This is a genomic window from Actinoalloteichus sp. AHMU CJ021 (genome assembly GCF_002895405.1).
Lineage (GTDB): Bacteria > Actinomycetota > Actinomycetes > Mycobacteriales > Pseudonocardiaceae > Actinoalloteichus_B > Actinoalloteichus_B caeruleus.
Genome location: NZ_CP025990.1, coordinates 2,247,789 through 2,305,459 on the forward strand (window position 1 = coordinate 2,247,789; position 57,671 = coordinate 2,305,459).

The following is a 57,671-nucleotide window of genomic DNA, read 5'->3' on the forward strand; positions in this document are numbered from 1 at the left end:
GTTCGAGCTGTCCGACGCCGGCGGACGGCCAGCCAAGGGCTACTCGGGTGGGATGCGCCGGCGGCTCGACCTCGCGGCGAGCCTGGTCGGCCGCCCCCAGGTGCTCTTCCTGGACGAGCCGACCACCGGCCTCGACCCCCACAGCCGCAACCAGGTCTGGTCGATGGTCCGTTCGCTGGCGGACGAGGGGGTGACCGTGCTGCTGACCACGCAGTACCTGGAGGAGGCTGACCGGCTCGCCGACCGGATCACCGTCATCGACCAGGGCCGGGTGGTCGCGGAGGGGCGGGCGGACGAGCTCAAGCGGAGGACGGGGGGCCAGTCCCTCCAGGTGCGCACGAGCCTGCCAGCCGACATGGACACCGTCGCTGGCATCCTGACCGACCTCGTCGGTCGGGCGCCGCACCGTGACGAGGAGAGCAACCTCCTCACGGTGCCGGTGGAGGACCCCGTCGTGCTGTCGACGCTGGTCCGCAGGCTCGACGCCGCCGGGGTGGTCGCCGACGAGCTGGCCCTGCGCCTGCCGAGCCTCGACGACGTGTTCCTGGCGCTGACCGGGAGGACGACCGGGCCCGAGGAGATCACCGAGGCACCGGTCAAGGAAGGAAACCTGGCATGAGCACCGCCGTCGTGTCCCCACCCGCCCGTTCCGGTTCCCGGCCCGGGAGCATGGTCAGGCACGGCCTGATCCTCGCCGGCCGCAGCGTCGCCAAGATCCGGAAGTCCCCGGAGACCCTGCTCGACGTCACCCTCCAGCCGATCCTGATGCTGCTGATGTTCGTCTACCTCTTCGGTGGGGCGATCGCGGGGAGCACGGACGCCTATCTCCAGCTGGTCCTGCCCGGGCTGATGGTGATGATCGCCCTGACCGCCAGCCTCGGCACCGGGTTCGCGTTGAGCCAGGACATCTCCAAGGGGGTGTTCGACCGGTTCCGCAGCCTGCCGATCGCCCGGTCCGCTCCCCTGGTGGGCGCGGTTCTCGGAGACATCGTCCGGTACGCGGTCTCCCTGGCGGTGCTGCTGGGATTCGGGATGCTGCTCGGTTTCCGGGCGACGACCGACCCGGTGTCGGTGCTGGTCGCGGTACTGCTGGTGATCGCGTTCGGCCTGTCGATCTGTTGGCTGTCGGTGCTGCTCGCGATGCTGGTCCGCAGCCCGCAGGCCGTGATGGGCATGTCGATGGTCGTGATCTGGCCGCTGATGTTCGGCAGCAACATCTTCGCGCCCACCGAGACCATGCCAGGGTGGCTCCAGGCCTGGGTGAACATCAGCCCCATCACCCAGCTCTCGGACACCGCCCGTGGGCTGATGATCGGCGGGGAGGTCGCCGGACCGATGGTGGCGTCGTTGCTGTGGATGGCCGGCCTGCTGCTGGTGCTGTTCCCCGCGGCGTCCTGGGCCTACCGGCGGCGGCTCAGCCGCGGCTGAACACCCGCCGTACCTCAGCCGAGGCCGGGAGCGTCGGGCAACGACCCCGGCCTCCCGGCCCGCAGCACCTCCTCGGCCTTCGCCTGGCCGAGGCTGGCCGTCGACCAGAAGTGGTGGTGCCACTCGTCGTCCCCCAACGCGGCCCGCACCCCCTCCCGCACCCGGCGCAGGTCGGGGTTCCCCTCGTCCAGGGTCCCCCGCAGCGCGTGCGACACGCCCAACAGCCGGGCGGCTCCCGCCGGATCGCCCGTTCGCAGCGCCACCTCGGCGTGGATCTCGGCGGCCACCGAGATCATCGGACGTTCGTAGGGGCGGGTGAAGCGGGCCAGCACCTCGTCGGCGGACGCCCTGGCGGCACCCGGGCTGCCTTCCCCCAGCGCCAGCAACGCCTCCTCGAGCATCACGAGGCCGACGAACTGCTGGGAGAGCTCGTGCCGCTGGACCCGCAACCGTGACCTGGCCCTCGCCAGCTCCTCCCTCGCCTGGACGTGGTGCCCCCGATGGCGGTGCACCTGCGCGAGCAGGCACCGCGCCCCCGCCTCCAGGCTGGAACGCCCGGCGCGGAGCGAGGCGGCCAACTGCTCGCGGATCTCCCGTTCCCCCTCGTCGAGCCGGCCGGCGCGGATCTTCTCCTGGGCCATGCACACCCGCACGTGGACGATGTCGGGCTCGGCACCGAGTTCCGTGACCAGCGCCAGGATGCGCTCGCCGGTGCGCAGCACCGCTTCGTGGTCCCCTTCGAGGGACTGCTGGACGAGCTGGGTGAACAACGCCCGGCTGGTCCCCCAGCGATCGCCGACGGCGGTGAGGGCCCGGACCACCTCGTCCCCCGCCGCCCGGATGTCCTCGAACCGCCCCTCGATCTCCAGCAGCAACAGCCGGTTCAACTGGGTGATGGCCCGCGCCCAGGCGTCCGGTGAGGCGGACGCCCTCGCCAGGCTGGCATGGGCGGCCTCCGGCCGCCCGGCGTAGAGGGCGAGCACCGGCTCGATCATGATCAGCACCGGGTATCGCAACATCGCCTCCGTTTCCCGGCAGGCCCGGTGCAGCTCGCCCCAGTCAGGTCCCACCGCTTCGGCGAAGGTCGCCCGGAGGACCGCGTGCATCGCGCGGAGCGCCGCGCGGGCCGCGGGGTCGGTCGCTGTCCCCTCGACATCCGCTTCGTCGGCGACCCGGAGGATCTCCGCGATCCGGGCGGCGGCCTCCGGCTCGTTGGCGAAGAGCCACCAGTACCAGCCCAGGGCGATGCCGAACTCGAGCGCGAGGTCCGCCTCACACGTCTCCACCGCCCAGCGGAGCGCGGCGTGCAGGTTGTCGTGCTCGGCGTGGACCGCCGCGATCGCCGTGAGCTGGTCCTGGCCCCGCAGCAGGCGGTCGGCCCACTGGGCGAGCCGGAGGTGGTACCGGGCGTGCGTGGCCCGGAGCCGGCCGTCCTCCCCCGCGTCCCGCAACCGCTCCGCCGCGTAGGCGCGGACCGTCTCCAACATCCGGTACCGGCCGCGGCCGGCGTGGTCGTCGACGATGTCGACCAGCGACTTGTCCACCAGCGAGGTGAGCAGGTAGAAGATGTCGTCGGCGGGCAGGTCCTCGCCGGCGCAGATCTCGGTGGCCGACTCCACGGTGGCGGAGTTGGCGAACACCGCGAGCCGCCGGGCCAACACCCGCTCCTGCGGCAGCAGCAGATCCCAGCTCCACTCCACCACGGCGCGCAGGGTGCGGTGCCGGGGCAACGCGGAGCGGGCGCCGGCGGCGAGCAGGCGGAACCGGTCGTCCAACCGGTCGACGAGTTGGCGGAGGGTCATCGACCGCAGTCGGGCGGCGGCGAGTTCGATCGGCAGCGGGAGCCCGTCGAGTCGGCGGCACACGTCAGCGACCGCCTCGACGTTCTCGTCGGTCAACCGGAACCCGTGCGACACGGCGGCTGCCCGGTCGGCGAAGAGCCGGACCGCCGGCGACTGGCGGATCTCGGCGTCGTCCGCCCTGTCGTCGGGAACACCCAGGGACCCGATCTGGCACAGGGCCTCCCCTGGCACGACCAGGGCTTCCCTGCTGGTGGCGAGCACCCGGAGCCGGGGACACCTGGCGAGCAGGTCCGCGACGAGGGGGGCGACCGCGTCGACCAGGTGCTCGCAGTTGTCCAGCACGAGCAACGACGGCCGGCTGGCGAGCACGTCGACCAGTTCGACGATGGGCTGCCGCCACCCCGCCTGCGCGGGCATCAACGCGGTCTTGCGGACATCGAGGGCGTTGACCAAGGCGTCCACCAACTCGGCCGGGTCGCCGACGGGAGCGAGTTCCACGAAGACGGCCTCGCCCGGGTCTCCCTGGTCGTCCGGCCCCGAGGAGGGGGCCGGGGTGCCGATCGCTCCGACGAGCTCCGTCGCCATCCGGGTCTTCCCCGCACCGCCCGGCCCCACCAGGGTGACGAGCCTGGACCGGTCGAGGAGTTCCAGGGCGACCTCGAACTCGGCCTCCCGCCCGACGAAACTCGTGACCGGCACCCGAGGTCCACCACGCGACCGCCGCGCGGGTGGGAGCTCGCGGCGCGTCCCGGCAGCGCTCGACACCTCGCGTTCGGTCTCCGAGCTGGGCCGGTCCGACCGCAGCAGGCGGAGGTGCAGGCCCCGCAGGGCAGGTGAGGGATCGACACCGAGCTCCTCGGCGAGGGCGCGGCGGAGACGGTCGTAGGTGGCGAGGGCGTCCGCCAGCCGTCCGACCGTCGCGAGGGCCTCGATCAGCGCGCCCGCCAGTCGCTCGCGCAGTGGCCACTCACGCACCAACGGCTCCAGCCCGCGGACCACCTCGGCGAAGTCCCCCAGAGCGGACCGGGCCTCGGCCCAGTCCTCGGTGAGGGTGAGGCGGCTCTCGACCAGCTGGTGGCGGGCCTCCTCGACGAAGGGCAACGGCGGGAGGTCCGCCAGCGGCCGTCCGCGCCAGCACGACAGCGCCTCGGTGAGGCTCCGCGCCGCGCCGGCCGTCTCCCCGGCCCTGGCCGCCGCCCGGCCGCGAGCGGCGAGCCGTTCGGCGCGCGGGATGTCCACGTCGCTCGGGTCCAGGTCGAGCCAGTAGCCGCCGCCTCCCGACCGGATCGCCTCCGCCGCCCCGTGCGGTCGCAGCGAGCGGCGTAGTCGTGCGACCAGGGTCTGGACGGCGTTCGCGCCTCCCGCCGGAGGATCACCAGCCCACAGGTCGGTCAGCAGGGTATCCACGGGTACCGAGCGCCCGACGTCGAGCGCCAGCCGGACGAGCAGCACCCTGAGCAAGCGACCGCCGATCTCCGCGACGCCGCCGTCGCCGGTGCGCACCTCCAGCGTTCCGAGCATCGCCACGCGCATGGGGCCAGCCTGTCATGCGCCGCCCACCACCCGACCCCCGCCGCTCGGGGGCGGCGACGTTCGCGAGGCAACGAGGAGGCCCGACCCACCGCATGCGGGAGGCCCCGCCGACGGGTGTCGGCGGGGCCTCCTCCGGCCTCGTGCCGGGATCAGTCGTTCTCGGTGTCGTTCTGGTTCTCGGTGCTGGACCCACCCGAGCCGGACAGCTCCACCGGCGGCGAGTCCGGGACCTCGACCGGCTTGGTCTCGCCGCGGAAGACGAAGCGGGCCTCGTCGTCGCGCTTGTCCTCGCCGTCCCAGCCCTCGACGTCGGCGATGATGATCTGACCCGGCTGCAGCTCGCCGAACAGGATCTTCTCCGACAGCTGGTCCTCGATCTCCCGCTGGATCGTCCGCCGCAGCGGCCTGGCACCCAACACCGGGTCGAAGCCCCGCTTGGCCAGGAGCTTCTTGGCCTTCTCGGTCAGCTCCAGCGCCATGTCCTTGTTCTTGAGCTGCGTCTCGACGCGGGTCACCATCAGGTCCACCATCCGAACGATCTCGGACTCGGTCAGCTGGTGGAAGACGATGATGTCGTCGATCCGGTTCAGGAACTCCGGGCGGAAGTGCTTCTTCAGCTCGTCGTTGACCTTCTGCTTCATCCGCTCGTAGTTCGAGCCCTGCTCCCCGCTGCCGGAGAACCCGAGGCCCACCGCCTTGGAGATGTCCTGCGTGCCCAGGTTGGAGGTGAAGATGATGACGGTGTTCTTGAAGTCCACCGTCCGGCCCTGACCGTCGGTCAGGCGGCCGTCCTCCAGCACCTGGAGCAGCGTGTTGTACACCTCCTGGTGCGCCTTCTCGATCTCGTCGAACAGCACGACGGAGAACGGCTTGCGGCGCACCTTCTCGGTGAGCTGCCCGCCCTCCTCGTAGCCGACGTAGCCGGGAGGAGCACCGAACAGCCGCGAGGCGGTGTAGCGGTCGTGGAACTCGCCCATGTCGATCTGGACGAGCGCGTCGTCCTCACCGAACAGGAAGTTCGCCAGCGCCTTGGACAGCTCGGTCTTCCCCACACCGGACGGCCCGGCGAAGATGAACGAGCCGGAGGGGCGCTTGGGGTCCTTCAGCCCGGCCCGCGTGCGGCGGATCGCCTGGGAGACCGCCTTCACGGCGTCCTCCTGGCCGATGATCCGCTTGTGCAGCTCGTCCTCCATCCGGAGCAGGCGGGTGGTCTCCTCCTCCGTCAGTTTGAAGACCGGGATGCCGGTCCAGTTGCCGAGGACCTCGGCGATCTGCTCGTCGTCGACCTCCGCCACGACGTCCAGGTCACCGGACTTCCACTGCTTCTCGCGCTCGCCCTTCTGCGCGAGAAGCTGCTTCTCCTCGTCGCGCAGCCTGGCGGCCCGCTCGAAGTCCTGCGCGTCGATCGCGGACTCCTTGTCCCTGCGGACGTCGGCGATCTTCTCGTCGAACTCGCGCAGGTCCGGCGGCGCCGTCATCCGGCGGATCCGCATCCGGGCGCCCGCCTCGTCGATCAGGTCGATCGCCTTGTCCGGCAGGTAGCGGTCGTTGATGTACCTGTCGGCCAGGGTGGCCGCCGCGACCAGCGCGGAGTCGGTGATGGACACGCGGTGGTGGGCCTCGTAGCGGTCCCGCAGGCCCTTGAGGATCTCGATGGTGTGGTCCAGCGAGGGCTCGCCCACCTGGATGGGCTGGAAGCGGCGCTCCAGCGCCGGGTCCTTCTCGACGTGCTTGCGGTACTCGTCGAGGGTGGTGGCGCCGATCGTCTGCAACTCACCCCTGGCCAGCATGGGCTTGAGGATGCTGGCGGCGTCGATCGCGCCCTCGGCGGCGCCCGCTCCGACGAGCGTGTGCAGCTCGTCGATGAACAGGATGATGTCGCCCCGGGTGCGGATCTCCTTGAGCACCTTCTTCAGGCGCTCCTCGAAGTCACCCCGGTAACGGGAACCGGCGACCAACGAGCCCAGGTCGAGGGTGTAGAGCTGCTTGTCCTTCAGCGTCTCGGGAACCTCGCCCCGCACGATCTGCTGGGCCAGCCCCTCGACGACGGCGGTCTTGCCGACGCCCGGCTCACCGATGAGGACGGGGTTGTTCTTCGTCCGGCGGGACAGCACCTGCATGACCCGCTCGATCTCCTTGTCCCGGCCGATCACCGGGTCCAGCTTGCCCTCGCGGGCGCTGGAGGTCAGGTTGCGACCGAACTGGTCGAGCACCAGCGACGAGGACGGGGTGCCCTCACCACGACCGGCGGTCTCGGCCGGCTCCTTGCCCTGGTAGCCGGACAGCAGCTGCAGCACCTGCTGGCGGACGCGGTTGAGGTCCGCGCCGAGCTTCACCAGCACCTGCGCCGCCACGCCCTCACCCTCGCGGATGAGGCCGAGCAGGATGTGTTCGGTACCGATGTAGTTGTGGCCGAGCTGCAACGCCTCCCGCAGCGACAGCTCCAGCACCTTCTTGGCGCGCGGCGTGAACGGGATGTGCCCGCTGGGAGCCTGCTGACCCTGGCCGATGATCTCCTCGACCTGCTGGCGCACGCCCTCCAGGGCGATCCCCAGCGACTCCAGCGCCTTGGCGGCGACACCCTCACCCTCGTGGATCAGGCCCAGGAGGATGTGTTCAGTGCCGATGTAGTTGTGGTTCAGCATCCTGGCCTCTTCTTGGGCCAGGACGACAACCCGCCTCGCGCGGTCGGTGAATCTTTCGAACATTCGCACTCCCTGACAGCGGCGACAGCGGCTTCCAACTCGCCCCAGGCAGTGACACGCAGCCCCACTGGCGCTCTGCGACGAGGTCGGCACCCTACGACCACTGTAGTAGGCATTCTCGCTGCGGCGTGCTTCCGTTAGCTCCGGAAAGCGGCCGTCACACGTCCGACAGCGGGTTCAACGGGCCGGGGCCGCCCTGAATTCCTGGTCACGCTGGGTTGTGCCGGCTGTCCGCCCAGAGCGAACACGCGGTCGCCACCGGCGCGCGCGTCCGACCTCGGGTGGCCCGAGCCGCCGCTCGGTGCCCTGGCGGACCCGCCGTCCCGGCCCGACTCCCGGCGGGGAGCCCCGTGCCGCTGGACCCCGGCGAACGCGCTGGCGGTACCGGGTCGCGCACCACGCCACCCCTCGGGGATAAGGTTAGGCAACCCTGCCCCGGCCGCCGGGCGGAACCGAGGAGGAACAGCCGGCCGCCGGGTACCCGGGAGGACAGGGCCAGAGGAGACGAGGAACCCATCGGGTGAACCAACACCAGGTGGCGGAACGAGCCGGAGGTGACGTCGTGAGCATGCTCACCCGCGTCCGGGCGGGTCACCGGAGCGCTCCGCCCGCCCCCGAGCCCGGCACGACGATCGCCCACTCCATCGAGGCGACGCGGGCTCCCAGCTGGATGGCCCTGCGCTTCGGCGCCCCACCGGAGGAGGGGGAGACGTGGGTCGGCTGCGCGCGGGCGCTCGCCGACCCCGGGTTCTTCCCGTCCTGGCAGGCGCGGCTCGGCGACTGGCTACGGGAACGTTTCGGTGAGTCCCCGGACCGCACGACCTCCGGGTACCTGATGAGCTGGTACCTGCACGCACCGGGGTTCCTGGCCGGCATGCTCTTCCACACCGCCCGGCGGGTTCCGCACCTCCGGCCGGCGGACCTGGCGTTCCGGCTCGCGGACTCCCGCCCGCACGTCGACGGCGTGGCCCTGCTCAGCGAGGGGTTCGCCTGCCTGCCCGACGACCCGGCGGCCGGTACGGCGCGGGCCACGGTGGTGGCCGACGAGCGGGCGCTGGCCGCGCTGCTCCGCGCGCGCTTCGTCGACCACGCGGCCCGGTTCGTCACGGCCTTCGCCCCCCACACCCGGCTCGGTCGCCGCACCCTGTGGGCCGCCGCGACGGACGTGCTCGACACCGCCCTCTGGAACGCGGGGCGGCTGGGTGGCGACGAGGGGGCCGGCGTCGGCGACGCCTCGCTGGTGCTCGGGTGCTCGGACACCGACCCCCTCACCTCGGGGTCGACCCTCTACTCGGTGACGGGCGAGGACAACGGCCAGCACTGGACCCGACGCCGGCAGAGCTGCTGCTTCCACTACGCGCTCCCCGGGGTCGAGCGGGCCTGCGTGACCTGCCCCCGGGTCTCCGACGCGGAACGGGCGGACCGGGTCCGCCGGGGTGGCGACTGAGGAGGTACCCGGCTGGGGAGCGGTGGCCGTTCCGAACCGGCGGTCGTGACCGTTCCCCACCCCCTGAAGCTCGGGATGCGCTCGGGCCCGGCCGGTGGCGCTAGACGGTCGTGCGATGGCGTGCCCCGACGGGCACCACCAGCGGCGTCCCGGACACCGGGTCCTCGATGACCCTGGCGTCGAGCCCGAAGACGTGGAACAGCAGGTCCTCGGTGAGCACCTCGGCCGGTTCCCCCTCGGCGACCACCTCACCACCGCGCATCGCGACCAGTCGGCGCGCGTACCGGGCGGCCAGGTTCAGGTCGTGCAGCACCATCACGACCGTTCGTCCCCTGGTCGTGTGCAACCGCTCCACCAGGTCGAGCACGTCGATCTGGTGCGCGAGGTCCAGGTAGGTGGTGGGTTCGTCGAGCAGGAGCAGCTCGGTGCCCTGGGCGAGCGCCATCGAGATCCACGCCCGCTGCCGCTGCCCACCCGAGAGTTCGTCGAGGGCCCGATCAGCCAGCCGCTCCATCCCCGTCATGCGCAGCGCATCGGCGACCGCCTCCTCGTCGGCGGAGGACCACTGGCGGTACCAGGACTGGTGCGGGTGCCTCCCCCTGGCCACGAGGTCCGCCACGGTCAGGCCGTCCGGAGCGGTCGGTGACTGCGGGAGGATGCCGAGGACCCGGGCCACCTCGCGAGTCGGTAGCCGGTCGATCCGCTTCCCGTCGAGGAGGACCGTGCCCTCGGCCGGGGTCAGGAGCCGGCCCAGCGCCCGGAGGAGGGTGGACTTCCCACACCCGTTCGGGCCGATGACGGCCGTCACCGTGTTGTCGAGCACGTCCAGGTCCAGGTCGTGGACCACGACCCGCTCGCCGTAGGACAGCCGCAACGACCGCGCGCCCAACCGGGCGTCCGGTGGACCAGGTCGGTCATGGGAACGGGGCCGCGCCGGGACCGGCCTGGTCATGCTCCCCCCTCCCGGACCCCGCCACCGCCTCCTCCGGCGACAGCGACCAGCCGTCCCCGAGGGGTGGACGCACCTCGCGCGTCCCCGGCGTCACACCGAGCCGGCCGAGGTAGCTCGTGGCCGGGTGCCCCCCGCACCGGCGAAGCCGCGAGCCGGGTGCTCCGGCCCGCTCCACACCGGGATCGGTCGACCGGCAGGGCGCCCACGGCGGTGGTCCCACCCGCGCCAGGACCCGCGAGCTCCTCCGTGTTCACGCGGGACTCGGCACCGACCAGGAGTCCGGAGGCGGCGCGGGCGGTGGGGAGGCGGCGCCGCCGGCCCCCGACCCGCCCACTCCGGGGAGTTGGGGGACCGACTGGCCCCTCGGCCGGGGTCGACGTGCCCCGATGCCCCGGTGCCCGCACGCCGTCTGGCGCGTGGGGCCCCGTTCCGACCAGGACCAGCCTCGGTCGGACGGCGTCCACGACGGCGACAGCCGGCGGCGGGCTACCGCCGCGGGTGTCCGAGGTGGACGTGGCGTGCGCCCGTTCGCGAGTGGACGCGACCGCCGGCGTCCCCCTCCCGCCCCACCTCATGCAGCCCCCAACCCAGCCGACGTCGTTGGTGAGGCGAGCCTAACCGAACACCACGGCCAGGTGGAGCGCGCTTCGCCCCAGCGGGCCCGTGGAGCAGGGCCGCTGGGGCGGTCGACCTCCGGTGGCGATCAGTTGGCCTTGTTGTAGGCCTCGAGCACCTCGGCGGGGATCCGGCCCCGGTCCGAGACCTCCATCCCCCGCTTCCGGGCCCACTCCCGGATCGCCTGGTTCTGCTCGCGGTCCGCGGTGGTGGTGCTTCCGTTGCTCCTGCCGGCGGGCGCCCGACCAGCGGAGCGACGACGACCACCGGAACGCCGGGCGCCCTGGACGTAGCTCGCCAGCGCGTCGCGGAGCTGCGAGGCATTGTTCGACGAGAGGTCGATCTGGTAAGCGACACCGTCGAGTGCGAAGTCAACGGTCTCCTCGGCCTCGCTGCCGTCGAGATCGTCGACCAAAGTGACGGTTACCTTCTGCGCCATAGTCCTCGTCCTTCCCCAAAAGCTCGCTCAAGGCTCAGGCCCGCCCTGGGCCAGCCCATGCCGGTTCCGGGACCAGTTCCCGACCGGTAGCGACGATCAAAATACCGGTCGCTGTTCCCACAATACTAACGCGTTTTCGGCAGGACGCACTCCGCCTAGCGAGTTCCGCTGGTTCATTCAGGGCGCACGAGCGGGAAGAGGATGGTCTCTCTGATGCCCAGTCCGGTCAAAGCCATCAACAGGCGGTCTATCCCCATTCCCGTGCCGCCGCTGGGGGGCATTCCGTACTCCAGTGACCGCAGGAAGTCTTCGTCCAACTGCATGGCCTCCTCGTCCCCGGCCGCCGCCAGCCTGGACTGTTCCCGCAGCCTTTCCCGTTCCACGACCGGGTCGACCAGTTCCGAGTAGCCGGTCGCCAGCTCGAAACCCCGCACATACAGGTCCCACTTCTCGGCGACCCCGGGCTTGTCCCGGTGCTGCCTGGTCAGCGGGGAGGTTTCCAGCGGGAAATCCCGGACAAAGGTCGGCTCGTGCAGCGCCGAGCCCACCAGGTGCTCCCACAGTTCCTCGACGAGCTTGCCGTGGCCGAGCTTCGCCCCGCCGCCGGCGAGGTCGAGTCCGTGGGAGGCCGCCAACGTCCGCAGTCGCTCGGCGGGGGTCTCCGGGGTGACCTCCTCCCCCACCGCCTCGGCGAGGGACTCGTACATCGTCAGCGAGGCCCACTCACCGGACAGGTCGTACTCGGAACCGTCGGCGAGCGTGACGACCTGGGTGCCGAAGACCCTGGTCGCCGCCTCCTGCACGAGCTCGCGGGTCAGGACGGCCATCGTGTCGTAGGTGCCGTAGGCCTCGTAGAACTCCAGCATGGCGAACTCGGGCGAATGCGAGGAGTCGCTGCCCTCGTTCCGGAAGTTGCGGTTGATCTCGAAAACCCGCTCGATTCCGCCGACCACGCACCGCTTCAGATACAACTCGGGGGCGATCCGCAGGAAAAGGTCGATGTCGAAGGCGTTCGAGTGGGTGAGGAACGGCCGGGCCGCGGCCCCGCCGTGGAGGGTCTGGAGCATGGGCGTCTCGACTTCGAGGTAGCCGCGCTCGTGAAAGGACTCGCGCAGGGAGCGCACGACGGCGGACCGGGTGCGCACGGTCTCCGCCGCCTGCCGGCGGACGATGAGATCCACGTAGCGCTGCCGCACCCGGGTTTCCTCGGCCAGGTCCTTGTGGGCCACCGGCAGCGGCCGCAAAGCCTTGGAGGCCATTCGCCATTCGTCCACCAGGACGGACAACTCGCCCCGGCGGGACGTGATGACCTCGCCGGAGACGAAAACGTGGTCGCCCAGGTCGACGTCGGCCTTCCAGGCCGACAAAGCCTCCTCCCCCACCTGCTTGAGGCTGACCATTGCCTGCAGTTCCGCGCCGTCACCAGCACGGAGCGTGGCGAAACACAGCTTTCCGGTGTTTCGGAGGAACATGACCCGGCCGGCGACCCCGACAATCCGCCCAGTCGAGGTATCCGGGGCGAGATCGGGATTCTCCGCGCGCACCTGCCCGAGGCCGTGCGTGACGGGGAGCGAGACCGGATACGGCTCAATACCGCTCGCAAGCATCCGCTCCCGCTTCTCGCGGCGCACGCGCATCTGCTCGGGAAGGGTGTCCTCGCTGGTCACAGTGTCATTGTCCGGCTGCCCGTTCACGGGGGAACAGACTACGTTCCTTCCCCCCAATACCCCCAACCGGATACCATCCTCGGAGTGGATCACGTTGCGGTCGGCTCAGCCGACGATCGACGCTCGGACGCCGCGCAGGCCGGTTCCTTCGGGCAGGTGGCCCAGGACTACGCCGAGCACCGACCCGGCTACCCGGACCTGGCGGTGCGCTGGGCCCTCGAGCCGGTCCTGTCCAGACCCCACGTCGCCGTGCTGGACCTCGCGGCGGGCACGGGGAAGGTGACCCGGTCCGTGCGCGGGCTCGCCGCCGAGACCGTCGCGGTCGAGCCGGACCCCCGGCTCCGCGCCGAGTTCACCCGGCGGGTGCCGGGCGTGCGCGTCCTCGACGGCAACGCCGAGGCCCTACCCCTGCCTGACGCCTCCGTCGACGCGGTCACGGTCGGCCAGGCCTTCCACTGGTTCGACGCGCCGAGGGCGCTGGACGAGATCGCCCGCGTCCTGCGGCCCGGCGGGGTGGTGGCGGCGCTCACCAACTACAACGACGACCGGCGGGAGTGGGTGGCGGGTCTCCAGCGCACCGGGATCCCCAGCCCGGGAATCAGCGAGGAGGACCCGGACTACGTCCCGGCGCACCCGAGGTTCGCGCCCGTGGAGACCGCCCGCTTCGAGCACGCCCACCGCCGCACGGCCGAGTCACTGGTCCAGATGATCTCCACCCACTCGTGGGTACTGGTCCAGGACCCGGACGAGCGAGAACGGATGCGGGCCGAACTCCGGTCCTACCTCGCCGGGAGGCCGGAGACCCGCGAGGGTGAGTTCGACCTCCCGCAGATCGCCGTCGTGAACCGGGCGGTCCGCCGCTGACGGGCGGCCGCCCGGCTGACGAGTGGGCACCGGCTCAGTGCACGTTGCGTTCGTAGAACAGCCTGAGACCGACCAGGGTGAGGTCGGGGACGTGGTGGTCGATCGTCTCCGTCTCCCCCACGATGAGCGGCGCCAGTCCCCCCGTCGCGATAACGGTGACCGGTGTGTCCCCACCCGACCTGAGTTCACCCACGATGCGGCGCACCAGGCCGTCGACCTGGGCCGCGAAGCCGTAGAGGATGCCGGACTGAAGGCACTCGACGGTGTTCTTGCCGATCACCGCCCTCGGCCGGACGAGCTCCACCTTGCGGAGCTGCGCCGCGCGCGAGGCCAGCGCGTCCACCGAGATCTCCATCCCGGGCGCGAACACGCCGCCCAGGAACTCCCCCTTCTCGGAGATGACGTCGATGTTGGTCGAGGTTCCGAAATCGACGACCACGCAGGCGGTCCCGTACAGGTGGTGCGCGGCCAGGGTGTTCACCACCCGGTCACCGCCGACCTCCTTGGGGTTGTCCACGAGCAGCGGGACACCGGTCCGCGCCCCCGGCTGCACCAGCATCCGGGGCACCGACGAGTAGTACCGGCCCAACATCACCCGGAGTTCCCGGAGCACCGCGGGCACCGTGGACAACGCGGAGACGCCGGTGATGCGATCCGCGTGCTCGCCCAACAGCCCCCGCATCGTCAGCGCCAGCTCGTCGGCGGTCATCCTGGCGTCGGTACGCATCCGCCAGTCGCGCAGCAGCGTGGCGTCCGCCCCTCGGCCGGTGTACAGGCCGAGCACGATGTTGGTGTTACCGATGTCGATGGCAAGCAGCACCGGTTGCCCCTTCTCCCTCATCCACGGCTACGAGCGGTCTCGCTCAGCCCTCGGTCTGGAGCGGCGCGTCCGACCGCGCCGCGTCCGCGGTCTCCCCGGGCTGGTCCTCGGAGCCTCCCGCCACGACCGCCCCAGACCGCAACCCGTACCCCTCGGGCACTCCGGCGGGGTCGCCGTCCTGTCGCAGCACCCGGTTGTCGCCGTCGACGAAGAGGACCCTCGGCGGCCGGGTCCTCGCCTCCTCCTCGTCCATCACGCCGTAGGCGATCAGGATGACGATGTCGCCGACGTGCACCAGGTGCGCCGCGGCGCCGTTGATCCCCAGTACACCCGTGCCGCGCTCACCCGGGATGGCGTAGGTCTCCAGCCGTGCGCCGTTAGTGACGTCCACGATGGTCACCAGTTCACCCGGAAGCAGGTCCGCCGCCTCCATCAGATCCTCGTCGATGGTCACCGAACCCACGTAGTGCAGGTCGGCCTGGGTGACCGTCGCGCGGTGGATCTTGGACTTGAGCATCGTGCGGAACATGGAGGTGCCCTCTCTTTCCTGCGGTCGGCTCGGTTCAGCTGGCGAACGTCGTGCCCGAGGCGGTGTCGTCGGGCCGAGACAGCACGAGTGGTGCGTTGTCGATCAGTCGGACGTCACCGATCCGCGCGGCGACCAGCAGGCGGGCACTGCCCTCCTCGGGCGCCGGTTCCAGGTCCGGCCCGCGAAGCTCCAGGTAGTCCACGTCCAGCGCGGGTTCGGCCGCCAGCACCTCACGGGCGGTGGCCAGCGCGGTCGCCGCACCGGCGCCGGCGGTGTGCACGGCGGCGGTCAGCGCGGCGGAGAGGGCGACGGCCGCCGCGCGTTGGTCCTCCCGCAGGCGGGCGTTGCGGGACGACAGCGCCAGTCCCCTCGGTTCCCGTACGGTCGGAACGCCCACCACGGCCGTGTCCAGGTTGAGTTCGCGCGCCATCCGCCGCACCAACACCAGCTGCTGGTAGTCCTTCTCCCCGAAGAACGCCACGTCGGGCCGCACGATGTTGAACAGTTTCGCGACGACGGTGAGGACGCCCTCGAAGTGGCCGGCCCGGGCCGCGCCCTCCAGCTCGTCACCCAGCGGGCCGGGACGCACGCTCACCGAACGGCCGTGCGGGTACATCCGCTCGGCGGTCGGGGCGAACACCAGCTCGACGCCCTCGGACCGGCACACCTCCAGGTCCGACGCGAGGTCCCTCGGGTAGCGGTCGAAGTCCTCGCCGTCACCGAACTGCAACGGGTTGACGAAGACCGACACCACGGTGACGGAGTTGGGCACTCGACGGGCGTGGCGGATCAGCTCGCGGTGACCGGCGTGCAGGGCACCCATCGTGGGGACCAGCGTCACCCGCCGGCCGGCGGCACGCAGCGTCCTGGTGACCTTCGACAACGCCTCCACGTCGGTGTGGGTGGTCAGCTCACCGGGGCGGAACGGGCGGGCGGCGGGATCGGTCGTCATCGGTCCTCCTCGTCGAGTGACGTCCGCACGTCGTCCGCCACGTGGGGCGGCAGGAGACCGGCCCGCTCGGCGCGATCGGCGGTCCGCGCTGCCAACAGCCGGTAGGCGGGTTCGACCTGGGGCGCTGCCTCGGAGAGGACCTCCAGGTGCCGGCGGACGGTGCCGACGTCACCCCGCGACACCGGGCCGGTCAACGCGCGGTCCCCGTGCCGGAGGGCGTTGTCGAGAGCCGCTCCGAGCAGCGGCCCGAGGAGACGGCCGGACTCCCGCACCCCGCTGGACTCGAGGAGCTCCAGGCAGTCACCCACCAGCGTCATCAGGTGGTTGGCCCCGTGGGTGAGCGCCGCGTGGTAGAGGGGACGAGCCTCCTCTGGCACGCGAACGGGTTCGGCTCCGAGCTCCACGACGAGCGCCTCGCCCACGTGCCAGCCCATTCCGCCGGCCGTGCTGGTGCTCGGCTCGTCGGGTTCGCCGGCGGCGGCCGTCACCGCCACCGAACAGGTGGCGAGCCGTTGCAGGTCCTCGGGACGTCCGGTGAACGTCATGGCGGGGTGCAGCGCCACCGGGAGCACCCCGACCTCGGCGGCGGGACGCAGGACCGACACCCCCAGCGCGCCGGACGTGTGGGCCACGATCTGCCCCGGACGCAGCGACCCGGTCGCCACGAGACCGCGCACCAGCCCGGGGAGGACGTCGTCGGGAACGGCGAGCACCACGAGGTCGGAACGCCGAGCCACCTGGTCGGGTGGTAGCAGGGGAACATCGGGGAGCAGTTCCTCGGCCCGGCGGCGCGAGGCCGAGGAGACGGCCGAGGCACCGACGACGACGTGCCCGGCCTTGGCGAGGGCGGCGCCGAGCACGGCGCCGACGCGTCCCGCCGAGATGACTCCGGTCGCCAGCCTGGCTGGCCGACCTCCGAGGCTGGCATCCTCGCCAGCGGCCCCCGGGACCACAGCGCTCATCGTGCGCGACTCCTTCGTTGTGTTCCAGTCCCGACTCCCGTCGGGTACCGGACAGCCGCGAGGGTAGCCGCTGGGAGGAGCCCGGTCCTCGGTCGGGTGAGCAGCTTCACGCCGGCCCCGTGCGGCGCCGCTCCCCGCTCCCCGATCAACGCTCAACGCCGGGGGCGGGTCCCCCTCCGCCTCTCGGCGTGGGCGGCCCTGGTCGCGGCGCTGCGGACGAGGCCGTCTCGGACGGCCTCGGCGCGGGCGCCGAGCAGCACCCCGACCGCCTGCGCCTGCCGTCGCGCGGCGTTGGGCACCGGGAGCCCCTGGGCGACCCGGTGCCGGAGGAACGCGAGCTCGGTGACCGCGTGCTGGTACTCGCGGACCGCGCGGGCGGCCTCCGCGCCCGCCCGTTCCCGCACCGCCTTCCGCCACGCCTTCCGGCTGGGCAGGCTGGAGAGCAGGGTCACCTCGCCGGGGGCGATCCAGCCCTCCTCGGCGAAGCCGGGCAGTTGGGCGACGACGGTCCGTTGTTCCCGGCGTCGTTGCCACAGCACGAGCACCAGCGTCGCCACGAAGATCGGCACCATGACGACGAAGTAGGTGTCGACGAAGGTGGCGCCGCCGCCCAGCGTGGCCGCTCCGTTCCACACCGCGTGCAGCAGGACGGCCAGGACGTATCCCACGAGCAGCGCCGTCGTTCGCACCCACTTCTTCCTCGACCCGGCCGCGATACCGACCCCGATGCCCACCATGGCGCTGAACAGCGGGTGCGCGAAGGGGGTGAGGATGCCCCGCAGCACGAAGACGGCGACGATACCGCCGGTGAGGTCACCGAAACCGCCCTCGCGGAAGGCCAGGCCGAAGTAGTTGATGTTCTCGGTGAAGGCGAACCCGATGGCGGTGACACCGGAGTAGACGATGCCGTCCACGATCCCGTCGAACTCCACCCGGCGGCGGAGGAAGACCCCGACGACGAACAGCGCCTTGGCGGCCTCCTCGACCAGGGGCGCCGAGATCACGGCCGCGACGACGTCACCACCTCCCGTTCCGAGCAGGGACTCCCCGACGACCTCGGCGGTGTTGTTGATCAGCAGGGCGCACCCGGTGGCCCCGCACGCACCCCACACGAACGCGGCGAGCAGCAGTTTCGGCGGTTCCGGCTCCCACCGGTCGATCCACAGGAAGGCCGCCAGCACGGGGCCGACCGGGAGCAGGGCCAGCAGGGCACCGACGATCACCGGGACGAACCCGACCCTGGCGGTGGCGACGCCGAGCAGGGCGAGGCCGGACACGCCCAGCAGCACGAGCACGACGACCGGCCACAGCAGGACCCGACGTCGCTCCAGGCGCGCGCTGGTCAGGTGCCGAACCGGCGTCCGCTCGTCGATCGCCACGCCGCCCACCTCGCGCCAGGGCCGGCGGCGAGCGCCCGGCCGGTAGTCGAAGGACACGGCCTCCGGTCCTGGCCGTTCCCTTCCGAACCTTATTGGCGTTGGGCCGCTCGCGCCGCCGGGTTCCGCCCAGCCGAGGGCACCGCTGTCGGAGACTGTGCTGATGCTGGACTGGGAGCTGGCCTGGTCCCGTGCGCTCTACGGCCCGAACGGCTTCTTCGCGCGGGGCGAACGGCCCGATGGGCACTTCCGCACCTCCCCCCTGGTGGGGCCGGCCTTCGCCGAGGCCGTGGTGACCCTGCTCGACCGAGTGGACCACGCGCTGGGCCGGCCAGCCCGGGTGGACTTCGTCGACGTGGGGGCGGGTGGCGGCGAGCTCGCCGAGGAGGTTCGGGAACGGGCCCCGTCCAGGCTCGCGGACAGGGTGGTCGTCACCGCCGTCGACGTGGCCCCGTCGCCCGCATGCCGGGTTCCGGGCGTGGTCTGGCGCTCCACGCCGCCGCGTCGGGTGGTCGGCCTGGTCGTGGCCAACGAGTGGCTGGACGCCGTTCCCTGCCCGGTGCTCGTGCGACGCGGCGGTCGGTGGCGCCGGGTCGGGGTGGATTCGGCGGGTCGGGAGGCGGTGCTCGACCCCGTGGACGCCGCCGTCCGGGCGTGGCTGGGGCGCTGGTGGCCGATAGGTCGGCGCGCGCGGGGCGGCGCGGAGCTCCGGGCGGAGGCGGGGACACCTCGGGACCGCGCGTGGACCTCGGTGGTGCGCGGGGTCCGGGCCGGGGTCGCGGTGGCCGTCGACTACCACCACCGGCTGGCCGACCGGCTCGCCGGTCGGGTGGATGCCGGAACCCTCGCCGGCTACCTGCGCGGACGACGGGTGGCCCCGATCCCCGACGGTTCCCGCGATCTGACGGCCCACGTGGCGCTGGACGCGTGCGCGGCGGCCGTCCACGCCGGGGTCGGGGGGCCGCTGCGCACCACGTTGACCACCCAGCGGCGGGTGCTCGCCGACCTCGGTGTGGTCCGCGCGGCCCCGTCGCCGTCGCTGGCGGCCACCGACCCGTTCGGCTGGTTGGACGCCGCCGCGCGGAGCGGAGGCGTCGCGGAACTGACGTCTCCCGAGGGGCTCGGGGGCTTCGGCTGGTTGGTGCACGAGGTGGCCCTCCCCGTGCGGGTGCTGGCGTCCGGGGACCGGAGCCCGGTCCACTGAGGCGCGCGCCCGGGCGAGGCTCCGGACCGCCGCGAGGGGCACCGGGCCGACCGGTGCGTCGAGGAGGGCCGGGGAGCCCTCGTCCGATGCCCCGAGCCACCTCGCGTCCCGGGTCCCCCTCCCGACCACCGGGAGGGCGGGCGGGGGTGGCGGTGCGAGCATGGGCGCGTGTCTGACCAGATGACAGTCGGCGTCGGCGCGGGAGCCGCCCACCTCGGGGTGGACCGCGTGGTGGACCTGGGTCCCCTCCACCCGGCGGCGCACGGTGCCTACCGGCTCCGGCTCGCGGTGTCGGGACCCGCCGACGACCCGGTGATCACCTCCGCCACCCCGCTCGTGGGGCACCTGCACCGGGGTGCCGAGAAGCTCTTCGAGGTCCGCGACTACCGGCAGATCCTCGCCCTGGCGAACCGGCACGACTGGCTCGCCGCCTTCTGCAACGAGATGGCGGTGGCGATGGCGGTGGAGCGGATGCTGGGCATGACGGTGCCCGACCGGGCGAGCTGGTTGCGCACCGCCTTCTGCGAGTTGAACCACGCCCTCGCCCTGGTCGTGTTCCTCGCCCCGGTGGCCGAGGCGGGTGGCCGGGGACCTCGGCACGTAGCCGCCCGGGATGGACTGGTCAGGGCGCGGGAGTCCGTCCAGCGGGTCCTGGAGGAGGCGGCGGGCGGACGCATCCACTTCATGGCCAACCGCGTCGGCGGGCTCCGCGAGGACGTGCCGGCTGGGTGGCGGGACGGAGTCCGCGCCGCATTGGACGTGGTGGCGAGGGGGCTCGACGCCGCCAGGTCGGTGACGGTGTCCGACGGGGACTTCCGACACCGGCACCGCGGGCTCGGCGTCCTGACGACGGGTGCGGCCCTGCGGCTGGGTGTGACCGGCCCGGCGGGTCGGGCGGCCGGCGTCGACCTCGACCTGCGGCGGGACGATCCGGGACCGGCCCACGCCGAGCTGGGCGTCACCCCCCGGCTGGGGACGCGGGGCGATGCCCTGGACCGGGTGGAGTGCATGCTCGACGACGCGGACCAGGCACTGCGGCTGGTCCGCTCCTGCCTCGACCGGCTGCCACCCGGGCCGGTGAACCTGCGGCTGCCCAAGGCGGTCAAACCACCCGAGGGGTCGGTCTACGTGTGGACGGAGGCACCGCTGGGGGTCACCGGCGTCCACCTGGTGTCCCGGGGCGACCGGACCCCCTGGCGGCTGAAGTTGCGGACGCCGTCCTTCAACAACGTCCAGGCGCTCTCCCCGCTGCTGGTCGGCTGCCGGGTGGCCGACCTGCCGACCGTGCTCGCCTCCTTCGCGGTGGTCGTCGGGGACATCGACCGCTGAGCCGCCGTGGTCAGTTCCCGCGCCGACGGCGGCGGCGCGGTTTGTCCTCCCCGTAGGCGGCCAGCAGCTCGCTGACCGACCGGCCCGAGGCGTGCGCTCCCGCGTCCTCCGGCTCGGCGGGCGGTTCGCTCGCACTCTCCCTCGGTCCCGGGGTCGTCTCCTCGGCGACGTCGGGCTGCCAGGCGTCCACCGCCTCCCAGGCCGGGGTGTCCTCGACTGCCTCCGCCTCCGCCGCGGCGGCGACCGGCTGCGCCTTCGGGGGCGCCGGCGGCTGCGCCCGGCGCGGCCGCTGCGGGCGGGGGAGCTGCCGGGTGGCCTCCTCCCGCTGTTGCCGCTGTTGCCGCTGTTTGCCCTGCGGGGCACGCCGAGGGGCGGGGCGGGCCACCGTCTCCGGCTCCGCCGGCGGGCGCGGCGCTGGTCCCCGCCCTCCTGGTCGGCCGGGTGGGCGCGGCGGGCCACCGGCGGCGGACCGGGGGTCCTCCCCGGGCTCGAGTGGCCGGGCGGGATGGGGGACGCGGGTGGTAGCCGGATCCGGGCCGGCGGGTGGCTGACGCTGTTCGGCGGGGACGGGGGGTTCCCCTCGGGGGGAGCTGGGTGCCGGCTGGGGCCGACGCGGCCCGGGCGCTCCGCCCCGGGGGTGGTCCGGGTTCGGGGGCGGCGGGCCCTGGTCGTTCGGGTGTCCGGCGGGTGCCGGGCCGCCACGCGCCGGCCTGCCCGGCGCGGGAGGACGACCCGTCGGAGCACCCCCGATCACCTGGGTCCGGTCGGCGGGAGCGGGAGGCGGGTTCCCCTGGCGGGCCTCGGGATCGGGCTCGACCTCGGCGGCGTCATCGACCGTCCGCGCACCGACGGCCAGCGCGCGCACGGGAGGGTTCTCCTGCTCACCCGAGGAGATCACCCGCCCGCCCTGGTCGGACAGGGAACGCACCCTGGTGGACTCGGCGCGGAGCGCCACCCGTTCGACGAGGACGTCCCCGCCCAGCAGGGACTCCAGGCCGCGGCGCAGCGTCTCCAGCTCCCGCTGGAGACCGGCCAGCTGTTCCTGGGACTCCGCTCGCAGCTCGTCCTCGACCTGCCGGCGGGTCTCCGCTTCCAGGTCGAGTTCGTACTCACGACGCGCGGCTACCTCACGTTCCAGCTCCAGCTCGTAGACCCGCCGCAGTTCCTCGGACTGGTCCGCCCGCTCGGCAGCCTCCCGCCGGTACCGGGCGGCGGCGAAGGCACCGAACAGCGCGGCCCACAGTCCCGCGACGATGCCCAACCGCAGGAGGCGGGCGTCGTCGCTGAGCAGCAGCAGCACCGTGGCACCGAGGGCCAGCGCACAACCGCCGATCCAGAGAACGGGACCACGGCCGACACGGTTCCGCTCGTCATCCGAGCCAGAGAGGCCGCTCATAACGCCACACGGTACCGGTCGGTAATCGAACCGAGACCTGTGGCAGGGGGCCGCTCCCACGACCTCGGACGAGCGGGAGGACCCGCCGACGGGGGGTTCGTGCCGGCGGGAACGGGGGCAGCGTCCTGCCTCCGGCCGCACGGCGGTACGCGCCTAGTCGTCATGGTTGTTCCGGTCCTCGTCGGAGTCGGGGTCTTCCGGCGCTCGGCAGCAGTGCTCCAGCCAGAGGGCGGCCGCCGCGAGCAGTACCGCGCAGGCGATGCCGATCAGCGACGTCACCTGGTCCCCAGCCGCGGCGTCGAAGTCGCCCCGGTGCGGTGAGACGTACAGCAACACGGCCAACCACGCCCCGAGCATGATCACACCCAGCAGCGAGGACGCCTTCGCCAGGGCCACCGCACGCGCCGCGAACAGGGCGAGTTCCCGGGGAACGGCGCCTCGCCGGTCCCGCTCACGCACCCGGACGCGGATCGAGAAGCCCAGGACGGCCTCCACCGCACCGATGAGCACCAGGGTGGCACCGGCGAAGGTCGGCAGGCGGGGCAGCGACGAGTAGAAGAGGGTGAGCAGCAGGTAGACAACGAGCAGGCTGCCCAGTCCCACGGCCAGCAGGTCGCGGGCCCTGGTGAATCTCATCCGCCCGCCTCCTTCATCCTGGTCGTCGCACGGCCCCAGTCTCTCAACGCCCGGCCGCTCCGCGCAGATCCAGGTCCGAGCGGACCGCGACCCCCGCCCTGGACACGCTCCGCAGCAGTTCCCGCACGGGTCCGTGCCCGGGCAGGACCGCCTCCGGTTGGACGTCGAACCACGGCACCAGCACCGACGCCCGACCCGGGGTGCCGGGGTGGGGCAACACCAGCTCCGGGTCCTCCGACCGGACACCGTCGACGGTCACCACGTCCACGTCCAAGGTGCGCGGGCCCCACCGGACGGTGCGCTCCCGCCCAGCGGCCTCCTCCAGCTCCCGAGCCCGGTACAACCAGCCCCACGCGTCCACCCCGGCGTCGTCGACCACGACCACGGCGTTGAGGAAGTCCGGCTGGTCGGTCACTCCCCACGGGGCCGTCTCGTAGACGGGGGACACGGCGACCACGGCCGCGCCGAGCCCGGTCACCGCGGACCGGAGGTGCGCGAAGCGGTCGCCGAGGTTCGAGCCCAGCGAGAGCACCGCCCTGGTCACTAGGCTCCCCGGCCGCCGCGCCTCGACCTGCGGACGGTCACGGCGACGTCGTCGAACGGCACCGCGATCGGCGCCGAGGGCTTGTGGACGGTGGCTTCGACGGCGTGGACCCGCCGGTCGGCCATCACCTCGTCGGCGATCTGGGCGGCCACCCCCTCGATCAGGTTCCTCGGGGGGCCGCCGACGACGGCGACGATCCGCTCCGCCAGCGCGCCGTAGTCGAGCGTGTCGCGGAGATCATCGGTGGCCGCCGCGCCGGAGAGGTCCACCCACACGGTCAGGTCGACGACGAAGTCCTGCCCGTCGCGCCGCTCGTGCTCGAAGACCCCGTGGTGTCCCCGCGCCCGGACCCCCGTCACCCTGATGCGATCGGTCACCGCGCACCCCCGGCACGCCAGGCCCGCTCCACGGTGATGGCGTCGAGCGAACCGACGACGTCGTGCACCCGCACGCCCCACGCCCCGGCCGCGGCCGACAGGGCAGACACCGTCGCGGTGGCCACCTCGCGGCCGGCGGGGGGGCGGGGGGTCCCGTCCGGGTCGGCGAGCGCGGCTCCCAGGAACCGCTTCCGCGAGGCGCCCACCAGCACCGGGAACCCGAGTTCCAGCAGGGCGTCGAGCCGGTTGAGCAGTGCCCAGTTGTGCTCGGCGTTCTTGGCGAACCCCAGGCCCGGGTCGAGCACCAGGGACTCGGGGGCCACGCCGGCCGCCACGGCCTCGTCGACCCGGGTGAGGAGCTCGGCACGCACGTCGGAGACCACGTCCTCGTAGCGGGCCAGGCTGTTCATGCCCTTGCTGTGGCCCCGCCAGTGCATGAGGATCCAGGGGGCTCCCGCCTCGGCGACCACCCTGGCCATCCCGGGGTCGGCCAACCCACCGGAGACGTCGTTGACGACGGCCGCGCCGGCGGCGAGCGCGGCCTCGGCGACCGTCGCCCTGGACGTGTCGATGCTCAGGGTGACGCCCAGAGCCGCCAGTTCCCTGATCACCGGTACGACCCTGGCGATCTCCACGTCCGCGTCGACGCGGGACGACCCTGGCCTGGTGGACTCGCCGCCGATGTCGATGATGTCGGCTCCCTGGCGGTGCATCTCCACCCCGTGGTGGATCGCCTGCGCCTGGTCGAGGTAGCGGCCACCGTCGGAGAAGGAGTCAGGCGTCACGTTCAGCACGCCCATCACGGCACAGCGGCCCGGCATCGGCAGCACCCGTGGAACGTGGTGCGTCTCCTGTACTAACACGGCGGATCGCTCCTCAGCTCGATGTCCGACCTGCCGCCATTCTGGCCGTGCCCGCACGGTGCGCGCACCGGTGCGGAGCGTTGCCCTCCCCTCAGCCCGAGCGCATCAGGTTCAGCGCCTCGGCGCGGGACGAGGCCGAGGTCCTGAGCAGGCCCCGAACGGCCGAGGTCGTCGTCCTGGCCCCGGGCTTGCGCACCCCGCGAACGGTCATGCACAGGTGCTCCGCCTCGATCACCACGATCACGCCACGCGGGGCGAGCCGTCGGACGAGGGCGTCGGCGACCTGTGAGGTCAACCGTTCCTGGACCTGGGGGCGCCGCGAGTAGAGGTCGACGAGCCTGGCCAGCTTCGACAGACCGGTCACCTGCCCCCGCTCGTTGGGGATGTACCCGACGTGGGCCACCCCGTGGAAGGGGAGCAGGTGGTGCTCGCAGTTGCTGAACATCGGGATGTCCCGGACGAGCACCAGTTCCTCGTGGCTCTCGTCGAACGTCTTGGACAACACCGTGTCCGGGTCGGTGTGCAACCCGGCGAACATCTCCCGGTAGGCCCGGGCCACCCGGGCCGGTGTCTCCACCAGGCCCTCGCGGTCCGGGTCCTCGCCACAGGCGATCAGCAGCTCGCGGATCGCCGCCTGGGCACGTGCCTGGTCGAACCGGCCGGGACCGGTCGTGGGGGCGACCAGGTCACCGTCCAGGTCCTCGAAGGTGCCGGTCACCGCTGCCCTCTCCGGAGGTCAGCGACCATCACCGTCCTCCTGGTCGTTCCTCGTCCCGCGCCGAGGGTCGTCGGGCTGCTCCTGCTGACCCGATCCCGCGCTGGGCCCCTGCTGCCCCGGCAACTCGTCACGGCTGAACCGCCGCGTGCCCTCGTCGCCGGTGTCCGGTGCCGTGCCGCCCTCGTCGGGCTTCTCGGCCCCGGAGGGTTCGCCGGCGGCGGGTTCCCGCGCCACCCCACCGCTCTCGCCCTCCGGAGAGGTGGACGGCTGCTGCTCCCAGTTCGGGTTCGTCCCGCGCTCCCAGGAGGGGGTCCACCCGGAGGACTGCGGCGTCCACGGCGAGGTCGCCGGCGTCCACCCGGGGGGCGCGCCGTAGTTCGGCGGGCCGGAGCGGCTACCACCGGCGGGTTTGGGGATGGGGCGTGTCGCCTGGTGGTTTGGGTGCACCGCCGGTTGCGGCGCGGCCTGGCCTCCCGGCCACGGCGCCTGCTGGGGTGGCGCCTGCTGCGTTGGCCCCTGGTCCGGCTGCCCCTCGGCCGGCTGGTCCGGCTGCTGCTGGCTCGGCTCCTCGACGGCGCCCGCGCCCTGCTCGGGAGCGGCCGGTCGCTCCGGAGCCGCTTCCACGGCCGGCACCGGGGGCCACGGCTCGCCGCGCTCCTTCGCCAACTCGGCCGGGCTCTTGATGGGCGGCTTGTCGGAGGGGGTGCGGTGACCGAAGTCGTTGAAGGCGGTGATCCTCGGCCGCTTCTCCACCCGGGAGAAGATGCGTTCCAGGTCACGCCGTTGCAGCGTTTCCTTCTCCAACAGCTCCAGCACGAGGTCGTCGAGCACGTCGCGGTAGGTGTTGAGAATCTCCCAGGCCTCGGTGTGCGCGGCCTCGATGAGCTTGCGCACCTCCTCGTCGATCTCGTGCGCGACCTCGAGGGAGTAGTTGGGCTGCGTTCCCATCGTGCGGCCGACGAAGGGGTCGCCCTCGTCCTTGCCGTACTTCACCGCGCCCAACCGGTGGCTCATGCCGTACTCGGTCACCATCGCCCTGGCGATCTTCGTCGCCTGGTCGATGTCGGAGGACGCACCCGTCGTGGGCTCGTGGAAGACCAACTCCTCGGCCGACCGCCCGCCCAGGGCGAACACCAGCCGCCCGATCATCTCCGACCGCGTCATGAGGTCCTTGTCGTCCTCGGGCACGACCAACGCGTGCCCTCCGGTTCGGCCTCGCGGCAGGATGGTCAGCTTGTAGACGGGTTCCAGGTCGGGCATCGCCCACGCGGCGAGCGCGTGCCCGCCCTCGTGGTAGGCGACGATCTTGCGTTCCTTGTCGGAGACGACGCGGCTGCGGCGGGCGGGCCCGCCGATGACGCGGTCGACGGACTCCTCCAACGCGGCGGAGGTGATCAACTGCCCCTGCTGCCGGGCGGTGAGCAGGGCGGCCTCGTTGATGACGTTGGCCAGGTCCGCGCCGGACATGCCGACGGTCCGCTTGGCCAGGGATTCGAGGTCGGCGTCCTGCGCCAGCGGCTTCCCCTTGGAATGCACCCGGAGGATCGCCTTCCGCCCCGCCAGGTCGGGGGCGGCCACCGGGATCTGCCGGTCGAAACGACCGGGGCGCAGCAGCGCGGGGTCCAGGATGTCGGGACGGTTGGTGGCGGCGATCAGGATGATGCCGCCCCGGGAGTCGAAGCCGTCCATCTCGACGAGCAGCTGGTTCAGCGTCTGCTCCCGCTCGTCGTGCCCGCCACCGAGCCCGGCGCCGCGCTGGCGGCCGACCGCGTCGATCTCGTCGACGAAGATGATGCAGGGTGCGTTCTGCTTGGCCTGCTCGAACAGGTCACGCACCCGGGACGCCCCGACGCCGACGAACATCTCGACGAAGTCGGATCCGGAGATCGAGTAGAAGGGAACACCGGCCTCACCGGCGACCGCCCTGGCCAGCAGCGTCTTCCCGGTTCCCGGCGGTCCGTAGAGCAGGACGCCCTTCGGGATCTTCGCTCCCAGCGCCTGGTAGCGGCCGGGCGACTGGAGGAAGTCCTTGATCTCGTAGAGCTCCTCCACGGCCTCCTGCGCACCGGCGACGTCGGAGAAGGTCGTCTTGGGCATGTCCTTGTTCAGCTGCTTGGCCTTGGACTTGCCGAAGTTCAGGACGCGGTTGCCGCCACCCTGGGCGTTGTTCATCATCCACAGCAGCAGGAGGAGCAGCAGGACCAGCGGGACCATGTAGATCAGCAGCTGGGTGAACAGGCTGTCCTGGTTGACGGTGGTGTCCCACTCGTCGATGCCCGAGGCGCCCCGCAGCGCGTCGACGATCTGCTCGGTGCCACCCGCCGGGTACTGCGTGATGATCTGCTCGTTGCCCTCGACCGGGGAGTTCAGGGTGAGTCGGAGCCGCTGCTCCTTGTCCTCCACCTGGGCGGTCCGGACGTTGCCGTTGGCGATCTGCTCAAGCGCCTGCGACGTCGGCACCTCGTGGTAGCCACGGGTGTCGTCCGACAGGACGTTGTACCCCACGATCAACAGCAGGATCAGCAGGATCCAGATGAATGGGTTGCGGAGCAGGCGCTTACGGTCCATTCGGCTACGGCCGTCTTCCGGCCTCGACCCTCCCTGGCGTGCGTGTCGGGCGGAACTTGGGCGCCGCCCGGGCAATGGCTCCCCGTTCGGACCAGCGTACCGCCCACGGCGGCCTCCACCCCCGGAGTGGTACCACCCGGCCCGAGCGGCGGTCCGTACGTACAGGCACCGGCTGGCCGGCACCGCCGTGCTGTCCTCGCACGGCGCCTGACGTGGGGTCCAACGGAACGCCCCTCGGGAAAGTTCCCCCCTGGAGGGGAACCACCCCGCATCTCGCGGTGAGGCGGGTCACCTCACTCGGGGTGGTCGCCTACCGCCGAACGGGCCGTCCTGCCGGTCAGCTGGAGTACACCCTCGGCTCCAACGAACCGATGTAGGGCAGGTCGCGGTAACGCTCCGCGTAGTCGAGGCCGTAGCCGACCACGAACTCGTTGGGGATGTCGAAGCCCACGTAGCGCACCGGCAGGTCCACCTGCACGGCGTCGGGCTTGCGGAGCAGGGTGCAGACCTCGATGGACGCCGGGCCCCGCGTGCTCAGGTTCTTGAGCAGCCAGGACAGGGTGAGCCCCGAGTCGATGATGTCCTCGACGATGACCACGTCCCGGCCGGCGATGTCCCGGTCGAGGTCCTTGAGGATGCGCACCACTCCCGAGGAGGAGGTGGAGGAGCCGTAGGAGCTGACCGCCATGAACTCCAGCTGGGTGGGCACCGGCAGGGCCCTGGCCAGGTCGGTCATGAACATGACGGCGCCCTTGAGCACGCCGACGAGGAGCAGGTCGGTCGATCTCGACCCGGCCGGGTAGTCCTCGGCCAGCCGACCGGCCAGCTCGGTGACCTTGTCCTTGATCTGCTCTTCAGAGACGAGTACCGATGCGATGTCGCCGTCGTACACGGAGGGCATCCCCTTGGGAATCAGGTCCAGTCGTGGGTGGTCGCCAGGCCGCGTCGCCGAGGCTCACCCCGCCGGGCGACCGACCTGAAGCCTGCCATGCGCGCGCTCGACGACCAACCCTCCCGGTAGCCACACCCCGCCCTGCCCGCGCCAGCGCCCGACAAGATCATCTACAGCGCGCAGGTGCAGGTCAGTGAGCTCACGAGCCCCGTGGGAGATCAGCCACCCGCGCAGCACCCTGCGCCGCACCGCGACCGGCGCGCCCTCGACGGCCCGGACCTCCAGCGCACCGTGTCCTTGGTCACTCCCGGCTCGGGAGAGCACTTCGTCGGCCCACTGGTCAAGCGCGGCCCCGTCCTCCCTGAGCTGCGCGGACGTCCTGCACAGTGCCTCGGCGACACCCCCCTGGAGCACCTCCTCCAAGAGGGGGAGCACCTCACGGCGGAGCCGCACCCTGGTGAACCTCGGGTCGCTGTTGTGCGGGTCGGTCCAGGGTTCCAGTCCGAGCTCGCGGCACGCCCGCGCGGTCACGGCGCGGGAGCAGCCCAGCAACGGGCGCCCCCAGGGCGGGTCGAGGGCGCGCATACCCGAGATCGACCGGGGACCGGAGCCGCGCCCCAGCCCGAGGAGGACGGTTTCCGCCTGATCGTCGAGGGTGTGGCCGAGGAGGACGAGCTGGCGTGGATCACGCAGCGCCCCCCGCAGGGCCTGGTACCGGGCACGGCGGGCAGCGGCCTCGACCCCTCCTCCCCCGGCCACCTCCGGTCGGAGGACGAGGGTCTCGTCCACGCCGAGGCCGACCAGCTGTTCGGCCGCCCGTTCGGCCACCTCGCGCGAACCTGGCTGGAGGCCGTGGTCCACGACGACGCCCCGCACCAGCAGGCCGCGACGATGCCCCTCGTACACGGCCGCGGCCGCCAGGGCCAGGGAGTCGGCGCCACCCGAGCAGGCCACGTCGAGGCAGCCTGGTTCGAGGTGCCCCCCACTCGTCGCGGTGTCCAGCAGGGCCCGGACCGCGACCCGCGTGCGGGACACGGCGGGGGTTCGGTCACTCATCGTTCACGTCACGACGCCGTCGCCGCGTGGCCGTTCAGCCGTGCACGCGACGGAGCCAGGCCGCCGGCTCGGAGATCTCGGCGCGGGTCGGCAGGGTCTCCGGTGAGGTCCAGACCGCGTTGAACCCGTCCATGCCGGCCCGCCGGACGACGTGCCTGGTGAAGGCGGCTCCCTCGGCGTACTGGCGCACCTTGGCATCCACTCCCAGCAGGACCCGCAGGGCACGGTCGAGCAGTCCGCCGCCTCGCCGGCGCACCGTGAACCGCGCCCGGATGCGCCGCACGGAGGGCACCACCCTGGGTCCGACGGCGTCCATGACGTGGTCGGCGTGCCCTTCGAGGAGGGTGCCCAGGGCCAGCAGCCGGTCCAGGTGGGCGCGCTGGGCCGGTGACTGGAGCAGCTCGACGAGGGCGGGCGGCTCGCCGCCGTCGGACGACCGCCGGTTGCGGAGGGCCCGCACCAGCTCGGGTAGCCGGTCAAGCGCTCCGACGACGGTCTCGTCCATCGACCCGAGCAGGGTTCCCACCTCGGTGGCGAAGTGGTCGCGCAGCCACGGGACGGCGGTGAACTGCAGCCGGTGCGTCGCCTCGTGCAGGCACACCCACATCTGGAAGTCGGCCGGCGGCACCCGCAGCGCACGTTGGACCCCGACGATGTTGGGCGCGATGAGCAGGAGCCGCCCCTGCCCGTCGTCGCCGCCGAACGGGTCGTACTGGCCCAACACCCGCCCACCGAGGTAGGCGAGCACCGCTCCGGCCTGGACGCCGGCCGCCTTCGAGGCCAGCGCGGCGATCAATCCCGCGTTCCGCCGAGCGGGCATGGCCCGGTCGACCAGGGCCGCCATGCCCTCCACCGCGGAGGACGCCCACCCCGGGCGGTCGAGCACCAGCCCCTCCCGCAGGGGGAGGTCGTGCCCGAGCCCGGTGAGCTCCCTGACGTGGCCCTCCGCCTCCCCGCTCAGTTCGCGGAGCCCCGAAACGGCGCGGAGTGCGTCCTCCATCGGCACCTGCGGCCCTCGGCCGACGAGGCGTACCGCGGTGGACCTGGCGACGTCCCAGGCGATGGGGCCCGTCCGGTCGACCCGCGCGGGCACGGTTGCCACTGACTTGGCGTCCACACCCCAGACGCTACCGGAGGGCACCCCGGGCAGGTGACCGCGAGCGGTGCCGGGGCCCTCACCGACCGTGCGCCCTTTCCCGGCCCCGCCCGCCCCGTTCAGCGACAGCCGCAGGTGCGGATGGCCGCGGCCATCTCGTCGAGGGCGGCCCTCGCCTCCAGGGTGTTCGCCCCGTCTGACATCAGCGCGAAGACGAGGAGCTTGCCCTCGACGTCGGTGACGATGCCCGCCAACGTGCTCACCCCGGTCAGGGTGCCCGTCTTGGCCTGCACCCAGCCGCGGCCCTCCCGCGCGTTGTCGATGTACCTGCCACCCAGGGTTCCGCTGGCACCCGCGACGGGCAGGCCGGGCAACATCGGGCGCAGCATCATGGCGACCTCGTCCGGGCGGTCCGGCCCGACGGCCTCGGCGAGCAGCTCGGCCAGCACGGCCGGGGAGATGTCGTTCTCGGTGGACATCCCGCTCGCGTCGGAGAGGGCGACCGTGGAGACGTCGAGCCCGTGCTCGGCGAGGACCTCCAGGATGGCGGTGGTGGCTCCGGCGAAGCTCGGTTCGTGCCCGGTGGCGATGGCGAGTTCCCTGGCGAGGGTTTCGGCGAGGGTGTTGTCGGAGGTCAACACCATCGACTCGACCATCCGCTCGATGCTGGGTGAGGAGACCTCGCCGAGAACGGTCGCTCCCTCTCCCGCCACCGGCTCCCGACTGACCGCCACCGCGTCGGGAGGCACGCCCAGCCGCTCACCGAGCGCCCGCCCGACGGCGAGCGCCGGCTCCGAGGAACGCGGGGTGGTCGCGAGGAGGGGGTCCTGCCGGTCGACGTCGAGCATCACCGGCTCGACGGGCGCGATGTGCCCGCCCGGGACGTCCGACTCGCCCACGCCCGGGGCGAGCCGCTCACCGGTGTACCGGCTCGCGTCCACCACGATGCGTTCGACCGGCTCCGACGTGGCCGCCTGGACCTGCTCCACGAGGTCGTCCAGCCGGGCGGCGTCGGGGTAGTTGTAGGTCGGTGTGTCACGGGGGAGGACCGACAGCGTCGGATCGCCGCCGCCGACCAGCACCAGGGTCCCCGGCTCCTCCCCCTGGACGACCCGCGTCTCCAGAGTGGTGTCGTGCTCGACGGTGAGCAGGATCGCCGCCGCGGTGAGCAGCTTCGTGGTGGACGCCGGTGTGCGTGGGACGGCCTCGTCGAGAGCCCACAGGGTCTCACCGCTGGCGGGGTCGAGGACGACCCCGCTCAGGTTGCCCAACGCCGGGGATGCGCCGACCTGGTCGAGCCGCGCCGTCAGCCCCTCCGCGGAAGGGCCGCTCGCGCCCAGGTCGAGCGCGCGCAGCACCGGATCCGGCTCCACCGCCGGGGGGGCGGGTGGGCCGGGGGCCACCTCGGGCCCACGCAGACCGAGGAACCGTCCGACCGGCTCGACCGTGAACGCCGTCACCGTGCCGACCGCGACCACGAGGGCCAGGGCTCCGATGGCCAGCAGGCGGCCTCGCCCCTTCGGCGCCGGCCTCTCCTCCTCGTCCTCCGGGGGCTCCGTCGGCGGACCTCCCGGAGGGGGGCTCCCCCCGGACTCCTCCGCCCGCTCCACGCCCTCGGGGGCCGTGGCGACCGGGGCCTGGGGGGTATCCCCGGTCTCCTCGCTCGAGGACGAGGCCGCCGACGGGCCGGGGTCGGGCCGCATGAACGTGGTGCCGCCCCGGCCGGTGGCGGCGTCGCCGTCGGGCGCGGCGGTGGGCCGGCCGAGGGGGTCTGGTCCCCCGGGGGTGGGGAGGCCGTGGGCTGGCGTGGGCACCCGGGTGCGCACCGTCGGCAGCGCGTCCGGGTTGGCCGGGGTGGGCGGAGCCGTGGACGTGGGTGGCGGGCCCGGCCGGTGCGACGGCATCCCGGCGGGCGGGGTCCCCGGGTGCCTCGGGCGCCGCCGGCGGCCTGGCGGCGGTCCGGCCGGGCGCGCCCCCGACCCGCGCGCCCGAGGCCGCGGGCGGGCCGGCCGCCCAGCGGGCGTGGGGCCGGGTTCGGCCCGCGATCGGAGGGCGGGCGCGCGGGGGGCGGCGGCGTGGGGAGCGCGGCCGTCGGCCGGTCACCGGCAGGCGGACCGTCCAACGGCAGCGAGCCGGAGAGCGAGGTCGCGGCCGGCCCCGCGCCGGCGGCACCCGCCGGACGCGCGGGTGGCCCCCCTGGGCGCCCGCCAGGCCCGGGGTGCTGCTCCCCCGCCGCGTCGCGCTCGTTCACGGGCAGCACACCGCGCATGGGCGGTTGCCCCGGCTGGGGCTGCCCGCCGGGTGGAGTACGCGGTGGAGCGCCGGGGGGAGGCGGTTGCCCGGGGGGACCGGACTGTGAGGATGGCCACGGAACCTGGCCCTCCAACCGTGGTGAGGCCGACACAGGCTGCTGTTCCGCTGGGCCACGGGGTACGGTGCCGTCCGGAAAGCGGTCCCGTGAGCGGTCCTGCGCACCGTCGGTCCGGCCTGTCGGCCGGTCGTCCGGTGGCCTGGGCGCACCCACCGGTGGTTGTCCGGTTCCGGACACTCGGAGCTCCTTGGCAGTCATTCGGGCAACACGGGACTGGAGTGACATCCGCGACGGCGGCTCGGACGCGGCTTCGACGAAGTTCGCGCTCCAGACTAGGACGCGGGCACCAGCAGGACGCACGGTGCGGTCGGCGCGCCGCACCCACACAGAACAAGCGAGGATCCGAGTGGAGTTCGACGTCACGATCGAGATTCCCAAGGGGGAGCGGAACAAGTACGAGATGGACCACGAGACGGGTCGGATCCGTCTCGACCGGACCTTGTTCACCGCGACCCAGTACCCGGCCGACTACGGCTTCGTGGACAACACGCTGGGTGAGGACGGCGACCCGCTCGACGCGATGGTGCTGGTGCAGGAACCGACCTTCCCCGGCTGCCTGATCCGGTCCCGTGCCATCGGGATGTTCCGGATGCGGGACGAGAAGGGCGGCGACGACAAGGTCCTGTGCGTCCCCGCCGACGACCCCCGTTCCGAGCACCTGCGGGACATCCACCACCTCGCCGAGTTCTACAAGCTGGAGATCCAGCACTTCTTCACCGTCTACAAGGAGTTGGAGCCGGGGAAGAGCGTCGAGGGCGCCATGTGGGTCGGCCGGGCCGAGGCCGAGGCCGAGATCAAGCGGTCCTACGAGCGGCTGAGGACCTCGGACCACTGAGCGGGTCCGCGCCCACCGCCAGGTGGGGTTGAGGCAGGGTGGTCACCGGCCCGCCGGGCCCGCGCCACCCTGCCTCCGAACACGATCAGACCTGGCTGGTCGTCGAAGGTTCCGCCCCCCGAGCGGTTCCCTCCTCCGACCGAGCGCTCGGTTCCGGCGCACCCTCGGCCTGGGCCGCCGCGCGCTCCGCCGCGAGCTGCTCGAGGTTCGAACGGTCGGACAGGTGCACGTCCCGGAGGAACCAGGACAGGGCGAAGGCCAAGGCCACCACGCCGAGTCCGATCAGGAAGACCGTGCCGACCGCGCTCGCGAATCCCTCCAACACCGGCCGCGCCAACCTCGGGTCCAGCCCGTTCAGGAACGAGGTGTCGTTCAGGTCGAGGCCAGCGGACCCGCCGCCAGCTCCTTCCAGCGACGCCAGGAACCGCTCGTTCGCGGGGTCCGCCTGTACGGCGGGGTCGGTCAGGGCGCGCTGGAACTCGGGTGTCCGCGCGGCCGACTCGAAAGCGGACGTGATCCGGTCCCCCACGACGGAGAACAGGACGGAGAGGAACACCGCGACTCCGACGGTCCCCCCGTTCTGGCGGAAGAAGTTCGCCGAGGCCGTCGCCGCCCCGGAGTCTCTCGGCGGGGCGTCGTTCTGCACGTAGAGGGTCAGCGTCTGCATGCACTGGCCGAGCCCGCCGCCGAGGACGACCATGACCAGACCGATCTGCCAGAGCGGCGTGTCCACCGTCACCTGCGAGAACAACAGGTACGACAGGGTGAGCAGCCCGGTACCGAGGATCGGGAAGACCTTCAGCCGTCCGGTCCTGGCGATGAGTTGGCCGACGACCCCGGTCGCGACCATGATCCCGAAGGTGGTGGGCAACATCATGAGCCCGGCCTCGGTCGGGCTGAGCCCCTTCACGATCTGGAGGTAGAGCGGGACCGACATCATCCCGCCGAACATCCCGAGGCCGACCACGAAGTTGAGCACGTTGGCGAGCCGGAACGTCCCGGATCGGAAGAGCCGAGGGGGCAGCAGCGCCTCGTCCCCCATCCGCCGCTCCACCAGCACGAAGGCCACCAGCCCGACGGTGCCGACCGCGAACATCAGCAGCGACAGCGGTGAGCTCCAGCCCCACTCCCTGCCCTGTTCCGCCACCGTCAGCAGGGGGACGAGGCCCACGACGAGCGCGGCCGCTCCCCAGTAGTCCACGCGGTGCCGCACCGGGTGGTGCGGGATGTTGAGCACCTTGGCGACGATGAGGAAGGCGACCACGCCCACGGGCACGTTCACGAGGAAGACCCAGCGCCAGCCGGCCACCCCGGCCAGGTCGTCCAGATCGGCGAAGAATCCCCCGAGCACCGGCCCCAGCACGCTCGACACGCCGAAGACGGCCATGAAGTAGCCCTGGTACCGGCCCCGCTGCCGGGGGCTGACGATGTCCGCGACGATGGTGAGCGCCAGCGACATCAGCCCGCCGGCGCCGAGGCCCTGGACCGCGCGGAAGGCCGCGAGCTGGTAGATGGAGGCCGCGACGCCGCACAGGGCCGAGCCGACGACGAAGACCGTGATGGCCGTCAGGTACATCGGCTTCCGGCCGTAGATGTCGGACAGCTTGCCGTAGAGCGGCGTCGAGATCGTCGCGGTGATCAGGTAGGCGGTGGTCGCCCAGGCCTGCGCGGTCTGCCCGTGCAGTTCGTCGGCGATGACCCGCATCGCCGAGGAGACGATCGTCTGGTCGAGCGCGGAGAGGAACATGCCGGCGAGCAGGCCGCTGATGATGGTGAGTACCTGCCGATGGGTCAGTCCCCCGTCGGCGCGGGGACCGGTGTCCCGTGCCGCCATGCTGTTGCTCATTCACTTCCCCTGAGTGGACCGGCCCGCTCGTCGGCGAGCTCGGTGGTACGAGTTGGTAATCGTTCGGCACAGGCCGTGTTCGGCCTGGCGGGCTGGGGGGTCAGCGCCTCGCCGTCCGCCACGCCCCCGCCGTCGAGGACACGGCCGTGGAGTCGGCGTCGGGATCGGCACCGCTCCTGGAGCGGACCGTCGCCGTTCCCCCGGACGGCGAGCGGGCGCGCTCGGCGATCGGCCGGCCCCGGTGCACCGCGCGGCGGCCCCTCCCGCACGTGCGCGGCGACCCGTCGGCTCACCGTGGACGGCTCCGTCCGGAGCGCGGCGGCGAGCTCACCGGAACGGCGGGGGCGGGCGTGGAAGTGGGAAAACGGGGTGAGGCCCGCTGGCCCCGCCGCGACCGCGTCGGTCTCCTCGTCCGGTTCCCGCATCGCCAACCCCTGTTTGCCCGCATCACACAACTAGTTGCACGAAGCAAGCTTCCGCCGATCAGGGACGGCCGGCAACCGATTTGGCTATGAGCCGACTCTCAGCTGCTCCAGGTGACCGACCGGGCACCCCGCGCCATCGCGGTGCTCGCGGCCCCACCGCTTCGACGGCGCGGATCGCGCGTCGTGGGCAGGCGCGTCGTGGGCAGGCGCGTCGGCTGGCCCTGGCGCGTTTCCCGTCCCAAGGGCGCGGCATCAGCCCAGGGCACGTCCGGGCCGACCAGGCGCCCGGGTATCGGGGGCCGGGGGCCGGGGGCCGGGGGCGGACGATGGCTCAGCGGGGTGACCCGCGGCGAGCGGTGGCCGAGCCGCCATCACGACCGTCGACCGCCGCTCCGCCCTCCTGGCCCTGACTGGCGGCAGGTCCGGGCCGAGGGGGATCGGGATCAGGAGATGACCGAGCGAACCCAGTCCCGGTACACCGTCACCTCGGTGAACACGAGCCCGCCAACTCCGCAGACCGGGTCGCCGCCCCGGGAGTCGAGACCGGCCAGCCGCCAGGCCCCACCCTCCCTGACCACCGCCGGGCCGCCGGAGTCCCCGTAGCAGGAAGTGGCATCCCTGCTCACCCGCAGGCAGAGCTCGGTGGCGGCGTCCACTCCGGCGGCACGACAGCCGGCGGCCGCCGCCACGGGAACATCGAGCTGCCGCAGCAGCTCCGGGTACTCCCAGGAACACTCGAAGGTGCCGCAGGTCTTGCCCCAGCCCAGTATCCGAACCGTCGCTCCCTCGGGAGGTCGCCGCGCGGCGAGCGGCAGCGTCGGCGCCGGCACCGGCCGGGCCAACCGGAACAGCGCGATGTCCCCGGTGTGCCCGTTCCAGTGCGGATGGGTCACCATCTCGACGACCCGCTCGTAGCTGCCGCCCTCGGACCGGTGGTTCGTCCCGACCCTGGCCGTGTAGGCGGTGAGCTCGCCCTGGACGCAGTGCGCCGTGGTCAGCACCCACTCCGGGTCCACGAGCGCTCCGGCGCACCAGTGGTCCTTGCCCTCGGTCGGACGCTGGATCGAGACCACGAAGTGGTAGTCCTCGTCGCCCCCGACCCCTCCCACGATGCGCGCGGCGGGCTCCGCCGAGGTGGCCTCCTCGGCGGCGGCGACCTCCCTCCTCGGCTCGGCGGGCGAGACGGCGGTGGTGGACAGCGCGGCCACGACGGCCGCCAGGAAGAGTGCGCGCACGGGCCACGTCCTTCGGCGAGGGGCAACGGGGACGATCGTCGCCCGACACGCCCTCCATCGGCGCGCTCACGCGGCCCGTGTACCCCCTGAAGAGTGACTACCGGTCCACCGCTCGCCCCGGCTCCCGACCTCGGTCGGCACCGTCCTCGGCCGGGCCTCGAGGGCCGGCGCGCCTCCTCACCCGAGGGATCAGGCGGCCGACCTCCGTCCGAACTCCCGCTCCCCCTCCACCTCGACGTCCGACGCCCCTCCTCGCGGGGACACCGCACCCCGCCGGAAGGCGCGTAACTCCCAGCGCACCCGGTCCACGACGCGACGACGTCGTCGTGACCGGCGCACGTACCGCGCCAGCGGACAGACCAGCGTCAGCACCCACCAACTCACCATGATCCCGATCACAGTGCCACTCATCATGGACATGATCAGCACCTCCTCCGTTGGCCGAGAGCACGTGCCCCCGGAGGGATGACGTCCCAGCCGTGATCTTCACTCGAACGGATCAACACGGTCGTTCCGAGCCTCCGCTCCCACCGGGGTCACGTCACCAGGCACGGCGCGTGCCGGGACGCCGGGCCGCACCCCGGTGGTGGGCCGACGGGACGCCGACCGCTGACCGCCCCGAACGGCCGCGGGCGATGCACCCGGTCAGGGGATCTACCCGGAGCACACCTCCTGGTTGACTGGAGGCGCGGGCCGATCACCGAGCACGCCAACACTCCACGGAGGAGTCGGCATGACCTCAGGCGCGTCCGACCGGGTAGGGCACCTCCTGCGTTCGTTCGAGGAACGCGCACGGCAGGTCACGGAACTCGGCCAACGGTTGAGCGGGGTTCGAGGAGTCGCCACCAGTTCCAGTGGGGTGGTGACGGCGACCGTCACGCCCTCCGGAGCACTCGTCGACCTCCGGCTCTCCCCGGCCGCCACCGACCGGAGCCACGTGGCGCTGCGGCAGGAGATCCTGGAGACGGTGCGGGCGGCGACACGCGATGCCGCCGAGCGCCTGGAGGAGATGGTCGGTCCCGTGCTCGGCGAGGACGCCCAGCGCATCCGGGACGCGGTGTCCTCCGCCGGTGACTTCCCGGTCCCCCGTCCGGACGAGGACCCCCCGTCCGCACCCCGGGGTGACCCCGGCGGTGGTCCGTCCGACGAACCGCCCGAGACCTTCCTGCGGTAGGAGGCGACGTGACCGGGTTCGACGTCGATCCGGAGGCGCTGCTGGCCCACGGGGCCGGCAGTGAGCGACTCGCGGACAAGTTCGAGGAGCTGGGTGCGCTACTCGACCGCGCCAGGGTGGACGACCAGTGCTTCGGCCCGATCGGGGACGCGCTGCACCTCAGCGGCGGATACCACTCCGCGCTGGAGGAGTGCGAGGCGCTCGCCACCCAGGCCGCCGGTTTCCTGCGGACCGGGGCCGAGATGACCAGGGAGAGCGCCGCCACCTACCTCGGCGTCGACGACGGCCTGGCCCGCGCGCTGGAGTCGATCGGGGACACCCTGCGCGGAGGTGGGCGGTGACCGGCCCACCCAGCTTCGAGGAACTGAACGAGGACGCGGACCAGCGCGGCTGGTTCGACCAGGCCGCGGCCCGGGGCAGCTCCTGGTCCGGGGCCTACCAGGACCTCCAGGACGCGACCACACCGCCCGAGATCACCGCCGCGACCATCACGGGACGCCTGGAACTGTTGGAGGCAATCCGGTCACCGGGACAGGCCCTGGTCGGCAACGGGCTCGGCTTCCTGGTGTCCATCGTGCTCAGCCCCCTGGTGGAGATCGCCGAGTGGGCCATCGGCGACCCGGAGCAGATGCGGGCCACTGGGGAGGGCTGGGAACAGGTCGCCCGCTGGCTGGACGAGGTCTCGGAGGCCGAGGGTCGACGAGCCGAGGCCACGGAGGACTCGTGGCGGGGTGAGGCCGGAGACGCCTTCCGCTCGCGGTTCGCGGAATTCGCGGAGGGCGTCGCCGCCCTCGCCGCCGACATCCGCGACCTGCGGCAGGTCCTGGACCTGGTCGCCGACCTGTTCGACGCCTTCGTCGAGTTCACCATCCAGCTCATCACCGAACTGGTCATCGGGCTGATCGTCTCCTGGTTGGCCGCGCTCGCGGCGGCCTGGATCACCGCCGGAGCCTCGGTCGCCGCCGCGAACGTGACCACCACCATCCAGGTCGGGAGCACCGGGATCCGGCTCACCATGAGGGTCACCAGGCTGCAACAGCGGATCGGGCAGCTGGTGCGCAGGCTGGAGGCGCTGCTCACTCGACTGCGGGGCCCCTTCCGGGACCTCGTCAACCAGGCGGGGTCGCTGCGAAGCGGCAACGCCGCGCAGCGGTTCGCGATGCGGCGCGTCGACGGGAACCCGTTGGTCAACATCTTCACGAGGGCCGATGGGAGCACGCTCGCGTCCACCACGGGCAACCGGTTCTCCGCCGGCGTCGAGGGCACCCAGGCGCTGGCCACCAACATCAGCGAGGCCGTGTTGCGGAACGCGCTCGGCGGTCAGAGCAGGACCAGCGGAGCGGCGATGGCCGCGGCGGGTGACCAGCTCACCTCGGCCGCGATCGAGCAGGGCGCGGAACTCGCCCATGACGCGGCGACACCCGAACCCTCCGCTGAGGAACGACGAGCCGCCCAGGAACGGGGATTCCAGTGGTAGAGGTGCTCGCGGCACGGCACACCTGGTGCGCGCCGAGCGAACGGATCCGGCTCGCGACGCCCCTCGGGGCCCGGCTGCGGTTCGACGTCGCGGGCATGGACGAACACGGCGCGCCTCGGCGGGGTTGGCTCGCCAGGACGTCCGGCGCCGTCGGCGGCGCGGCGGGAGGCGCGCTCCTCGGGCTGGTGGACGCCCTCTCCGGCAACGACAACCTCAGCTCCGACCCTGGCCAGGTGCCCACCACCCTGGTCACCGGCCCGGGTCCGGAGTGCCTCGCGGTGTCCACCCTCAGTGGGGTGGACACACTCGCTCCGGGTGACCACTGGTTCCTCACCTCCACCCGGCTGGCCCTGCTCTCCTTCCTGCCCTCCGGCACCGAGGCGACCGGTTCCACGAGCGGAACACCCGCGGAGGCGGGCACCGGCCTGCTCGACCGGGCCCGACGCTTCGGCACCGGCATCCTCGGCAACGGGGACCCGGCAGCGCCACCCCTCCGGGGCAGTCTGCCTCTCGCCACCGCACGGGTGGAACTGCCGGCCAGTCGGGTCCGGTCGGTGGGGGTGGTGGCGAGGAAGCAGGGCGGCGGCAGCAGCGGCGTCCCCCCGCACTACCTGCGTGTCGTCCTCGACGACGGGTCCGCGTTCGAACTCGCCGCCCCCGGCCGGACCGAGGCGGCTGCCCGCCGAATGCTCGCCCTCGCGTCCTCCTGACCCGCACCCGACCCCGAACCAGAACGGAACCTCCTGGTGTCCCGCGAACTCACCGCACGAGCGCTGTCCCGAACCTGGACCCGGGCCGAACGGGGCGAACTGCTGCTCGCCGTGCTCGGTGGCCCCGGCGCCGGGCACCTGGGGTCGAGCCTCGGCGGCCGAACCCACCTGCCCCACCGCCCCACCGCGCCAAGCGCGCTCGCCACCAACACCGACATCGCGCGACCCGCGCTCACCGCCCCACTGGCGGCCGGCGGGTGGTCGGACGACGAGTGGGCCCACGACCCGGCGATGTGGGGGTGGATCACCGGGGTGGACCCCGGGGACCACGCGGTCCGGTTGGGCGACGCGCTGACCCACGCCGGCGCACGCTGTCGCCTCGCCCTGTCCAACCGCCGGCTCGCGGTGCTGGTGGAGGCGGGCGAGGTGGCGAGCGGCGAGCCGGCCCAGGCCTCACCCAGGGGGCACGAAGCCGGTTTCGCGGGCCGTCTCGGCGGCCTGCTGCGCCAGGTGCGGGGTGGGGCCGGTGAACGTGGCGTCGTCGCCCTGCACGAGGTGGACCGTCCGGAGCTCCGGTCGGTCTCGGCGGCGCCGCTCGGCCGCGCCGCGCTTCCCGAGTGGTTCCTGGGGTTCACCTTCGTGGACGGCTCCTCCCTGCTCGTCCGCCACGAGGACCCCGAGCAGCTGGTGGAGACCCTCCGCCTGAACCCGTGACCTGAGACCCGGACCCGGACCCGGCAGCGCATTCCGTGTCACGCGGCGTCGGTGGTGGCCAGCTGACGCCGTATCAGCGGGAGGAAGCGCGGAAATCCCTCACGACAAGGAGGAACCACCTCGTCAGGAAACGACGTACCCGAGGATGAACCGGCTCCGGGGCAACGCGATTCTCCGCAATCGTGATCCGCCCAGCGAACAGCACACCTACTGGACCAGGCCGCACGTCCCCGGCCCGCCTACGGCTCATCACACACCCATACCGCCCGGGACGGAATTCACCGAGCCACACCACCCCGACATTTCCCCTGCGGACAGGGAACAGGAGACCCCCTCGCTCCCGCTGCCCCGGCTGTCGGCCACGTGCCGCCGAGGACGAGTGCCCCGATCTGGTGAAGCTGGGCGACCAAGCCCCACGTCAGGGGCGTCGCTGGCACGATTGCTCCCAGGCCCCGGCCGTTCGCGCACGGCGGCTCGAGACCAGCGACGAGTACGGGTCAGGCGATGCGAGAGTACGAGTACGAGGACGAGGACGACTGCGCGGACGAGGATGACGACGAGGAATTCGCCCACATCAACCATTACTCGGGCGACGTGACCAACGTCGTGCGGGCGCGTGACATCCACGGGGATGTCAATTACTACGAGCGCGATCACGGAGTGTTCCACTACCGCATATTCCGGTACGCGGGAGCCACTCTGTTCCTCACCCTGTTCGTCACAGCGGCCGCCTACTCCCATCTGGTCAACGACATGCGGCTCACGTGGTGGGAGTGGGCACTGCTACCGGTTGTCACCGCGGGCCTGGTCCTAGTGATGTTCCACACCCACTCCTGGATATACCCCAATCCCAGCTTTCGTTCGTTCCGCGCATTTCTTGCCATCGCACTCATCGCACTTGGGTACAACTACGGTCCTCAGCTGGATGTCGTTGGGGATGTCTCGCCCGTACTCGCGCACTGGATCGTGCTGCGGTTCTGAGCGGTCACGCGTGAGGACCGAGGTGGCGGTGGTACCGATGCGTGCCGGTCGGGCGGCGTAGGGCTCGCCGCGAGCGCCGTCGGGAAGGCGTCGCCGCGATCAGCGGCCAAGCCCGTCGCAGCCGGACCCGTCCCATCGATCTCCTACCCGACGAGAGCCCCCGAACGCGACGAAGCCCAGGCCTCGTGAGACCTGGGCTTCGGGCTGAGCCGCCTGAGGGAATCGAACCCTCGACCTACGCATTACGAGTGCGTCGCTCTGGCCGACTGAGCTAAGGCGGCGCGCTGCGGGCACAGCACGAACAGTCTAGCGAACGGGGAGCGACCGGGACGAGCGGGGTCGGTATTCCGGCGACCTCGTGCCTGCCCACGGGAGGAGGCAGGCGGGTCCGCCCGCGCCCCGTCCGAGGCAGCGGGGCCAGTGCCCCGCACACCGGGAGCTCGGTCAGGTCAGCCGCGCCACAGCACCATGAGCATGGCCTCCACGGCGATGCGCGGTTTGACGTTCGCGGCGAGCGCGTCCCGGCACTCCAGTACCGACTCCAGCCGGCGCAGCGTCGACTCCGGCGTCCACCGCGCCGCCGCCGACCGGCTGTCCGCCTCCCGGTCCGGGTGGTTCAGCGGCACCGCCGCCCCGGCCGAGAGGACGAGTACGTCCCGGTAGAAGGCCGTGAGGTCGATCAACGCCTGGTCCAGCGAGTCACGCTGGGTGCGGGTGGTCCGGGACTTCTGCCGCTTCTCCAGCTCCCGGACGGCGGCGTTCGCTCCTCTGGTCGCCGCGGCGGTGCCCTTCCCCGTTCCGCCGGCGCCCATCGCCGTGCGCAGCGCCTCCTTCTCCTCCTCGTTCCGGATCTCGTTGGCTTCGACCGCGTCGGTCTCAGCGGCCTTGACCAGCTCGTCCGCGCACCGGAACACGTCGGCGGACCGGTGGAGCGCGGTGGGTATCGCCAGCACCGCCGCACGACGCTGCCTGGCGGCCTCGTCCGCCGCCAGGCGACGTGCCCGCTCCACGTGGCCCCCGCACACCGAAGCAGCCCAGTCGGCGAGTTCGGGGTCCACTCCGTCGTGGTCACGCAGTGCCCTGGCGATCTCCGCTGGGCGGGGGGTACCCAGCGCCAGCGGCCGGCATCGGGACCGGATGGTCACCGGGACGTCGTCGGGGTGGTCCGAGGGGGCGCACAGCAGGAACACCGTCCGCTCCGCTGGTTCCTCCACCGCCTTGAGCAGCGCGTTCGCCGCCCCCTCCGTCAACCTGTCCGCGTCCTCCACCAACACCACCTGCCAGCGGCCGGCGGTGGGTCGCCTGGCCGCCGTCTGCACGAGAGCGCGCATCTCGGCGACCGAGATCGACAACCCGTCCGGCGCGACGATCCGCAGGTCCGCGTGGGTCCCGGCGAGCGCGGTACGGCACCCCTGGCAGGCTCCGCACCCGGGTACCGGACCGGGGACGACGCACTGGAGCGCGGCGGCGAACACCCGCGCCACCGTCGTCTGCCCGGAGCCGGGGGGGCCGGTCAACAGCCAGGCGTGGGTCATGGCGCCCCCGCCAGTCCCTCCGCCGGAGACCGCCCCGGCCGCGGCGACCGCGGCGGCGTACAGCTCGGCCAGCACCGACCGCTGGCCCACGACCTCCGCCCAGACACCGGTGGTGGGAACCGCCGGCTGGCCGAGGACGGCTTCCACGCTCCCAGTCATCCCCACATTGTGCAGTCCCCCGCGAGGGGCCCCCGGAGCGGGCGAGCCCCTCGCGAACGGACCCGGCGGCTCAGGCCTCCGGCAGCGAGACCGTCCGCCCCTCGTACCCCTGGGAGTCGCTGATCATCCGGAAGCGGCGGTCCCGCAGCACGCGCCCCACCGACTCCCGGACACGCCGCTCGATCTCGTCCTCACTGCCGTCCGCGTCAACCACCAGGTAGCGGTCGGGATTGGCGGCCGCCATCTCTCCCAGCAGCCGCTTCACCTGCCAGTTGTGCTTGAGGTCCTCGGTGCCGGCCCCCCCGTCCGAACGGGGCTCCCGGTCGAGCAGCACCGTGATGTCCGCGTGGAGGCGCCCGGTCGCCCAGTCCCCCAGCCCCTCGAGTTCGCCTTGGGCCAGTCCCGCCGCCGCGCCGAAGTGGGCCAGCGGGCTGTCCACGTAGCGTTCCATCACCACGACGGCGCCCCCGTCGAGCGCGGGGCGGACCACCTGCTCCACCACGTCGCTGCGCACGGCCGCCGCGACCAGCGCGTTGGCCCGAGCACCCGAGACCTCGACTGACTTGAGCACGTTGCGCAGGCGCTGCTCGTCCAACGCCGGGTCAGCGGCGAGCACCACCCGGTTGCCGCCGGCGGTCAACCAGTCCGTGAGCCGCCGCGCCTGCTCGGCGGTGTCCACCGCCGTGTCCCCCTCGACGGCGATCAGGAGGCCGTTGCCCTCCCGCCTGGACCGGAAGACGGCTCGCAGGTCGGCGAGGATGGGCCGGCTGCGCCGGTCGTCCATCTGGCGGTAGGCGACCACCCCGAGCACGGCGGCCACGACTCCGGCCCCGAGCAGGATGGGCCGGGTGGCGTCGACCTCGACCTGGGCCCCGAAGAAGGACAGCGTCCGTGGCCGCAGGATCGCCAGCAGGGTCGGCACGAGCGCCAGGGCGCCCACGAGCACCACCCGCAGCAGCGACTGGACCATCGCGACGGTCCGTCCCCGGACCGCGTCGTCCACCTGGGTGCCGATGATGGTGAGACCGGTCAGGAAGGCCACACCGGCGAATCCCCCCACCAGTGGGACCACCAGGAGCGCGATCCACAGGTGCGGGGCCAGCGCCACCGGGAACAGGGCCAGGCCGGCCCCGACGATGGCCGAGCCGAAGAGCCGGTTGTGCGGGATGCGTTGCGCGAACTTGGGCGCACCCGCCATGCCACCGGCCAGCCCGAGGAAGATGGCGGCGAACAACAGGCCGTACCCGGTGTCACCGGCGGAGAGGCTGTTGGAGTAGAGCTGGGCGGTGGCGACCACGGCGCCCCCCGCGGCCACCGCACCGATGACACCGATGACCAGACCGCGGATCAACGGGGTGGTGCCGATGAAGCGGAACCCGTCCCGGAGCATCGACAGCGCTCCTGGCCGCTTCGCGGCCACGGCCTCGCCGCCGTCGCTCCCCTCGGAGGCGGGCTGGGGTGTCTCCCGTGCTTCCCCCGAGGCCTCATCACCGACCCTGCGCCGCAGGGACAGCTCCGGGATCCTGGTCGCCACGAGGATGGCGGACGTGAGGAAGAGCAGACCGTTGACGACCACCGCGATGTAGGCGATACCCAGTTCGCTCTCGAGCTGGAGGATCGGTCCGATCGCCGTGATCAGCGCGTACAACCCGGCACCGCTGATCACGGAGATGCCGTAGGTCATCACCAGGCTGAGCTGGTTGGCGGTCTCCACCTGGTCCCGCCGGCGCAGCAGGTTGGGGATCGCCGAGTCCTTCGCGGGTATCCACAGCAGCGCGCAGCAGCCGATGAGGAAGTTGGCGACGAACAGCCACAGCAGTGGGCCCGTCACGCTGTCCGACAGCGAACCGACCAGCGGGATGGAGAGGAAGAACAGGCATCGCAGGCTGTCGCAGACCACCATCACCTTGCGGCGGTCGAACCGGTCGGCGAGGATCCCCCCCACCGGGGCGAATAACAAGCCCGGCAGGAGTTGGGTCAGGACGACCGCGCTCAGGGCGAAGCTCTGGGCCAGGTAACTGTCGGTGAACTTGGCGACCAGTCCCGTCAGCGCCAGGAATGACAGCCAGTCACCCATGCTGCAGATCGCGCTGACCATCCACAACCGGCGGAACGCCGGGATGGCCAGAACGCTCCGTATCCGGTGGGCGGTCGTGGTGCCCGTTCCCCCGGTTTGCTGGCCAGTCGGAATGGCCGGCTGCGCCGCGCTAATGCTGACCACCCCCTGTTGGCCGTCGCTGCAAGGACCTGCGCTCAGAGTAGTCGGAAAATGTGATCAAGACGGCCGAACCGGCTGTCCGGGTGATGACAGCGATCACAGCACGTCCCCTCCGACCCCGGCTTCGCACGCTACGTCCCCGACGTTGAGGATTCGCTGAGGACACCGGTCCCTCGGTCAGGGGTCGGGGAGCACGGCAGGACGACGGAACGGACATCCCGCCTCCCCCGAAGGTCATGAGACCCAGTGGGCACCGATGATGACCGCGAGCATCAGCAGCGCCATGACCAGCGGAAGCAGTCGATGGGGAGTGGGGCCGGGCCGCTCCGCGATCACCTCGGGCATGGGGTAGGAGCCAGCCGCGCTCTCGGCCCACACCTCGGGGGAGACGGATTCCCGGTGAGGAGCTCGGGACTGGCTCGGGCGCGGGGCCGCCCCCCAGAGCCCGCCCTCCCGCTCGGCCGCGCGCCGCATCCGCTCACTCGGCTCGGGTGGGCGCACCGCGGCGACCGGCGCTGCCACCGCACCGGGTTCGCCAGGCCGAACCGCCGTCCACGCCGTCACCGGACCACCGGCGGCGTCGGTCCGCGGCGGTGGGGCGGGTGGGGCCTGGGTCCCGTCAGGCCCGGTCAACGCGTCCCCGAACATAGGCGCCACCTCCTGAGCACCCTCCTCAGGGTAGGGGTGCCCCGACGGCGGGCGCCCAACCGCCGCCCGGGGCCTTGCTCCGGTGCTCCCGCCTCGGCGGCCCGGTCAGGACTTGCTGGACGTCGCGCGCTTCCGGCCCCGCTTCGGGGTGGTGCCCTTCGCCCTCCGCTCCGCCAGCAGTTCGGCGGCTCGTTCGTCGGTCAGGGTCTCGACCGCGTCGGCCTTGCGCAGCGAGGCGTTGGTCTCACCGTCGGTCACGTAGGGGCCGAACCTGCCGTCCTTGACGACCATCGGCTTGCCGGAGGCGGGGTCGGAGCCCAGCTCACGCAGCGGCGGGGCGGCGGCGGCCGTGCGCCTCCCCCGCTTCTTGGGCTCCGCGTAGATGCGCAGGGCCTCCTCGAGGGTGATGTCGAAGAGCTGCGCCTCGGAGTCGAGCGAACGGGAGTCCGTTCCCCTCTTGAGGTACGGGCCGTACCTGCCGTTCTGCGCGGTGATGTCGGTGTCGGTCTCCGGATCCCGTCCGACGACGCGGGGCAGGGACAGCAGCCGCAGGGCGTCGGCGAGCGTGATCGTGTCCAGCGACATCGACTTGAACAACGATCCCGTCCTGGGCTTGCCCTTCTCGTCCTCACCGAGGACCTCGGTGACGTAGGGCCCGTAGCGGCCCTCCTTGGCGATGATCTCGCGCCCGGTGTCCGGATCGGTGCCCAGCGAACGCCCTTCCATCGGAGTGGCGAACAGCTTCTCGGCGATCTCGGGGTTCAACTCGTCCGGCGGCAGGTCCTCGGGCAGGTTGGCGCGCTGGGCGCCCTCCCCCCCGGCCGCGTCGGGCGCCGCCTCCCGCTCGAGGTAGGGGCCGTAACGGCCGACCCGTACGGTGACGGTCCTCCCGTCGGCGTCGGTGAACATGGGGATGGAGTTGATCTCCCTGGCGTCGATGTGCTCGACGCCGGAGCCGACCAACTTCTTCAGCCCGCCCGCTCGGCCCACCGATCCGCTCGGGCCGATGTCACCCCCGAAGTAGAAGTCCGACAACCACGCCGTGCGTTCCTGGCGGCCCGCGGCGATCCCGTCGAGCTCGTCCTCGAGGCCGGCGGTGAAGTCGTAGTCGACGAGGCGACCGAAGTGCCGTTCGAGCAGTCCCACGACGGCGAAGGCCACCCAGGACGGCACCAGGGCCGAGCCCCGGCGCCAGACGTACCCCCGGTCCTGGATGGTGCTGATGATGGAGGCGTAGGTGGAGGGGCGGCCGATCCCGAGCTCCTCCAGCGCCTTGACCAGGCTTGCCTCGGTGAACCGGGGCGGCGGGTTGGTGGAGTGACCCTCCGGGTCGAGGGAGGAGGCGGTGACCCGCTGGTCCTCGGTGAGCACCGGCAGTCGGCGCTCGGCGTCGTCCGCCTCGCCACCGGCCTCCGAATCCACCGACTCCACGTAGGCCTTGAGGAAACCGGCGAAGGTGATCGTCCGCCCGGACGCCGCGAACACGCACCGCTCGCCGTCACGCGCGGTCCCGCTGATCCGCACGCTCAGCGTCGTGCCCCTGGCGTCGGCCATCTGCGAGGCGATGGTCCGCTGCCAGATCAGCTCGTAGAGCCGGAACTCGTCGGTCTCCAACTCCCCCGCGACCTCGCCCGGAGTGCGGAACACCTCACCGGCGGGGCGGATCGCCTCGTGGGCCTCCTGCGCGTTCTTGACCTTCCGCGTGTACTGGCGGGGCTGGGGTGACAGGTACCGGTCGCCGTACAGCTCCGCCGCCTGGGAACGCGCCGCCGTGATGGCGGTGTCCGACAGGGTCGTCGAGTCGGTCCGCATGTAGGTGATGTAGCCGTTCTCGTACAGGCGCTGCGCGGTCCGCATGGTGCGCTCCGCCGAGAAGCGGAGTTTCCGCCCGGCCTCCTGTTGCAGGGTGGACGTCATGAAGGGCGCGTAGGGCCTGCGGGTGTAGGGCTTCTCCTCGACGCTGGACACCGTCAGTTCGGCGCCGTCGAGACCACGGGCGAGCTGGCGTGCCTCGTCCTCGGCCAGCACCCGCACCTCGCCGGAGCGGATGCGGCCGTCCGGCCCGAAGTCCCGGCCGGTGGCGAGCCTGTCCCCGTCGACGTTGACCAGCCGCGCCTGGAAGGTGCGGGGCTGTGCCTCGGGCCCGCCGTCGAGGACGGCGGCGATGTTCCAGTAGTCGGCCGAGACGAAGGCCATCCGCTCCCGCTCGCGTTCCACCACGATGCGGGTCGCCACCGATTGGACGCGGCCGGCGGACAGCTTGGGCATGACCTTCTTCCACAGCACGGGGCTGACCTCGTAGCCGTAGAGCCGGTCCAGGATGCGCCGGGTCTCCTGGGCGTCCACCAGGGAGTGGTCCAGATCCCTCGGGTTCGCCGCCGCCGCCCTGATGGCGGGCTCGGTGATCTCGTGGAACACCATGCGGCGCACCGGCACCTTCGGTTTCAGCGTCTCCAGCAGGTGCCAGGCGATGGCCTCGCCCTCGCGGTCGCCGTCCGTCGCCAGGTACAGCTCGTCGACGTCCTTGAGGGCGTCCTTCAACTCGCTGACGGTCGACTTCTTGTCGGGGGTGACGACGTAGAGCGGTTCGAAATCGTGTTCGACGTTCACGCCGAGGCGGGCCCACGGCTCGCTCTTGTACCTGGCCGGTACGTCGGCCGCTCCCCGGGGGAGGTCCCTGATGTGCCCCCGGGAGGACTCGACGACGAATCCACGCCCCAGGTACGAGGAGATCTTGCGTGCCTTGGCGGGCGACTCGACGATCACCAGCCGACGACCGCCGGAGCCCCCCGAACGGCTCCCGCCGCCCTTCTTCGCCCGTGTCGACCCTGCCACGCTCTCCTGCTCTCACTCGGTTCCCGGACTCGCCAGTGTGCACCGACAGCGACACTCCGCGCTGCCCAGGGTGACTCAGGAGCCACCTGGGCGCGCCCCCGCCCCACCCGTTCCAGGAGTGGAACGTCCAGCCTGGGCCGTTGTGTTCCGCGCCCCCGACCGCCGGGGCCGGCCGGCGCCCCTCATGGCTACTCAGAGTCATGCCGTTCCGCTGGCCGCGCCGCCTCGACCCCACATCGGGCGACGTTGGCCAGAGGCTGGTCCACCTCAGGAGGACGCCGGCCGGCGGAGGCGAGAAGCACGGGACCCGCGACCACGGCGGCGCACGGGGACGGCGGCGCCACGGCGGCCGCGAGCTCACGCTGGGCCGTCGCGCGGGTGACGGGGAGGACGTGAGCACACACGAAACCTCCGCCGCGAGGGCACCCGCCCGTGCCTTCCCCGCTCGTCCCCGATCCTAGAACACACGTTCTACTCCGAAGGGGCACAAGTAGATCACGAGCGGGTGCCGTGCCGGGCCGGGCGGAGTCGTGGCGGTGGGTCAGACCGACCGATCGCCGGTGGGGGTGCCGGCGACGATGCCGGCACCCCCGACCGCCCGGTGGGTCAGGCGGTCGTGTTGGCGGGGTCCCGTGTCTCCTCGGGAGCCTCCTCACCGATGGCGGTGGAGCGCCGCTTGGAGATCACGACGGCGACGACGATGATGGTCACCGAGGCCAGGGCGATCAGCGCCCGGGCCACCGGCGACGCGCCGTCCCCGACCGAGAGGGTGACCACCGCCGGGGCGATGAGCACCGCGACGAGGTTCATGACCTTCAGCAGCGGGTTGATGGCGGGTCCGGCGGTGTCCTTGAACGGGTCTCCGACGGTGTCCCCGATCACGGTCGCCGCGTGCGCGTCCGAGCCCTTGCCCCCGTGGTGCCCGTCCTCGACCAGCTTCTTCGCGTTGTCCCATGCGCCGCCCGAGTTGGCGAGGAAGACCGCCATCAACGTCCCGGCCCCGATGGCACCGGCCAGGTAGCCGGCGAGGGGGCCCACCCCGAGGCCGAATCCCACCGCGATCGGCGCGAACACGGCGAGCAGGCCAGGAGTGGCCAGCTCCCGCAGCGAGTCCTTGGTGCAGATGTCCACGACTCGGCCGTACTGGGGACGCACCGTCCCGTCCATGATCCCCGGGTTGTTCCGGAACTGGGAACGGACCTCCATGACCACGGCACCGGCCGCCCTGGAGACCGCGTTGACCGCGAGCCCGGAGAACATGAAGACGACGGCTGCCCCGATCACCAGGCCGACCAGCAGCCCGGGGTTGAAGACGAGGAAGCCGGAGAGGTCGAAGGTCACGACTCCGGCGATACCGGCCAAGGCCGTCTGGATCGCGTCCGTGTAGGAACCGAAGAGCGCGGTCGCCGCCAACACCGCGGTGGCGATCGCGATGCCCTTGGTGATCGCCTTCGTGGTGTTTCCGACCGCGTCCAGGTCGGTGAGGATGCGCGCGGCCTCCGGATCGCTGTCCCCCGCCATCTCGGCGATGCCCTGGGCGTTGTCGCTGACCGGGCCGAAGGTGTCCATCGCGACGATGACGCCCACGGTGGTGAGCAGCCCACATCCGGCGAGGGCCACCGCGAACAGCGCGACGGTGATCGAGCCGGAGAGCAGGAACGCCCCGTAGACGGCCGCGCCGATCACCAGCGCCGTGTACACGGCAGACTCGAAGCCGACGGAGATCCCCGAGAGGATGACGGTGGCCGCCCCCGTCCGCGAGCTGCGGCCGACGTCCCGCACCGGCCGGTGCTCGGTGCCGGTGAACCGCCCCGTGAGCCAGAGGATGACCCCAGCGAGGACGATGCCGATCAACACCGCCGCGGCGGCGATGAGCGCGGGGTTGCCCTCGGTCGTGTTCTCGCCGCCGGTCAGCTCCGCGAAGGTGCTGGGGAGGTAGACGAAGGCCGCGATGACGGAGAGCACCGCCGAGATCGCCGCCGAGAGGTAGAACGCCCGGTTGATCGCTCGGAGGCCGTTCTCACCCTGGCGCGCCTTCGTCGTGTACACGCCGACGACCGCGGTCAACACGCCGATCGCGGGCACGATGAGCGGGAACAGCAGGCCGTGCGTGCCGAATGCCGCGGTACCCAGGATCAGCGCCGCGACGAGGGTGACGGCGTAGGACTCGAACAGGTCGGCGGCCATGCCCGCGCAGTCACCGACGTTGTCGCCCACGTTGTCGGCGATGGTCGCCGCGTTGCGCGGGTCGTCCTCCGGGATGTTCTGCTCGACCTTGCCGACCAGGTCCGCGCCGACGTCGGCCGCCTTGGTGAAGATGCCGCCGCCGACCCTCATGAACATCGCGAGCAGGGCGGCCCCGAAACCGAAGCCTTCGAGGACCTTCGGTGCCTGTCCGGCGTAGACCATGACCACGACCGCCGCGCCGAGCAGCCCAAGGCCGATCGTGGTCATCCCGACCACCCCACCCGTGCGGAACGCGATCCTGGTCGCCTTCTCCCGACCGCCGGGCTCACCGGCGGCAGCCGCGACCCGGAGGTTGGCCCTGGTGGACAACCACATCCCGAGGTAGCCGATGGCCGCGGAGAACGCGGCACCGATCACGAAGAACAGGGACCGGCCGATCCTCTCGTTCGCATCCTCGGCGGGGAGCGCGAACAGGAGGAGGAACACCAGAGCGACGAACACGCCGAGTGTGCGGAACTGCCTGCTCAGGTAGGCCGTCGCCCCTTCCTGGACGGCGACGGCGATCTCCTGCATCTTGCTGCTGCCCTGCCCGGCGGCGAGTACCTCCCGAAGCAGGAAGTATCCGACGGCGAGAGCGGCCAGAGCGACGACGGCGACGACGGCGACGACGCCGTAATCACCCCCGGACAGCTCTAGGCCCTGCGCCCAGGTGCTCTGGGCGAGGTGGAGCCGGGACATTCCGTCCTCCTGATTGGTCGCTTTCTGTGTCCGGGCCTGTCACGAGAGTGGCGACCCGCGTCATGGGCGCGGATTGTATTGGCCATATTGGTGGCGTACCTCACGGTGTGTCGATCAACTCATCTTTTCTTCGGCCAAAGCTCGCCGAAATCGTTGATCGCCTGCTAGCGGAGGTGGACCGGCCAAGATCTGGTGGTCCGGTTGTGCGAGGCTCGCGGCATGGACCGGGGACACGCGAGGACCCTGCTTGACCAGGTACTGGGTGGCGTCACGGCGGGCGAGGACCCGCTGACGCACGTCGCCACGCTGCCGGCACGGGACGGGGAGCATGCCGACTGGCCGGCCTGGGTGCCCGGTGCCCTGGTGGAACGTCTGCGGGGGTTCGGTATCGACAGGCCGTGGGCGCACCAGGTGGCGGCGGCCGACCTCGCGCGGGCGGGCCAGGACGTGGTCATCGCCACCGGGACCGCCTCCGGGAAGTCACTGGCCTACCAGCTCCCGGTCCTGGCTGGTCTCTCCGACGACCCCAGGGCGACGGCGCTCTACCTGTCACCGACGAAAGCCCTTGGCGCGGACCAGCTCAGGGCCGCCCTCGAGTTGTCGGAGCGGGACGTGCGGCCAGCCGCCTACGACGGCGACACCCCCCAGGAGGACCGGGAGTGGGTGCGTTCGCATTCCCGGTGGGTGTTCACCAACCCCGACATGCTCCACCTCGGTGTCCTGCCTCGGCACCAGCGGTGGGCGCGGTTCTTCCGCCGGTTGTCGTTCGTCGTCCTCGACGAGTGCCACACCTACCGCGGCCTGTTCGGCTCGCACGTGGCGGTGATCCTGCGGCGCCTGTCCAGGATCGCGGCTCGATACGGGGCCTCCCCCGTCTTCGTCCTGGCCTCCGCGACGACCGCCGATCCCCAGGGGAGCGCCACCCTGCTCACCGGTCGGGAGTGCGTCGCCGTCGCCCGGGACACCGCGCCGCGCGGCGAACGCGTCGTCGCGTTGTGGGAGCCTCCGCTCTCCTCCGACGGGGAAGTGGAGGGAGCGGCGCCCAGCAGGAGGTCGGCCGGGGCCGAGGCCGCGCGGATCCTCACCGACCTCGTCGTCGCCGGTGCCAGGACGCTCGTGTTCGTCCGGTCGAGGGTGGGCGCCGAACTGGCCTCGCTGCACGCCCGGGACGCGCTGGGGCAGGTGGACGCGGGTCTGCCAGCGCGGGTGGCCTCGTACCGCGCCGGCTACCTACCGGAGGAGCGCAGGGAGCTGGAGCGGGCACTGACGTCCGGCGAGCTGCTGGGGCTCGCCACGACCAGCGCACTGGAACTCGGCATCGACATCGCCGGCCTGGACGCGGTGGTCGTCGCCGGCTACCCGGGGACCCGGGCGTCCTTCTGGCAACAGGCGGGGCGGGCGGGGCGGGCTGGGCAGAGCTCGCTGGTGGTCTTCGTGGCGCGGGACGACCCGATGGACACGTACCTGGTGCACCACCCCGAGGCACTACTGGGGGCACCGGTGGAGTCCACCGTGCTCGACCCGGCCAACCCCCACGTCCTGGCGCCCCAACTGGCCTGCGCGGCCGCGGAACTGCCGCTCACCCCGGGCTGCTTACCCGCCCTGGCCGGTGGGCAGGCCGAGGCGGTGCTGGCTGGACTGGTGGAGGCTGGAGTCGTGCGGCGCCGCCCGACCGGTTGGTACTGGACCCACCGGGACCGACCCCACGGCCAGGTGGACATCCGGGGGTCGGGCGGTGAGCAGGTCGTCGTCGTGGAGGGGGACACCGGTCGCCTGCTCGGGACGGTGGCTCCCGAGGCGGCGTGCTCGTCCGTGCACCCCGGTGCGGTGTACCTGCACCAGGGTGAGTCGTTCGTCGTCGACGAACTGGACCTCGCCGAACACCTCGCCCTGGTGCACCGGGAAACACCCGACTGGAGCACCTTCCCCCGCACGGTCACCGACGTCGTGGTGGTGGGGGAGGAAAGACGGCTGGAGTACCCGGGTGGTCTCACGGTCGGTTTCGGCGAGGTGGAGGTGATCTCCCAGGTCGTCGGATACCTGCGGCGGGCCCCGAGCGGGGCGGTGCTCGACCAGGTACCGCTGGACCTGCCGAGCCGGACCCTGCGGACGCGCGCGGTCTGGTACAGCCTCTCCGACGAGCTGGTGCGCGGAGTGGCGCCGGGGGGCGCCGGTCTCGACCCGGCGCGCGTCCCCGGCGCACTCCATGCGGCCGAACACGCGGCGATCGGCCTGCTACCGCTGTTCGCCACCTGTGACCGCTGGGACATCGGCGGCGTCTCCACCGTGGTCCACGAGCACACCGGGGAGGCAACGGTGTTCGTCCACGATGGACATCCGGGGGGAGCCGGATTCGCCGAGCGCGGTTTCTCCGCGCTGATGCCCTGGCTGGCGGCGACGCGGGAGGCCATCACCTCCTGCGAGTGTTCGGCGGGATGCCCGTCCTGCGTTCAGTCACCCAAGTGCGGGAACGGCAACGAACCGCTGGACAAGGCGGGGGCGGTGGTGGTGCTGGACCTGGTGCTGTCGTGCCTTCGGCGGTCGGGTACCCCTCTCGTGGCACCACTGGGGTCGGCGGACGAGGGCGGTTGAGCGCTGGTCGTGAGCGCGGCGCACCGTCAACGGCGCACGGTGAGCAGGCGCTCTCCCCGGGCACGCAGTTCCTGGGCCTCCGCGCGGACGGCGGCGGCGACGGCCTCCTCCACGAGGGTCACCGAGGGCAGCTTCCACCCGCACACCGAAGGCTTGACCCGCCAGTGCACGACACCGTGCTCGGCGGGGGTCGGCGGAAGGGTGATCCAACTTCCCCTGCCGTGCAGCACGACGCCAGGCTGGGCGAGGATTCGAGAGGGGGTCGTCGAGCCGGCGGCGACCAGGAAGAGCCAGGTGTTGTCCGGGGTGGCCACGATCGGGACGGGCTGGGCGTGCCGGCGGCGCAGCGTGCTGGCGATGCGGCGACCGAAGGGTGCGTCCACCTCCACGGCGTCGACGACGTAGCCGGTGGCCAGCAGGAGGCTGTAGGGACGCACGGACCACCAGGAAGCGGCCCTGTTCGCGTCCACCAGGAGGTGGTCGGCCCAGTCGGGTTCGACGGGGACCGGGCCGGAGTGCTCGGCCGCGGCGTCGCCGCCCACCCACTGGCCACCATCGAGGTAGCTGCCAGGGAAGACCGGCCACTTCCGCCAGGCGAGGCCGATCGCCTCGGCGCGGAGTTCGATGCGGAAGGCATCACGCCATCCTCCGGACCAGTCCATGGTTGTCCGCCTCTCCTGATGTCACCACTGCGGTTCTTCGTGGGTGAGATCTCGATCACCGCCCACAACCAGTCAACGGCAGCCGGGAGCCACTCGATAACCACTCGTCGACAGCCGGTAGGTACGGCACGCCGAGTGCACCCACCTGACCGGGCGACCGAAGGTTCCACTTCGCCCCGCGTTCCTCCCCGGAACACCGAATCGCGCCGAACCCGCCGCTCACCGCCGGTCAACAACCATTCGACGCGTGCGGGACAACCCAGCCCGCCGAGGATGCTGGCGCCTTCGTCCACCGCTGCCCCGGCAGGTCTCCCCGCCCTGGCGGCCGTTCCCAGGGCGGCTCGGCCCGGGCGGGAGATGCCGGTGGTCGGCCGAGGAGGGCCGACCGGCCACCGCTACCCGGTGCGGCCACGACCCGCCGCGGGCCGCTGGTGGTACCCGGTTCACCGGGCGACGAGGACACCGGACCTGGCGCGGGCGTGGACCGCACCCAGGAACTCGAACCCGGGGGCTTCGGCGCGCACCTCCACGCGGTAGTCCGCGATTCCCGGCTCGCAGGAGACCAGGACCGTGTCCATCCTCGTCGCGATCAGCTCCGCGCCCCCACAGGCGTTCGGGTCGCCCTCCAGCGCCCGGGTGGCCGCCGCGAGGGCCGCCAGCTCGGCGGCGGTGACGGCTCGCTGGCGGGTGAGTGAGACGACACCCAGGGCGACACCGAGTGCCAGGGCGATCACCAGTACCGCCAACAACACCGTGGACAGGATCGTGGCGAAACCTCCCTCCAAGCTGGGAGCGCCCGATCCAGGGCTCAGACCGGACAACGCTGGCTCACCTCCCCGCGAACCGATCCGTGGTCGCCCGTCCGGGATGCCGCTCGACGTGAGGTCCCGGGCGGGGAGCGTTCCCCGGCCGCCTTCGGTCCCGCTCGGAGGGCATGTGTGGCGACACCCCCGACTGCCCCCGCACGCCGCACGTCCGGCGGCACCGATCCAACACCGCGTGGTCGCGTGCCCAGGTGCGGGGAGGGAGATCCCCACCGATCCGCCCCCCGCCGGCCACGGCGGCCCGCTCCCGGTGAGTTCCGCACCCAGGCGGGGTGGAGCTCGTGCGGTTCCGAGCCAGCCCGCGACGACGCCGGGAAGTCCCTGCCGCTCCCGGCCGCACGTGGGGTGACGGGTGGTGTTGACGAGGGTGGGGCAGCCGTGTCGGGCGCCGACGCCTGTTCGGGGCGGGGTGCCGGGGGCGGGCCGGCCGGTCGGCCGGTCGGCACGTCGGGTTCCGCCACCGCATAGGCGCGAGCGGTGACCTTCACCGGTGGGACCAGCCCCCCGAGGGGGGCCGCTTCGACCAGGGCTTCGATCTCGTCACCCTGGACTCGTAGCGTCAGGCTCGCCCCGACCGGCGCGACCCGCCGGATCGCGACCTCCGCCCGGCCCTGCTCTCCCCGTGCGGCGAGCCTGGCGGCGATCCCGGCGGCGTCCTGGCAGCGCAGTTGGGCGACCATCACGGCGAGAGCGCCGATGGCGAGTGCGAGAACCACGGCCAGGGAGCAGGTGGCC

Annotated in this window: 46 protein-coding genes and 1 tRNA gene (2 of these 47 cut by a window edge); 14 read left to right on the top strand and 33 right to left on the bottom strand. The window is 72.3% G+C overall.

Going from position 1 to position 57,671, the window contains the following annotated elements; genetic code table 11:
• Both C1701_RS09375 and C1701_RS09380 read left to right on the top strand, forming a co-directional pair.
• A protein-coding gene (locus C1701_RS09375) for an ATP-binding cassette domain-containing protein (RefSeq protein ID WP_103055818.1) crosses the window boundary here: on the top strand, positions 1-619 show its 3' portion. 365 nt of this gene lie to the left of the window's left edge; only the last 619 of its 984 coding nucleotides appear in the window; its start codon lies beyond the left edge, outside the window; it ends in the stop codon at positions 617-619.
• Positions 616-1,428: an ABC transporter permease gene (locus tag C1701_RS09380; RefSeq protein WP_026417600.1), complete on the top strand. Its 813-nt coding sequence runs from the start codon at positions 616-618 to the stop codon at positions 1,426-1,428. Before C1701_RS09375 ends, C1701_RS09380 begins: the two co-directional genes overlap by 4 nt.
• A gap of 14 nt (positions 1,429-1,442) precedes the next feature.
• Here C1701_RS09380 and C1701_RS09385 read toward each other — a convergent pair whose 3' ends face one another.
• Positions 1,443-4,763: an AfsR/SARP family transcriptional regulator gene (locus tag C1701_RS09385; protein ID WP_103055819.1), complete on the bottom strand. Its 3,321-nt coding sequence runs from the start codon at positions 4,761-4,763 to the stop codon at positions 1,443-1,445.
• A 149-nt stretch (positions 4,764-4,912) separates the two neighbouring features.
• Positions 4,913-7,471 carry an ATP-dependent Clp protease ATP-binding subunit gene (locus tag C1701_RS09390; protein ID WP_026417601.1) on the bottom strand — a complete coding sequence of 853 codons (2,559 nt, stop codon included), beginning with the start codon at positions 7,469-7,471 and terminating at the stop codon, positions 4,913-4,915.
• 559 nt (positions 7,472-8,030) lie between these two features.
• Between C1701_RS09390 and C1701_RS09395 the strand changes: the two genes are divergently transcribed.
• Entirely contained in the window at positions 8,031-8,915 is an 885-nt protein-coding gene (locus C1701_RS09395; RefSeq protein ID WP_026417602.1) for a (2Fe-2S)-binding protein, read from the top strand.
• Between the two features lie 100 nt (positions 8,916-9,015).
• Here C1701_RS09395 and C1701_RS09400 read toward each other — a convergent pair whose 3' ends face one another.
• The 3 genes from C1701_RS09400 to lysS all read right to left on the bottom strand — a co-directional run bounded on the left by C1701_RS09400 (position 9,016) and on the right by lysS (position 12,558).
• Positions 9,016-9,867, bottom strand: a complete 852-nt coding sequence (locus C1701_RS09400) for an ABC transporter ATP-binding protein (protein ID WP_103055820.1) — start codon at positions 9,865-9,867, stop codon at positions 9,016-9,018.
• A gap of 703 nt (positions 9,868-10,570) precedes the next feature.
• Positions 10,571-10,921 (bottom strand): histone-like nucleoid-structuring protein Lsr2, encoded by a 351-nt coding sequence (locus tag C1701_RS09405; protein WP_016700451.1) that lies wholly within the window; start codon positions 10,919-10,921, stop codon positions 10,571-10,573.
• A 173-nt stretch (positions 10,922-11,094) separates the two neighbouring features.
• A complete protein-coding gene (gene lysS / locus C1701_RS09410; RefSeq protein ID WP_051313594.1) occupies positions 11,095-12,558 on the bottom strand; it encodes a lysine--tRNA ligase in 1,464 nt (487 codons plus the stop codon).
• Positions 12,559-12,672: 114 nt separating this feature from the next.
• Between lysS and C1701_RS09415 the strand changes: the two genes are divergently transcribed.
• Complete coding sequence (locus tag C1701_RS09415; RefSeq protein WP_026417605.1) at positions 12,673-13,452, top strand: class I SAM-dependent methyltransferase; 780 nt, start codon at positions 12,673-12,675, stop codon at positions 13,450-13,452.
• A 34-nt stretch (positions 13,453-13,486) separates the two neighbouring features.
• Here C1701_RS09415 and C1701_RS09420 read toward each other — a convergent pair whose 3' ends face one another.
• The 5 genes from C1701_RS09420 to C1701_RS09440 all read right to left on the bottom strand — a co-directional run bounded on the left by C1701_RS09420 (position 13,487) and on the right by C1701_RS09440 (position 18,103).
• Positions 13,487-14,272: a type III pantothenate kinase gene (locus C1701_RS09420; RefSeq protein WP_026417606.1), complete on the bottom strand. Its 786-nt coding sequence runs from the start codon at positions 14,270-14,272 to the stop codon at positions 13,487-13,489.
• A 43-nt stretch (positions 14,273-14,315) separates the two neighbouring features.
• Positions 14,316-14,801 carry an aspartate 1-decarboxylase gene (gene panD, locus C1701_RS09425; protein WP_026417607.1) on the bottom strand — a complete coding sequence of 162 codons (486 nt, stop codon included), beginning with the start codon at positions 14,799-14,801 and terminating at the stop codon, positions 14,316-14,318.
• Positions 14,802-14,835: 34 nt separating this feature from the next.
• The gene (panC, locus tag C1701_RS09430) at positions 14,836-15,753 is read right to left on the bottom strand and encodes a pantoate--beta-alanine ligase (protein ID WP_026417608.1); all 918 of its coding nucleotides are present in this window, start codon (positions 15,751-15,753) and stop codon (positions 14,836-14,838) included.
• Positions 15,750-16,715 carry a Rossmann-like and DUF2520 domain-containing protein gene (locus C1701_RS09435; protein WP_051313477.1) on the bottom strand — a complete coding sequence of 322 codons (966 nt, stop codon included), beginning with the start codon at positions 16,713-16,715 and terminating at the stop codon, positions 15,750-15,752. Before C1701_RS09435 ends, panC begins: the two co-directional genes overlap by 4 nt.
• Positions 16,716-16,867: 152 nt before the next feature.
• Positions 16,868-18,103, bottom strand: a complete 1,236-nt coding sequence (locus C1701_RS09440; protein WP_372493016.1) for a PrsW family intramembrane metalloprotease — start codon at positions 18,101-18,103, stop codon at positions 16,868-16,870.
• 151 nt (positions 18,104-18,254) lie between these two features.
• Here C1701_RS09440 and C1701_RS09445 point away from each other — a divergent pair, with 151 nt between their 5' ends.
• Together C1701_RS09445 and C1701_RS09450 are read left to right on the top strand one after the other, a co-directional pair.
• Entirely contained in the window at positions 18,255-19,295 is a 1,041-nt protein-coding gene (locus C1701_RS09445; RefSeq protein WP_103057010.1) for an SAM-dependent methyltransferase, read from the top strand.
• Between the two features lie 168 nt (positions 19,296-19,463).
• Positions 19,464-20,624, top strand: a complete 1,161-nt coding sequence (locus C1701_RS09450) for an NADH-quinone oxidoreductase subunit D (protein ID WP_337662209.1) — start codon at positions 19,464-19,466, stop codon at positions 20,622-20,624.
• Between the two features lie 10 nt (positions 20,625-20,634).
• Here the strand turns inward: C1701_RS09450 and C1701_RS09455 are convergent, their stop codons facing one another.
• The 11 genes from C1701_RS09455 to dacB all read right to left on the bottom strand — a co-directional run bounded on the left by C1701_RS09455 (position 20,635) and on the right by dacB (position 32,584).
• On the bottom strand, positions 20,635-22,020 hold the full coding sequence (locus tag C1701_RS09455; protein ID WP_103055822.1) for a DUF6779 domain-containing protein: 1,386 nt from the start codon (positions 22,018-22,020) through the stop codon (positions 20,635-20,637).
• A gap of 153 nt (positions 22,021-22,173) precedes the next feature.
• Positions 22,174-22,656, bottom strand: a complete 483-nt coding sequence (locus C1701_RS09460; RefSeq protein WP_030106754.1) for a DUF3180 domain-containing protein — start codon at positions 22,654-22,656, stop codon at positions 22,174-22,176.
• Between the two features lie 43 nt (positions 22,657-22,699).
• Positions 22,700-23,200, bottom strand: coding sequence for a 2-amino-4-hydroxy-6-hydroxymethyldihydropteridine diphosphokinase (gene folK, locus C1701_RS09465; protein ID WP_103055823.1), 501 nt, complete (start codon positions 23,198-23,200; stop codon positions 22,700-22,702).
• Positions 23,200-23,577, bottom strand: coding sequence for a dihydroneopterin aldolase (folB, locus tag C1701_RS09470; protein WP_103055824.1), 378 nt, complete (start codon positions 23,575-23,577; stop codon positions 23,200-23,202). Before folB ends, folK begins: the two co-directional genes overlap by 1 nt.
• A complete protein-coding gene (gene folP, locus C1701_RS09475; RefSeq protein ID WP_035291504.1) occupies positions 23,574-24,398 on the bottom strand; it encodes a dihydropteroate synthase in 825 nt (274 codons plus the stop codon). The genes folB and folP overlap by 4 nt, the downstream gene beginning before the upstream one ends.
• A gap of 133 nt (positions 24,399-24,531) precedes the next feature.
• Positions 24,532-25,158: a GTP cyclohydrolase I FolE gene (gene folE, locus C1701_RS09480; RefSeq protein WP_026417618.1), complete on the bottom strand. Its 627-nt coding sequence runs from the start codon at positions 25,156-25,158 to the stop codon at positions 24,532-24,534.
• An 18-nt stretch (positions 25,159-25,176) separates the two neighbouring features.
• Positions 25,177-27,726 carry an ATP-dependent zinc metalloprotease FtsH gene (gene ftsH, locus C1701_RS09485; RefSeq protein ID WP_026417619.1) on the bottom strand — a complete coding sequence of 850 codons (2,550 nt, stop codon included), beginning with the start codon at positions 27,724-27,726 and terminating at the stop codon, positions 25,177-25,179.
• 337 nt (positions 27,727-28,063) lie between these two features.
• Positions 28,064-28,618 carry a hypoxanthine phosphoribosyltransferase gene (gene hpt, locus C1701_RS09490; RefSeq protein ID WP_026417620.1) on the bottom strand — a complete coding sequence of 185 codons (555 nt, stop codon included), beginning with the start codon at positions 28,616-28,618 and terminating at the stop codon, positions 28,064-28,066.
• 63 nt (positions 28,619-28,681) lie between these two features.
• Complete coding sequence (gene tilS / locus C1701_RS09495; protein ID WP_103055825.1) at positions 28,682-29,674, bottom strand: tRNA lysidine(34) synthetase TilS; 993 nt, start codon at positions 29,672-29,674, stop codon at positions 28,682-28,684.
• Positions 29,675-29,708: 34 nt separating this feature from the next.
• Positions 29,709-30,791, bottom strand: coding sequence for a zinc-dependent metalloprotease (locus C1701_RS09500; RefSeq protein WP_245588696.1), 1,083 nt, complete (start codon positions 30,789-30,791; stop codon positions 29,709-29,711).
• A 98-nt stretch (positions 30,792-30,889) separates the two neighbouring features.
• Positions 30,890-32,584: a D-alanyl-D-alanine carboxypeptidase/D-alanyl-D-alanine endopeptidase gene (dacB, locus tag C1701_RS09505; protein ID WP_156038589.1), complete on the bottom strand. Its 1,695-nt coding sequence runs from the start codon at positions 32,582-32,584 to the stop codon at positions 30,890-30,892.
• 903 nt (positions 32,585-33,487) lie between these two features.
• On the opposite strand from dacB, the gene C1701_RS09510 reads away from it, so the two are divergent.
• Positions 33,488-33,976: an inorganic diphosphatase gene (locus tag C1701_RS09510; RefSeq protein ID WP_026417624.1), complete on the top strand. Its 489-nt coding sequence runs from the start codon at positions 33,488-33,490 to the stop codon at positions 33,974-33,976.
• Positions 33,977-34,061: 85 nt separating this feature from the next.
• On the opposite strand, the gene C1701_RS09515 is transcribed toward C1701_RS09510, so the two are convergent.
• The 3 genes from C1701_RS09515 to C1701_RS09530 all read right to left on the bottom strand — a co-directional run bounded on the left by C1701_RS09515 (position 34,062) and on the right by C1701_RS09530 (position 37,902).
• Entirely contained in the window at positions 34,062-35,822 is a 1,761-nt protein-coding gene (locus tag C1701_RS09515) for a DHA2 family efflux MFS transporter permease subunit (protein WP_051313481.1), read from the bottom strand.
• Between the two features lie 868 nt (positions 35,823-36,690).
• Positions 36,691-37,482, bottom strand: a complete 792-nt coding sequence (locus C1701_RS09525) for a S1 family peptidase (RefSeq protein ID WP_026417626.1) — start codon at positions 37,480-37,482, stop codon at positions 36,691-36,693.
• A 189-nt stretch (positions 37,483-37,671) separates the two neighbouring features.
• On the bottom strand, positions 37,672-37,902 hold the full coding sequence (locus tag C1701_RS09530) for a hypothetical protein (protein ID WP_156038711.1): 231 nt from the start codon (positions 37,900-37,902) through the stop codon (positions 37,672-37,674).
• 313 nt (positions 37,903-38,215) lie between these two features.
• Between C1701_RS09530 and C1701_RS09535 the strand changes: the two genes are divergently transcribed.
• The 6 genes from C1701_RS09535 to C1701_RS09560 all read left to right on the top strand — a co-directional run bounded on the left by C1701_RS09535 (position 38,216) and on the right by C1701_RS09560 (position 42,538).
• Complete coding sequence (locus tag C1701_RS09535; protein WP_103055828.1) at positions 38,216-38,656, top strand: YbaB/EbfC family nucleoid-associated protein; 441 nt, start codon at positions 38,216-38,218, stop codon at positions 38,654-38,656.
• An 8-nt stretch (positions 38,657-38,664) separates the two neighbouring features.
• Positions 38,665-38,997: a hypothetical protein gene (locus tag C1701_RS09540; protein WP_026417628.1), complete on the top strand. Its 333-nt coding sequence runs from the start codon at positions 38,665-38,667 to the stop codon at positions 38,995-38,997.
• Positions 38,994-40,133: a WXG100 family type VII secretion target gene (locus C1701_RS09545; RefSeq protein WP_103055829.1), complete on the top strand. Its 1,140-nt coding sequence runs from the start codon at positions 38,994-38,996 to the stop codon at positions 40,131-40,133. The genes C1701_RS09540 and C1701_RS09545 overlap by 4 nt, the downstream gene beginning before the upstream one ends.
• On the top strand, positions 40,127-40,843 hold the full coding sequence (locus tag C1701_RS09550) for a hypothetical protein (protein ID WP_156038710.1): 717 nt from the start codon (positions 40,127-40,129) through the stop codon (positions 40,841-40,843). The genes C1701_RS09545 and C1701_RS09550 overlap by 7 nt, the downstream gene beginning before the upstream one ends.
• 36 nt (positions 40,844-40,879) lie before the next feature.
• Positions 40,880-41,557, top strand: a complete 678-nt coding sequence (locus tag C1701_RS09555; RefSeq protein WP_103055830.1) for a hypothetical protein — start codon at positions 40,880-40,882, stop codon at positions 41,555-41,557.
• A 504-nt stretch (positions 41,558-42,061) separates the two neighbouring features.
• The gene (locus C1701_RS09560; RefSeq protein WP_103055831.1) at positions 42,062-42,538 is read left to right on the top strand and encodes a hypothetical protein; all 477 of its coding nucleotides are present in this window, start codon (positions 42,062-42,064) and stop codon (positions 42,536-42,538) included.
• Positions 42,539-42,745: 207 nt separating this feature from the next.
• Here the strand turns inward: C1701_RS09560 and C1701_RS09565 are convergent.
• The 6 genes from C1701_RS09565 to C1701_RS09590 all read right to left on the bottom strand — a co-directional run bounded on the left by C1701_RS09565 (position 42,746) and on the right by C1701_RS09590 (position 52,858).
• Positions 42,746-42,819, bottom strand: a tRNA-Thr gene (locus C1701_RS09565).
• A gap of 168 nt (positions 42,820-42,987) precedes the next feature.
• On the bottom strand, positions 42,988-44,232 hold the full coding sequence (locus C1701_RS09570; RefSeq protein WP_051313598.1) for a DNA polymerase III subunit delta': 1,245 nt from the start codon (positions 44,230-44,232) through the stop codon (positions 42,988-42,990).
• A 70-nt stretch (positions 44,233-44,302) separates the two neighbouring features.
• Complete coding sequence (locus tag C1701_RS09575; RefSeq protein ID WP_026417634.1) at positions 44,303-46,330, bottom strand: bifunctional MFS transporter/dTMP kinase; 2,028 nt, start codon at positions 46,328-46,330, stop codon at positions 44,303-44,305.
• Between the two features lie 354 nt (positions 46,331-46,684).
• Entirely contained in the window at positions 46,685-46,972 is a 288-nt protein-coding gene (locus C1701_RS09580) for a hypothetical protein (RefSeq protein ID WP_155886032.1), read from the bottom strand.
• Between the two features lie 231 nt (positions 46,973-47,203).
• Entirely contained in the window at positions 47,204-49,933 is a 2,730-nt protein-coding gene (gene topA / locus C1701_RS09585; protein WP_030226182.1) for a type I DNA topoisomerase, read from the bottom strand.
• A 606-nt stretch (positions 49,934-50,539) separates the two neighbouring features.
• On the bottom strand, positions 50,540-52,858 hold the full coding sequence (locus tag C1701_RS09590) for a sodium-translocating pyrophosphatase (protein ID WP_030226180.1): 2,319 nt from the start codon (positions 52,856-52,858) through the stop codon (positions 50,540-50,542).
• 219 nt (positions 52,859-53,077) lie between these two features.
• Here C1701_RS09590 and C1701_RS09595 point away from each other — a divergent pair, with 219 nt between their 5' ends.
• On the top strand, positions 53,078-55,450 hold the full coding sequence (locus C1701_RS09595; protein ID WP_103057011.1) for a DEAD/DEAH box helicase: 2,373 nt from the start codon (positions 53,078-53,080) through the stop codon (positions 55,448-55,450).
• 26 nt (positions 55,451-55,476) lie between these two features.
• Here the strand turns inward: C1701_RS09595 and C1701_RS09600 are convergent, their stop codons facing one another.
• The 3 genes from C1701_RS09600 to C1701_RS27290 form a co-directional block, all read right to left on the bottom strand.
• Positions 55,477-56,112 carry a bifunctional DNA primase/polymerase gene (locus C1701_RS09600; RefSeq protein ID WP_026417639.1) on the bottom strand — a complete coding sequence of 212 codons (636 nt, stop codon included), beginning with the start codon at positions 56,110-56,112 and terminating at the stop codon, positions 55,477-55,479.
• A 443-nt stretch (positions 56,113-56,555) separates the two neighbouring features.
• Complete coding sequence (locus C1701_RS09605; protein ID WP_162147271.1) at positions 56,556-56,933, bottom strand: Rv3654c family TadE-like protein; 378 nt, start codon at positions 56,931-56,933, stop codon at positions 56,556-56,558.
• Positions 56,921-57,671: the 3' portion of a TadE family type IV pilus minor pilin gene (locus C1701_RS27290; RefSeq protein ID WP_337662210.1), read on the bottom strand. Its footprint extends 95 nt past the window's final position; 751 of the gene's 846 nt are visible here — the last part of the coding sequence; its start codon lies off the right edge, out of view — the gene reads right to left on this strand; the stop codon is at positions 56,921-56,923. Before C1701_RS27290 ends, C1701_RS09605 begins: the two co-directional genes overlap by 13 nt.

What these genes read in the sequence shown, in the direction of transcription:
- C1701_RS09530 (WP_156038711.1), bottom strand. Translation starts at nt 37,902, where the DNA reads ATGTCCATGATGAGTGGCACTGTGATCGGGATCATGGTGAGTTGGTGG.
- C1701_RS09380 (WP_026417600.1), top strand. Translation starts at nt 616, where the DNA reads ATGAGCACCGCCGTCGTGTCCCCACCCGCCCGTTCCGGTTCCCGGCCC.
- C1701_RS09455 (WP_103055822.1), bottom strand. Translation starts at nt 22,020, where the DNA reads ATGAGCGGCCTCTCTGGCTCGGATGACGAGCGGAACCGTGTCGGCCGT.
- C1701_RS09385 (WP_103055819.1), bottom strand. Translation starts at nt 4,763, where the DNA reads ATGCGCGTGGCGATGCTCGGAACGCTGGAGGTGCGCACCGGCGACGGC.
- C1701_RS09390 (WP_026417601.1), bottom strand. Translation starts at nt 7,471, where the DNA reads ATGTTCGAAAGATTCACCGACCGCGCGAGGCGGGTTGTCGTCCTGGCC.
- folP (WP_035291504.1), bottom strand. Translation starts at nt 24,398, where the DNA reads ATGCCGGGCCGCTGTGCCGTGATGGGCGTGCTGAACGTGACGCCTGAC.
- C1701_RS09600 (WP_026417639.1), bottom strand. Translation starts at nt 56,112, where the DNA reads ATGGACTGGTCCGGAGGATGGCGTGATGCCTTCCGCATCGAACTCCGC.
- C1701_RS09560 (WP_103055831.1), top strand. Translation starts at nt 42,062, where the DNA reads ATGCGAGAGTACGAGTACGAGGACGAGGACGACTGCGCGGACGAGGAT.
- C1701_RS09515 (WP_051313481.1), bottom strand. Translation starts at nt 35,822, where the DNA reads ATGAGCAACAGCATGGCGGCACGGGACACCGGTCCCCGCGCCGACGGG.
- lysS (WP_051313594.1), bottom strand. Translation starts at nt 12,558, where the DNA reads ATGCGCGTGCGCCGCGAGAAGCGGGAGCGGATGCTTGCGAGCGGTATT.
- C1701_RS09595 (WP_103057011.1), top strand. Translation starts at nt 53,078, where the DNA reads ATGGACCGGGGACACGCGAGGACCCTGCTTGACCAGGTACTGGGTGGC.
- panD (WP_026417607.1), bottom strand. Translation starts at nt 14,801, where the DNA reads ATGTTCCGCACGATGCTCAAGTCCAAGATCCACCGCGCGACGGTCACC.
- C1701_RS09535 (WP_103055828.1), top strand. Translation starts at nt 38,216, where the DNA reads ATGACCTCAGGCGCGTCCGACCGGGTAGGGCACCTCCTGCGTTCGTTC.
- C1701_RS09405 (WP_016700451.1), bottom strand. Translation starts at nt 10,921, where the DNA reads ATGGCGCAGAAGGTAACCGTCACTTTGGTCGACGATCTCGACGGCAGC.
- C1701_RS09590 (WP_030226180.1), bottom strand. Translation starts at nt 52,858, where the DNA reads ATGTCCCGGCTCCACCTCGCCCAGAGCACCTGGGCGCAGGGCCTAGAG.
- C1701_RS09435 (WP_051313477.1), bottom strand. Translation starts at nt 16,715, where the DNA reads ATGAGCGCTGTGGTCCCGGGGGCCGCTGGCGAGGATGCCAGCCTCGGA.
- C1701_RS09460 (WP_030106754.1), bottom strand. Translation starts at nt 22,656, where the DNA reads ATGAGATTCACCAGGGCCCGCGACCTGCTGGCCGTGGGACTGGGCAGC.
- C1701_RS09445 (WP_103057010.1), top strand. Translation starts at nt 18,255, where the DNA reads ATGCTGGACTGGGAGCTGGCCTGGTCCCGTGCGCTCTACGGCCCGAAC.
- tilS (WP_103055825.1), bottom strand. Translation starts at nt 29,674, where the DNA reads ATGAGTGACCGAACCCCCGCCGTGTCCCGCACGCGGGTCGCGGTCCGG.
- ftsH (WP_026417619.1), bottom strand. Translation starts at nt 27,726, where the DNA reads ATGGACCGTAAGCGCCTGCTCCGCAACCCATTCATCTGGATCCTGCTG.
- panC (WP_026417608.1), bottom strand. Translation starts at nt 15,753, where the DNA reads ATGACGACCGATCCCGCCGCCCGCCCGTTCCGCCCCGGTGAGCTGACC.
- C1701_RS09575 (WP_026417634.1), bottom strand. Translation starts at nt 46,330, where the DNA reads ATGGTCAGCGCGATCTGCAGCATGGGTGACTGGCTGTCATTCCTGGCG.
- C1701_RS09400 (WP_103055820.1), bottom strand. Translation starts at nt 9,867, where the DNA reads ATGACCAGGCCGGTCCCGGCGCGGCCCCGTTCCCATGACCGACCTGGT.
- C1701_RS09570 (WP_051313598.1), bottom strand. Translation starts at nt 44,232, where the DNA reads ATGACTGGGAGCGTGGAAGCCGTCCTCGGCCAGCCGGCGGTTCCCACC.